Consider the following 56706-nt stretch of genomic DNA (forward strand, 5'->3'; position numbering starts at 1 on the left):
ATACGTTCGCACATGGAGGGCTCCGGAAGAAAATAACCACTGTGTAAATTTACAGTAATTATCTGTGCCGCGAAAGAGCATTGATTCTCCGGATCCGCAAAATTCGGTCGGAGTTGCCCGGCTGTGCCGGTTTTTTCGCAAATTCACGGTCGACCGTGGTGCAGACGCGTTTCTCCGGGACGTGCCGGCTGTGCCCTTGGTCGGCTGCCGGGGTTTTGTTAAATTCGCTTCCTCTGCCTGTTTTTTGAAGAATCGTTCATGTCGCTCGCTCCCCGTTTTGCCGCCTATGCCGAATGGCGCACCCAGCTTGCTGCCCGGATCGGAGCCTTGCAGGACTGGTTGGTACGGAATGAACTGGCAGGGCCGCAAACTGCGCTGCGCTTTGCGCTGCTGCAGGATCGCCTGCGCGACGACAAGCTGACGGTCGCCTTTGTCGCCGAGTTTTCGCGCGGCAAGTCGGAACTGATCAATGCGATGTTCTTTTCCGCATACGGCAGCCGCATCCTGCCCTCCTCCGCCGGGCGGACGACGATGTGTCCGACCGAACTGCGTTGGGATGAAGGCAAACCGGCACAACTCGAACTGCTGCCGATTACCACTCGGGCAAGCAATCGCGGGGTCAGCGAGTTCCGCAATCGGAGCGAGGCGTGGACCGTGGTTACGCTCGATACCGGCTCGGCCAATGCCATGCAAGCTGCCTTGCGCCACGTTAGCGAGACCATCCGGGTTGCGCCGGACGAGGCGGCCAGCCTCGGCTTTGCGGTGGGCGAGGAGGCTTCCGACCTGTACCGGGTCGGCGCCGATGGCCTGGTCGAGGTGCCGCGCTGGCGGCATGCGCTGATCAATTTTCCGCACCCGCTGCTGCAGCAAGGCCTGGTGATCCTCGATACCCCGGGGCTCAATGCGGTTGGTGCCGAACCGGAACTGACCCTTTCGCTGTTGCCGAATGCCCATGCCGTGCTATTCCTGCTGGCTGCCGATACCGGTGTCAGTCAATCCGACCTGGTGATCTGGAAGGAGTACATCGGTGGTGCCGGCTTGCCGCGGGAAGGCCGGCTGGTGGTCCTCAACAAGATCGATGGGCAGTGGGACGAACTCAAAAGCCGCGCCGAAGTTGATGGCGAAATCGCCCGTCAGGCAGCCTCCTGTGCGGCCGTCCTCGGGTTGGCGCCGACGCAGGTCTATCCTGTCTCGGCGCAGAAGGCGCTGGTTGCCCGGGTCAATGCGGACCCGGCGCTGCTGCAGCGCAGCCGCCTGCCTTTGCTGGAAGAGGCCTTGTCGCAGGCCCTGATTCCGGCGCGGCGGCAACTCGTCGGCGAGCGGGTGGCCAGTGAATTCATGGCCTTGGCGGCTGGCGTGCGGACCTTGCAGGAATCGCGTTTGGCAGGCTTGCGTAGCCAGCTGGAAGAGTTGGTCGGCTTGCGCGGGAAGAATCAAGGGGTGGTCGAGTACATGATGGGGCAGATCGGCAGCGAAAAGGCGGCCTTTGAGGCCGGGCTGCAGCGCTACTACGCAGTGCGCAACGTGTTCAACAGCCATAGCGCCAGCCTGTTTTCCCAGCTGAATAGCGACAACCTGCGCCAGCTGACGCGGGAAACACGGTCGACCATGCTCGAAGCCAATTTTTCCAGTGCGCTGTCGGAGGCGATGAATGCCTTTTTTGCCCGCAGCCGTGAATTGCTGCTTGCCGCCGGGCGCGAAATCGACGAAATCCTTGAAATGATGGACGCTGTCTATCGCCGTTTTGCCAGTGAGCACGGGCTGAAACTAGGGGCGCCGACAGCCTTTTCGCTAAACCGCTACACGGCCGAGATCGACCGCTTGCAGAGTTGGTGCGATACCCATCTCAATACGATGCTGACCTTGCTGACACGCGACAAGAAAAACATCACCCAGAAGTTTTTCGAGGAGGTGGCGATTCAAATCCGGCGGGCTTTCGAGCAAGCCAACAAGGATGTCGAAATCTGGTTGCGGGCAATCATGGCGCCGGTCGAAACCCAGGTGCGAGAACATCAACTGCAATTGAAACGGCGCCTCGACAGCTTGCGCCGGATTCATCAGGCGACCGATTCGCTGGAAGAGCGGATCAGCGAGTTCGAGGCCGCAGAAGCCGCGCTCGCCCGTCAGATGGAAACACTGGACAGTCTGGCGGGGGAAATCGAGGCGCTGTTGCGGCGGAGTTAAGGTCTACGCCGTGCTGTTCTGTGTGGGCGTTGCCCACAGCTTGTCGAGCGCGGCATTCAGGCGGCGCACATCGAGCGGTTTGCCGAGGTAGTCGAGGAAGCCGGCCGCCTGGCCGCGCGCAATGTCGGCTGGCGTATTATTGGCGGTGACTGCAATGACCGGGATGTTGGCCCAAACAGGATTGGCTCCGAGGCGGTGCATGACCTCGAAGCCATCAATATCGGGCAGATTCAAATCCAGCAAGATCAATTCGGGCATCTCAGCACTGACCGCAGCCAGTCCGCTCAGTCCATCCTCAGCAATGCGGAGGCGGACATCGGGGCGTTTATCGAGGACCTTTTGCATCAGTTTGGCATTGATTGCGTTGTCTTCGATATAGAGAACCGAGTGGCAGACCTGCTCGCTGGTTGCGGTAAGTGCGTCGCCAGAGGTTGGGGCTGCCGGGAGTTCAAACCAGAAGGTGCTACCTTGCCCCGATTGGCTCTCGACCCCGATGGAGCCGCCCATGGCCTCGACTAGCCGCTTGCACAGCGCCAAGCCGATGCCGGTACCTTCAATCCCGCAATAGGCGCTTTCCAGACGCTCGAAGGGGCGGAACAGGCGTGCTAGTTGTTCAGTACTGAGGCCGCGGCCGCTATCTGTAATGCAGATGCGTGGGGCGTTGCTGTTGCCGCCATAGTGGATTTCGATCCGCCCACCTTGGCGGTTGTACTTGACAGCATTGGATAACAGATTGAGCAGGATTTGCTGCAGCCGCTGGCGATCACCATAGAGACGGATGTTGGGAACCGGTGCGAGCTGCAACTGCAGTTGCTGTGCTGGCAACAGAGGGCGGATGGCGTTCACGGCTGCAGTGATTTCGCTGTCCAGATCAAGGACCTCCGGGATCAGTTCGAGGTGGCCGCTTTCGATCCGGGAAAGATCAAGGATTTCATTGACCTGTGCCAGCAGCAGATTGCCGGCTTTGCGAATCTCCCGGACATCGTCGGCTTGTTCCGGGTTGAGCGTTCCCTCGGCCTCAAGCATCTGGCTGAAGCCGATAATTGCATTGAGCGGTGTCCGCAGTTCGTGGCTCATCCGTGAGAGGAACTCGGTTTTGGCCGCATTGGCACGGAGGGCGGCAGCCGTTTCCCGTTCGGCGATGTCTTTGGCGTCGCAGAGGTCGCGGGTGCGGGCCAGTACTTCTCCCTCAAGGTGATCGCGGTGGCGGCGTAACTCGTGGTCGGTATCGGCGATCTTTCCAAGCATGGCATTGAACTGCCTCACCAGGTGGCCAATTTCATCATCGGCAGGATAGCTGACACGCAGGTTGTAGTGCCCGGATTCGCGGATGGCAGCTGCCGTGTCGGCAATTTCCGCAATCGGTGCGATGATCAGGCGTTGCAAACGGCGGGCCAGAAACCAGGAGGCCAGCATCGCCAGACACATTGCCAGCAGGATCCCGGCGATCCGGCTGAGCTGTTCGTGGCGCATTGGGCGGAGATCGATCAACAAACTGAGTTCGCCGATTTGCTCTCCATCCAGGTTGACCGGATGTGACAGGCGAAGGAAGTTCGTCGGTAGCCAGCCAGGCTCTTCTGCCAGGTGGAAATTGCTGCGTGCAGCCAAGGTCTGTTGATCCTGCTCCTGCCGATCCACGGCCGCAAAGAGATAGCCTTCCGGCAGATAGATTCCGGCAGCCACGATGTCCGGGCGGTTGAGCAGGCTCTGCAAGTGGGTGCGAGCGCCAGCCGGGTCGGCAAAGGCCAGATAGGGCTGCACGGTATCGCTGCCGATGTCGAGCAGAACCTGAATGTCGGCATGCAGCTTTTTCTGGGTCCTGACAAACTCTTCGACAACTCCGAACAGGGCGATGATCAGGCAGGCAAAGCCGACTGTGAGCAAGCCAAAGCGGGTCAGGCGCTGGCGGATGGTTGCGGCACCAAGCATTAACGATTACCTCACACGCCAGGCAAGTCTGAGCAGGGCGGTCGGCAACTGGATCGCGGCGCGACGGGTCGCTTCCTGGCTGACTTCGAATTGCAGGCGGTTGTTGAGCAGAACCAGTCCAATCATCGCTCCCTGTTCTTGCGGATTTTCTCCAGAGGCAATGTTGAGTTGGTGGCGGCTTTCTGGCAAGAGACGGTAGCGCTCCGGGAGGTCGTGGCCGGCAACCAGTACGTGGCATGGCGCCAACGCTTCGAAACGTGCCGCAGTACGGATTTCCAGAGGGCGGTTGCGGACGGTGCGTCCGCGCAGTTTCTCCAGTTCTTCGGCGAGGCTGTCGTTGCCTCGTTCTCGAGTAAGAACGCAGAGGCGTAGCGGCAGGCCTTCCGGGAGCGCCTCCTGAGGCCATTCGGCATAGCGGACAATGTTGAAAATGAACGCTGCCTTGACCTCGCTTTCACTGTATTGGGCCCAGCCTGTGCTGGCAGCTCCCAGGAGCAGAGCCCAGAAGTAACCCAAGCGGAGGATCAAGGCCCGTGGATGCATTTGTCGGGCTGCCTCAGAAGGCTTGCCTGAATTGCAGGTAAGCACCGCGCGGCACGGAACTGGCAAGCGTATCTTGCCCAATTTGTTCCTGGTGGCTGGCCGCAAGAAGATTTTGGCCGACCAAGGTCAGCGTGCTGCCTGGACGGAACTGCCAGGACAGGCGTAGGTCAAGACGGCGATAGGCCGGGACTCCCCCATAAGCAGCAACCCAGTACCAGAAGGCGTCAAACTCCACGTTCTGGCTCAGCTTGAGTTGAGATTGCAGATTGAATTGATGGCGAGGGCCGCTGCGGGTATATGCACCGACCTGGTCTGTGTTGTCACGGCTCCCGGGGCGAGGGGTGGCGGAGAGTTGCAAGTGGCTGTATGCGGCGTTCACTCGCCAGTCGGCAGTGGCCTGCCAGGCGGCACTCAATTCGGCCCCGCGAGCTCTGGCTTCGAGCTGGTTGCCATACAGGTATGCCAGGCGAGGGAAGCTTGTTCCGGCGACAGGCTCAAGTGATCGCAGATTGTCGTATTCGTACTGGTAGACGGTGAAATCGTAGGAGAACCGGGGGCTGAGCAACTGGCGATAGCCGATTTCGGTGGCTTGCAGTCGCTGGCTGGCAAAATTCGGGGTGCCAAGTATTGAGAGCAGGGGCCAGCCGGTTAGATTTAGGGTGAGGTCACGGTCAGCGCGTGACGGGGTGTGGACGGTTTGCGACCAGGCTCCCCAGAGAGTGTGCTGAGGGGCGGGTTGCCATGCAAGGCGTACATTGGGCTGGGGTTCCCAGCCATTATTGGGGTGGTGTTCGAACTTGCTCCCCAGGGTCAGGCGCAAGCGCTCGGCAAGCGCGATTTCGTCCTGCAGGAATAGGTGGTAGCGCCGGTTTAATTGCCGCTGGTTACGGATGCTCAGTGTCGGATCGCTGGCAAGGAGCCAGTCGCTGACTTGCCGGTAGCCGGTTCCGATGACGATTTCGTGCGAGTGATGCGGCCGGAAGCGATGTTGCAGTTCGAGATCGGCTGTATCGATTTGCTGCTGCAGCACCTTTTCTTCCCGCTCGGCGCGGTCTAGGTAGACTTGCATCTGCCAGCTGGCGCCGTTGTCGAGTTCCCTCTGCCAGTGCAGTTGCAGGTGGCTGCCGCGCATCCCGGCACTTTCCGGCCAGCGGAGATTGCCCGCCAGCCCCGGGCGCGTGAGGATTGCGGTCTGCTGCAGGTTGCCTTCGTAGGCTGCGGCATCAATGCGCAAACTGTCGCTGCCGCTTTGATGATCGAGGCGAAATCCGGCGCGAATCGTATTCCAGGCATCGTGTGCTCGTCCGCCGGCGGTTGCCGGAAGCGCATCATGGTCGATTTGCTTGGCGTAAGCGCGCAGGAAAGTGTGTTCGCCCAACTGCCCCCCTTGACGCACCATGATGCTGCGCTCGTGGCTGCCTGTCGTGACGGTGGCCAGTCCGCCCTGGGTTGTCCCAGCATGACGGGTGATGATGTTGATCACCCCGTTTACTGCGTTGGCTCCCCAGAGCGTACCGCCTGGACCGCGAATGACTTCAATCCGCTCAATGTCTTCAAGCGGAGTGTCCTGGGCCTCCCAATAGACCCCGCCAAACAGTGGCGAATATAGGCTGCGGCCGTCCTGTAGCACGAGCAGTTGGCCCGACCAGCGTGCATTCATTCCGCGGATGCTGACTGCCCATTTGTTTCCATCAATCCTCGCTACTTGCACGCCGGGTACCAGGCGCAGGACTTCTGGCAGGCTGGTGGCTCCCGAGCGCCGGATGTCATCGCTGGTCAGTACGTGAATTGCGGCAGCGGCCTGGTCGGCGGGCTGGCTTTTTTTGCTGACCGAGGTAACTTCGATCCGCATCAGTTCCTCCAGCGACAACTGCAGCAGGTCTTCGGCACTAGCGGGGCATGCGGTCAGGCAGGCGAGACTCAGGCACGTGGCTGGGAGGTTGAGATTGATCACGGGTGTCAGGGCTATGCTTTTGTCTTAATTCTTCTTGGCATAATAAAGCCCGCATGGAGCGGGCTTTATTATGGGCTGGGTAGCGAAAGCAGGCTCAGGCGCGCTTGTTGCCCGTCAGCTTTTCGTACTTGGCCCACAGTTGATCTTCGTTCTCGGCATTGCCCGGATCCTTGGGAATGCAGTCGACCGGGCAGACCTGGACGCATTGCGGTTCGTCGTAGTGGCCGACGCACTCGGTGCACTTGTTCGGATCGATGACGTAAATCTCGTCACCTTGCGAAATCGCTTCGTTCGGGCACTCCGGCTCGCACACGTCGCAGTTGATGCACTCGTCGGTAATCATCAGGGCCATGACTGGTTCCTCTCTCTATTTAACTGAAATGGACGCCCGCAGGCGTTTTACGACACAAGGTTGGACAAATTTGCTGACATCGCCGCCGAGACGGGCGATTTCACGGACCATCGTGGCCGAGATGAACATGTATTGCTCGCCGGGGGTCAGAAACACGGTTTCGACTTCGGGGAACAGGCTGCGGTTCATGCCCGCCATCTGGAATTCGTATTCGAAATCGGACACCGCGCGCAGGCCGCGGACGATCACCTTGGCACCCTGCTCGTGCACGAAGTCCATCAGCAGGGTGTTGAAGCCGACAATTTCCAGGTTGGGAACGTCGGAGAGAATCTCCTGCGCCATCTCGACCCGTTCGGCCAGGCTGAAACGGGGCTGCTTGCTCGGGCTTTCGGCAATCGCCAGGATCAGCCGGTCGAACAGGCTGGCGGCACGGCGTACCAGATCCTCGTGGCCCCGGGTGATCGGGTCGAAGGTACCCGGATAGATCGCCACGCGGCGGTCGAGTTTGCTGGAATTGGAATTGGCCGGCACAGTCGGTTCAGTCGTTCGGTTGGCTCGGCTCGCGCCGCATCAGGTGAAAATGCACTTCGCCCGCTTTGCCGTGGCGTACGGTCTGCCACGGGCCCAGCGTTTCGATTTCGTTCTCCGCCTCAAGGTAAAGCGCCCCGTCTGCGTGCAGCGCGGCGTCGAGCAGGGGCTCCAGCCGGGCGATCCAGCCCTTGTGGTAAGGGGGATCGACGAAGATCAGGTCGAATTTCGACTTGGACGAAGACAAATATTGTAGCGCATCCCCGCGAACGATCTCCACCGCCGCAGGTTTGTGCAGCAATTCGTGGTTTTCCTGCAACGCCGCCAGCACCCGTGGTGCCTTCTCGATCATCACTACCCGCGCCGCGCCGCGCGATGCGGCCTCGAAGCCGAGCGCGCCGCTACCGGCGAAGAGATCGAGGCAATGCCAGCCGTCGAGTTCCTGGCCGAGCCAGTTGAACAGGGTTTCGCGGACCCGGTCGGGGGTCGGGCGCAAGCCTTCGCTATCGGGAAAGCGCAATACCCGGCGGCGCAACTCGCCGCCGACGATCCGCACTGCGTTGCTGCCGGAGCCGGCTTTGGCACTCATTCGCCGGCCACCGTCACGGTGGTCAGATAGTCGCCGCGCACATGGCGGGAAAATGCCTTTTTAACGTCGTCGACCGTAACTGCAGCCACCTTGGCCTGGTAAGTATCGAGATAGTCGAGCGGCAGGCCGTAGAAGCCGATGACCGCAGCGTTGTCGAGCAGCTTGCGGTTACTGTCCAGGCGCAGCGGGAAGCTGCCGGTCAGGTTGGCCTTGGCGGCGGCCAGCTCTTCGCCGCTCGGGCCGTTCTTGACGAAGTCGTCGATCAGGCTGCGGGCCAGCTTGATCGCATCGCGGGCCTGGCTGCGCTTGGTCTGCAGGCCGATCTGGAAGGGGCCGGGCTGCTTCAGCGGCGCGAAATAGCTATACACGCTGTAGGCGTAGCCGCGCTTGTCGCGCACTTCCTTCATCAGGCGCGAGACAAAGCCGCCGCCGCCCAGGGTGTAGTTGCCGACCACCAGCGGGAAGAAATCGGGGTGGCCGCGCTCGATCGCCGGCAGACCAATCTGGATGTGTGCCTGCGAGGCTGGGTGGGCGATGTGCTTCTGGCTACCCTTGACCGGCACCGGCGGTGCCGGCAGCACAGCCGCACTGCCGGTCGGCAGCGCGGCGGCGAGCTCGCCGGCGATGCGTTCGGCGCTGGTGCGGTCGAGGTCGCCGACCAGGGTGATGGTTGCGTTGGCAGCGACGTAATACTGTGCATGGAAGGCGCGGGCGTCGTCGCGGCTAAGCCCGGCGACGCTTTCCGGCGATGCCTGGCGGCCGTACGGATGCTTGGGATAGAGCGCTTCCCAGAAGGCCTTGCCGGCAATGCTGTCGGGCCGTGTCTGCGCTTCCTTCAGGGCCGATACGGTGCGGGTCTGCTCGCGGGCGAAGATGTCGTCGGCGAAGCGCGGGCTGGCCAGCACCCGGCCGAGGATGGCCAGGGCCGGGGCCAGTTTGTCGGTCGCAGTCAGGGTACGCAGCGAAACGCTGGCGCGGTCGGTGTCGGCGCCGCCGCCGAGTTGCGCGCCGAGGTCGGCGAGCTGTTCGGCAATCGCGGTTTCGTCGAGGTCGCCGGCGCCGAGATCAAGCGTGCCCCGGGTCAGCGCGGCCAGCCCGGACTTGCCGAGCGGGTCGAACATCGAACCGGCGGCAAAGTCGACCTGCACGTCGAGCATTGGCAAGGCGCGGCTGGCGACGAAATAGACGCGGGTACCGCCCGCCGTCTGCCAGTGTTCGATGGCGACGCCGGCGACGGCCGGCTGGCCGGCAAGCAGGGTGAAAAAGGCAAAAACTACGGTCAACAAGCGTTTCATGGCAATTTCTCAGGCGCGAGTTCGGGTCGTTGCGGAGGCTGGGCGGGAGGGCATGCGGAGCGGCTCAATGCCGGCTGCCGGGCTTGGCCGGGCGGCGCGGCGCCTGTGCCAGCGGTTGCGGGTCGAGGACGCCGACGGTCAGCGTATCGTCGATAAAATATTTGCGGGCAGCCGCCTGGATGTCTTCGGCGCTGACCTGCTGCAGCTTTTCCAGCATCTTTTCGATGCCTTGCCAGGGCAGGTTGGCAGCCTCGGTCTGGCCGATTTCCATCGCCTGGCCGAACATCGAATCCTTCTTGTAAATCTGCTGCGCCAGCAACTGGGCGCGCGCCCGCTTCAGCTCAGCCGGGCTCACGCCATCCTTCTGGATGCGGGCGATTTCGCTGCGGATCGCGGCTTCCAGATCGGCGATGCTGCGTCCTTCCGACGGCGTGCCGGTGATGTAGAGCATGCCCGGGCCGCGGGCGCTGCCGTCGTAGCCGATATCGACCGAGAGCGCGACCTTGTCCTCGCGCACCAGCTTCTTGTTGAAGCGGGCGGCGTCGTGGCCGTCGAGTACGGCGGTCAGCATGTCCAGCGCGTAAGGGTCGCGGTCGCGCTCGATGTCGCGCAGGACCGGCGCCTTCCAGCCCATGATCAGCGCCGGCAGTTCGGCCGGGGCCTTGACGCTGACCCGGCGGATGCCTTCCTGCGCCGGCTCGCTCTGCGGCCGGCGCAGCGGCAGCGGGCGGCTTTCGAGCGCGCCGTAGTGCTGCTCGGCGAGGGCGAAGACCGCCTGGTGATCGACGTCGCCGGTGATCACCACGTAGGCGTTGTTGGGCATGTACCAGGTGTCGTACCAGGCCTTGGCATCGGCGGCGGTCATGTTTTCCAGGTCATTCATCCAGCCGATGATCGGCCGGCGGTAGGGGTGGGCCTGGAAGGCGGCGGCGTTCATCTGCTCGAACAGCTTGGCTTGCGGATTGTCGTCGGTGCGCATCCGACGCTCTTCCATCACCACCTTGATCTCCTGCGCGAATTCCTGGGCGTCGACGTTGAGATGGCGCATCCGGTCAGCTTCGAGCGCCATCATTTCGGGCAGCTTTTCTTTTGGCACCTGCTGGAAGTAAGCGGTGTAATCGCGGCTGGTGAAGGCGTTGTCGCGGCCGCCGGCAGCGGCTACCCGCTTGTTGAATTCGCCGGGGCCGACGCTCGGCGTGCCCTTGAACATCATGTGTTCGAGCACGTGGGCGACGCCGGACTGGCCGTCGACCTCGTCCATGCTGCCGATCCGGTACCAGACCATCTGCACCGCGGTCGGCGCCCGGCGGTCTTCCTTGACGATCACCCGCAGGCCGTTCTTGAGCGTGGTTTCAAAGGGGTTGGCGAACACCGTGGCCGGGGCTGCGGCGGCCAGGATCAGGGCGAGAGCTACGGGGCGGAGGGAGCGCGGCAACATGGTGGGTTCGGTCTTTGCGGAGATAAGTGTTCCAAGGGGCGGCGAAAAGAGCAGCGGGAGGGGGCAGGCGGGCTTTCCCAAGGGGCTTTCTGTTAGAATTCAGGCCTGTTTTTGCAGCCATCCGGGCGGCATCTTAGCCGCTTGCCGCGAGCCTGTCAGCCCGTCCGGCGGTTGCTCGAATGCTTTCTCCGGCCGGCCTTGTCAGCCTGCTTTGCCAGTATTACCAGCCCACTTTCGACTGCGTCCACCATGTTCAGTTTCCTCAAGAAAAAAATCGCCGGCGAACCGGCAGCCGAAGCACCGATCGTCGCCGAAAGCACGCCAGCCGCTGCACCGGTCGCAGCGCCGGCCGTCGAAGCCGCCGCCGCGCCTTCCTGGCGCGAGCGCCTGTTCAAGGGCCTGGCCAAGACCCGCGCCCAACTCGGCGGCAAGCTCAAGTCGCTGTTCTCGCGGGGCAAGGTCGATGACGAGTTGCTCGAAGAACTGGAAACCCTGCTCCTGACCTCCGATGTCGGGATCGAGGCAACCACCCACCTGCTCGAAGAGCTCAAGGCGCGCGCCAAGCGCGACAAGCTCGACACCCCGGAGGCGATCCAGAAGGCCCTCTCCGACGCGCTGCATGACACCCTGCTGCCGCTCGAACAACCGCTCGACGTGTCCGGCCACAAACCCTTCGTGATCATGATTGCCGGGGTTAACGGCGCCGGCAAGACGACCTCGATCGGCAAACTGGCCAAGTACTTCCAGAACCAGGGCAAGAGCGTCCTGCTGGCCGCCGGCGACACCTTCCGCGCCGCCGCCCGCGAGCAATTGCAGACCTGGGGCGAGCGCAACAGCGTGACGGTGATCGCGCAGGAGTCCGGCGACCCGGCGGCGGTGATCTTCGACGCCATTTCGGCGGCCAAGGCGCGCGGCATCGACATCGTCCTCGCCGACACTGCCGGCCGTCTGCCGACCCAGCTGCACCTGATGGAGGAAATCGCCAAGGTCCGCCGCGTGATCCAGAAGGTCGACCCGAGCGGCCCGCACGAAACCCTGCTCGTGCTCGACGCCAATATCGGCCAGAACGCGCTGCAACAGGTCAAGGCCTTCGACAAGGCGATCAACGTCACCGGCCTGGTGGTGACCAAGCTCGACGGCACCGCCAAGGGCGGCGTGATCGCCGGCATCGCCCGCCAGTGTCCGAAACCGATCCGCTTCATCGGCGTCGGCGAACAGATCGACGACCTGCGCCCCTTCGTCGCGCGCGATTTCGTCGATGCGCTGTTTGAGTAGGGGTTTTAGGATCGAGGATTCAGTGGGGGAGGGGGTTTCCCCTCTAGCGCCTAACATCTAATGGCTACCAGCTAAAAAATGATCGTTGCCAGCAACCTGACCAAGCGCTACCCCGGTGGGCTGCAGGCCCTGCACGACGTCAGTTTCGAGATTTCGGCGGGTGAAATGGTCTGCGTGACCGGCCATTCGGGGGCCGGCAAGACGACGCTGATCAAGCTGATTTCGACCATCGAGGCGCCGACTGCCGGCAGCTTGCTGGTCAACGGCCAGAACCTCGCGGCTTTGCGTCGCAGTGCATTGCCGTTCATCCGGCGCAATTTCGGCCTGATCTTTCAGGACCAGAAGCTGCTGTTCGACCGCAGCGCACTGGAGAACGTGTTGCTGCCGCTGGAAATCGTCGGCCTGCCTTACCGCGAGGCGGTGCGCCGGGCGCAGGCGGCGCTCGACAAGGTTGGCCTGCTTGAACGCGCCAAGGCCAACCCGGTGGCGCTGTCGGGCGGCGAACAGCAGCGGCTGGCGATTGCCCGGGCGGTGGTCAACCGGCCGGCGGTGCTGGTCGCCGACGAGCCGACCGGCAACCTCGACGCCGAATCGGCGGAGCAGATCTTCGCCATTTTCGAATCCTTCCACCAGGTCGGCGTCACCGTCGTGATCGCCACCCACGACCTCGGCTGCATCCGCCGCTTCGAGCCCCGGGTGCTGCGTCTCGACCACGGGAGGCTGCTATGAACTCCTGGCTGGCCCAGCATCAGGCCGCTTGCGGCCGCGCTGTCCGCCGCCTGCTGGCGGCACCGCTCAATACCCTGTTGTCGCTGCTGGTGATCGGCATTGCGCTGACTATTCCCGCCTTCGGCTATCTGGTCCTCGACAGCCTGCGCCAGTTGGGGCATGGCGCCGCCGGCGCCCAGCAGGTCAGCGTCTTCATGCAGCTTGATGCAAGCAAGAAGGATGTGAGCGAGATCGAGGCCCGGCTGCAGGCAGCGGCCCCCGGCCGCTGGCGTTTCGTGCCGCGCGACGAGGCCCTGGCGCGGCTCAAGGGCAACGAGGGGATGGCCGAAATCGTCGCCAGCCTGCCGCGCAACCCCTTGCCCGATGCCTTCGTGGTCGAGCCGCCGAACCCGGCGCCGGAGGCGCTGGAAGTGCTGAAGAAGGAAATCTCCGGCTGGCCCCGGGTTGAACACGTGCAACTCGATTCGGCCTGGGTGCGGCGCTTCGACGCCTTCATCCGGATCGGCCGGCTGGCGCTCGGAATGCTGGCGGCGGTATTCGCCGCCGGGCTGGTGGCGGTGACCTTCAACACCATCCGTCTACAGGTGCTCGGCCACGCCGCCGAGATCGAGGTGGCGCGGATGATCGGTGCCACTGACGCCTTCATCAGCCGCCCCTTCCATTATTTCGGTGCCTTGCAGGGTGCGGCCGGCGGCCTGCTCGCGGCCTTGCTGGTGGCGCTCGGCCTGGCCCTGCTGGCCGCCCCGGTCGGCGAACTGGCGGCGCTCTATGGTGCCCAGTTTGCGCTGCGCACCCCGGGCCTGGCCGAAGTCGCCGCGCTGGTCGGCTGCGGTGGCCTGCTCGGCTGGCTCGGCGGACAGTTGTCGGTGCACCTGTCGCTGCGCCAGTTCGACTAGCCGCAGCGGGGCGGCGGATGCACCTTTCCGTCGGTTTGACCGCGCCTTTTCGGTGCTGCTGCGGGCCGCGCTTTTGGCCCATTTTCACGGTCGACCGTAAAAGCCGGCCTTTTTGCGCCGGGCGCAGGCCTGCACCTGCCGCTGGTGTCTGCCGGGCTGCCTCGCCGCCGCGAGTTGCCTGATGCAGCGTCGCGATTTCCTTCGCGCCGGTGGTGCCGGCCTCGCCTTCGGGGCTCTGGGCGGGACGCTGGCGGCGTGCGCCAAAGCCCGACCACCGCTGCCGCCGGGCGAGTTGCTGGGCGGCAATCCGCCAGCTGCGCACCGTCTGCGCAGCGGCGATTTCCCCGCACCCGACGAAGTCCGGCAGGTTGGTATTGCCATCGTGGGCGGCGGGGTGTCGGGCATGTCCGCTGCCTGGCAGCTGAACAAGGCCGGGATTGACGATTTCGTCGTGCTCGAAATGGAATCCGAACCCGGCGGCAATTCGCGCGCCGGCCAGTCGCCGCTGTGCGCCTATCCCTGGGGTGCGCACTATCTGCCACTGCCGGGCAGCGAAGCGCGGCTGGTGCGCGAACTCCTGGCTGAACTCGGCGTGCTGCAAGGCGACCCCGGCGCCCGGCGCCCGACTTACGACGAGCGTTACCTCTGCGCGACGCCGCAGGAGCGGGTTTTTCGCGACGGCTTGTGGGAAGAGGGGCTGTTGCCGCAACTCGGGCTCGATACCGAGGAACGGGCGCAGCAAAGGCGTTTTGCCGAAACCGTCGACGCCATGAAGCGCCAGCGCGGCCGCGACGGCCTGCGCGTCTTCGCCTTGCCGCTGGCGCTGGCCAGCCGCGACCCGGCTTGGCTGGCGCTCGACCGGATCAGCTTTGCCAGCTGGCTGAAGGCGCAGGGTTTCACCGCGCCCAGCCTGCACTGGCTGGCCAATTACGCCTGCCGCGACGATTACGGGTTGGGCCACGGCGAGACCTCGGCCTGGGCCGGGCTGCATTATTTCGCCTGCCGCAACGGCGAGGCAGCCAATGCCGCCGGCGATTGCGTGCTGACCGCGCCGGAGGGTAACGCCTGGCTGCTGCGCGGGCTGGCTGCGCACGCCGCCGGGCGGATCGTCACCGATGCGCTGGTGTGGCGGATCGACGAGGAAAAAGGTGGGTTCACGGTCGACTGCCTGTGTGGCGAAAAATCCCGCCGCTATCACGCCAGAAAGCTGCTCTGGGCGGCTCCGGCCTTCGTCCTGCCGCACGTCTGGCGCAACGCCCCGGGGCCGCTCAAGGCCGCCGCCGGCAGCGGCGACTACGCGCCCTGGCTGGTCGCCAACCTGCACCTCGACCGCCTGCCGCAGCAACGCCACGGCGCCGCGCCGGCCTGGGACAACGTCCTCTACGAGGGCGTCGGCCTTGGCTATGTCGATGCCACGCACCAACTGCTGCGCCGGCACCACGGCGCCAGCATCTACACCTACTACCGGCCGCTGAACGAACTCGCCCCGGCAGCGGCCCGCCAACTGCTGCTGAACACCTCGCAAGCCGCCTGGGCCGAGAGCATCCTCGGCGAACTGGAGCGGGTTCACCCCGACCTGCGCGAAGTGGTCAGCCGCCTCGACGTGATGCGCTACGGCCACGCCATGCGCCGCCCGCTGCCGGGCAGCCTCTTCGCCAGCCCCCGGCAAACCCTGCTCGCCTTTCGCCATCCCCGCCTGGCGCTGGCCCATGCCGACCTGTCCGGCATTTCCCTGTTTGAGGAAGCGCAATACCGGGGCGTGCAGGCGGCGCGGCAGTTACTGGGGCGGGGTGGGGTGGTGATGGGTTGAGAGGGCGGGCCTTTTGCGGGGGCTGAGTGTCGATGGCTGGTAGGGTTCTTGGTGGTGCCTGCTTGTGACTCGTGGTGGAAGTTGGCAGGCTTTGAAAGCCGACGCTCAGAAATGTGGGGGTACCGGTGCCTTGCGGCTTTATTGCGCAGTATCCGCTGGCGCAGGGTTGATGCGTTTTTTAGAGCATCTATTTCTTTCTCGCCCGGCTAGACGCGGATTTATCTTTTGGTGTGTCAATAACTGCAAGCATCGCTGCTCGCCCCCCCCCTTTCTGATTTGCTTCAAGTTCCTTCTTTAGCAACGCTACCGACTGTTGTCCTGCGCCAATCCAACCGACTCTCGCAAGCTGGATGAACTCGGTATTGTTTAAGTAACGTGGGCAGTTGTGATAACCGACGGACAGCCCCCCTTTTACTCCAATGGCCTCAGGAACAGTGAGAAACTCCCTCAGGTGCGGTGCTGGCAATGTAATTCCAGGGACCAAGCTGTCGTCACGGGCATTTGGGCGGAATTGTCCGCAAAACTTGAAGTAGAAAGGTTCATCGTTGAGGCGATAACTCCAGACGGTGGGCGTGTCTGGAATTTTGTGTAAACGGGGTTTGAGTTACAGGTTGTTCATCCGGTCTTCGAGCTGGATGCAGTTTGATATAACGCTGGCAGGCTAGGAGATAGCGTCTTTCCCACGCCACCACAAAAAAACGCGGCCCCGGTTTTCCGGTGGCCGCGTTTTTGCGGGAGCTTCTGCCGTGGCGGAGGCAGGGGGGCGGGCTTAGTTAAGCACTTGCCACTTGCCGTTGCCGAACTGGTTCAGGGTGATCCCGCCGTTCTTGTTGTCGCCCTTGGTGTCGAAGGCGACCGTGCCGGTGACGCCCTTGAGAGTGACTTTCTGCAGCTGCGGCAGGTACTTGGCCGGTTCGACCGAGTTGGCCAGCTTCATGGCCTCGATCAGCATGTTGGCCGAGTCGTAGGCGTACGGGGCGTAGAGCTGGACATCGACGTTGAAGGTCTTCTTGAAGCGGGTCTTGAACTCGGTGCCGCCGGGCATCTTCTCGGCCGGGATGCCGGCTTGGGTGCAGTACACGTTCGGGCTCAGCGCTTCGGCGGCGAGCTTGAGCATTTCGCTGGTACATACGCCGTCGCCAGAGAGGAACTTGACGTTAAGGCCGAGTTGCTTGATCTGTTTCAGCATTGGCGCACCTTGCGCATCCATGCCGCCGTAGAAGATCGCATCCGGTTGCTTGCTCTTGATCCGGGTCAGCAGCGCGGTGAAGTCGACCGCCTTGTCGTTGGTGTACTCGCGGGCGACGACCTGAACGCCGAATTTTTTCAGGTTTTCGGCCAGCGTGTCGCCGAGGCCCTGGCCGTAGGCGGTGCGGTCATCGACGATGGCGATGGTCTTGGCCTTGAGCACGGTGGCGGCGTACTTGGCCATCGCTTCGCCCTGCTGGAAGTCGTTGGCGATGACGCGGTAGGCGGTCTTGTAACCCTGCTGGGTCAGCTTGGGGTTGGTCGCCGACGGGGTGATCGCCGGGATGCCGGCCTGTTCGTAGATCATCGCGGCCGGAATCGCGGCGCCGGAGGTGACGTGACCGACCACGCCCTTGGCCCCGGCATCGGCGATACGCTGGGCGACGATGGTTGCCTGGCGGGGATCGGCCTGATCGTCTTCGCTCATCAGTTCAAAACGGACTTTCTGGCCGTTGATGACCACGCCCTTGGCGTTGGCATCGTCGAGCGCCATCCGGGTGGCGTATTCCTCATCCTTGCCGATATGGGCAATCGGGCCGGTCAGCGGGCCGGCAAAGCCGATCTTGACCACGGTCTGGGCGGCGGCCGGTTGGACGGCGGCCAGGCTGCCCAGGCTGGCGAGCAGCAGAGCGATTTTTTTCATCTTGTTTCCTTGGTTATCTGGTGTGGAACCGGAGCGCCGTAAGGGCGGCCGGAAGCTGCAATTGTTCTGCAGTTGCCGGTAAATTTTATTGCCAATATCAAAGCTGTATTGGCTATTTGTGCAATATTGTTAACTTTTGGCTCAATTTTTAAACGATGGTTGCAGACTCTTCCGAGCTGGTGCTGGATTCGGTTGACCGCGAAATCCTGCGTCTGTTGCAGAAGGACGGACGGATGTCCAACGTTCAACTGGCGGAGCAGGTTAACCTCTCGCCGCCGGCCTGCCTGCGCCGGGTGCAGCGGCTGGAAGCCAGCGGCGTGATCGCCGGTTACGTGATGCTGGTCGACCCGCGCCGGGTCGGCAAGAAAACCAGCCTCTTCGTCGAAATCACGCTGCAGAGCCAGAGCGAGGAAGCGGTCAGCGCTTTTGAAAAAGCGGTCATTGGCTGCCCCGGCGTGATGGAGTGCTATTTCATGGCCGGCGACGTCGACTACCTGCTGCGAGTACTGGTCAACGACCCCGAGGACTACGAATTCCTCTACCGTCGCCACCTCTCGCGCCTGCCCGGCGTCGCCCGGATCAAGAGCAACCTGGCGCTGCGCAGCGTCTCGCGGCGGACCGAGGTGGAGTTGTAGGGGGCTGTGGCTGCCGCTGTGGTGGCCGGTTTTTTCCGGTTGACCGTGGGAATGGTCGTTTTGCGGATTTCGGTTTGCGGGAGTGTCGGTAGGGCCTGACCTTGGCGGTCGGCTTGTTTGATTGATTTGAGGCTGCTTTCCGCCGTTTGACCGGCGGGCGTACTTTTCTTGTCTTGCCAAGAAAAGTAGCCAAAAGAAGGCGCGCCCGCTGCGGCGCCCGGCTTTGCCGGGTGCTCTGCGCTGCTCGGACGAGCGGGCGGTTCGCATGAACTCGCCTGCGGCTCAAACAATGCGAACCGAAATCCCCCGCCCGTCCTGCGCTGCTCGACGCCGCAGAGGGCAGGGGGAAAACGTCTCGGATTCACGGTCGACCGTAAAAGCCAGCCAACGTTGATTTTTGCTCCAAGCTTTCCGCCGCGACGCCTTTGGGTCCCATGTGGAGCGCCGAGCAACGCAGGCGGGCCGGGGGGTGTCGGCGAGGACTGTTTGAGGCCCGCAGGGCCGAGTTCCGCAGCCGCCCGGCTCGACGAGTAGCGCAGGGAAGTCGGCGCAGCCGACCGCGTAGCCTGGGTTGCCTTTTCTTTGGCTACTTTCTTTTGGCGAAGCAAAAGAAAGTACGCCCGCGCGTCAGGCGCGGAAACCAGGCTCAATCATTTTCGAACAAGCCAAGGGCTCGGTAGGGCAAGTAAGGAGCCGGTGGTGTTTGCCGGAGGGATTGGGTTCTTGCATTGGGAGGCGCTGTTTTCCACCGTTTACCGGCGGGCATACTTTTCTTGTCTTGCCAAGAAAAGTAGCCAAAAGAAGGCGCGCCCACTGCGGCGCCCGGCTGCGCCGGGTGCTCTGCGCTGCTCGCGAACAACGGGGGGCTGCGGAACTCGGCCCTTTGGGCCTCAGACAGTCCTCGCCCTTGATCCCGTTGCCCGCTGCGCTGCTCGACGCCGCAGAGGGCTGGGGGAAAAACGTCTCGGATTCACGGTCGACGGTAAAAAAATGACGTTTTTGCCGGTCGACCGTAAAAGCCAGTCAACGTTGATTTTTGCTCCAAGCTTTCCGCCGCGACGCCTTGGGGCCCCATGTGGAGCGCCGAGCAACGCAGGCGGGCCGGGGGATTTCGGCTGGTGGTGTTTGAGCCCCGCAGGGGCGAGTTTAGCCAGCCGCCCGGCTCGCTGAGTAGCGCAGGGAAGTCGGCGCAGCCGACCGCGTAGCCTGGGTCGCCTTTTCTTTGGCTACTTTCTTTTGGCGAAGCAAAAGAAAGTACGCCCGCGCGTCAGGCGCGGAAACCAGCCGCAATCATTCCCGACTCAGCCAGTGGCTCGATAGGCTAACCGGCAGGCAAGGCAAGGCGCCGATCATGTCCTCAACACGGTCAACCCGAAAAAAAGCAAAAAACCGTTTTCCATAGCCGGTGAACGGCGCTCCCGCAAGAACCGGGGGCGGGGTCACCGCTCGTCCTCTTCCCCATACTGCTTCCGCAATCGCCCCAGCCCCTGGCGGAAGGCTTCGGCGTCGCCGTAGTCGAAGAACTTCGGGTAGCGTTCGTGCGCGGCCTTGATCCGGCGGGCGTGCTTGATCGGGCACCAGTACTGCTCGGTGCGGGCGGCGATTTCGCGGGTGTAGGCGGCGACGCCATTGCCGTAGGCACAGTAAAAGCAGTTGAATTTTTCGATCAGGTTCAGATAGGGCAGGTCTTCGCGGTCGAAGACGATGTAGTCGCTGCGCTTGACCTTGGGGATGCGGTAGATCGGAAAGCAGGTGTGCTGGTAGAGGGTGACGAAGAGGTCCATCAACAGGAAGGGAATCCAGCCGGCGTAGATGATCGGCGCGGTGAGGATCACCAGCAGCCGGGTGCGGAGCAGGAAGCGGAACAGGCCAATTTTGGAGCGGCGTTGCTGGCGCAGCAGTTCGCCGGCGAGTTCGGCGCGTTTTTGCTCGAATTCCTCGCGCTTCTTGCGGTATTCGTCTTCGATTTCCTCTTGCAGCGCCCCGATGCGGCGCAGCAGCTCGTCGATGGATTCCTTCATCCTGCCTCCTTCAGCGGTAGCGCAGATAGGGTTCGCGCGCCGCCCGCCAGGCGGCTTCGTCGGCGGCAGCCAGCGCGTCGAGCTGGGCCGGGGTGCTGGCCGGGTCGTCGACCCATTCGCGCAGTAGCGGCGAGCCGTTGATCAGGTCGATGGCCAGCCGCTCGAATTCGTATTCGTAGCCGAAGTCGCGCCAGATCGGGTAATCCGGGTAGAGCCGGCGGATCGCCTTGAAGGCCAGCGCCTGCAGCCGCCAGGGCTGGAAGGCGGCGTGGTCGTAACGTGGGCCTTCGCTGTGGATTTGCAGTGCCTGGCAGAGTTGACCGTGGAATTTGTGGAAAGTCGGCTCGAACCAGCATTCGCGCACCTGGCAACCGGTCAGCCAGGCCGGCGCCAGCGCCTGCATTTCGGCGAGGATGGCGCGGGCGTCGAGGTCCGGCGCGCCGAACAGGAATTCCAGCGGTCGCGTCGTGCCGCGCCCTTCCGACAGCGTCGTCCCTTCGAGCATCACCGTCCCGGCGTAGGCGCGCGCCATCCACAGGTTGGGTGCGTTCGGGCTGGGGTTGATCCAGACTCGCTCGCCCAGCGGCCAGCCGTAACCGGGGGCGGCCTCGGGTTGCCAGCCCTGCATTTCGATCACCCGGTAATCGACCGTCAGCTGCAGCTGGTCGATGAACCACTGGCCGAGTTCGCCCATGGTCAGGCCGTGGCGCATCGGCAGCGGGCCGGCGCCGACGAAGCTTTCCCAGCCGGGGCGCAGGGTCAGGCCTTCGACCGGGCGGCCGGCCGGGTTGGGGCGGTCAAGTACCCAGACGCTCTTGCCGTGGGCGGCGGCGGCTTCAAGCACGTAGCGCAGGGTGGTGATGAAGGTGTAGATGCGGCAACCAAGGTCCTGCAGGTCGACCAGCAACACGTCGAAGGTGTCGAGCATTGCCGGCGTCGGGCGGCGGACTTCGCCGTAAAGGCTGAAGATCGGGATGCCGTGCTGCGGGTCGATGAAATCGGCTGTCTCGATCATGTTGTCCTGCTTGTCGCCCTTGATCCCGTGCTGCGGGCCGAAGGCGGCGGTGAGTTGCAGGTCGGGCAGCGCGGCCAGCGCGTCGAGGCTGTGCGTCAGGTCGGCGGTGACCGAGGCGGGATGGGCGAGCAGGGCGATGCGGCGGCCGGTGAGCGGATGGCGCAGCTCGGGTTCGGCGAGCAGGCGGTCGATGCCGAAGCAGACGGGGGCGGTCATGGCTGGTGTGGATCCATCAATAGGGTGAAGGCGTCGCGGCGGTGGAAGTCCGGCCGTTCGCCGGGGTGGTGCAAGGCCCAGTAGGCGAGTTCGCCGGCCTGGTTTTCCAGCACGGCGCTGATGCTGATCTGCCAGGGGCCGGGTGGCAGCAGTTCGCCGGGCAGGGTGACCTGCAGGTGGTGCTCCGTAGCGTCGCTGTGCCAGTTCAAGGTTGGAGCGATGGCCACCGCTGGATCGGCAAGACGCTGGCGGTAGTCGGCAAAGTCGTAGACGGCCCAGGCGCCGGATGGGGAAAAATTGAATTCCCGGTAATTCGGGCAGTCGACCGTAGCGATGAACAATTCGCAGCAAGTGTGCAGCCACAGGCCGTCGCAGCGTTGTGCCGCGACTGTAGCCGGCAGCTTGAGGCCGGGCGCGGCGATCCGGTAGTCAATTTGCCAGGTATCGGCGGTAGCTTGCAGCGTCACTTCAATGCCGCCGCCGTCGGCGGCGGCGAAAGGGTGGAGAACACGATGAACGGGGTGGGGCATTGCGGAATCTGGTCATAAAAAGCCGGCGATGCCGGGCAAACAGCTGCCTACTTTACCGCAAACCGGGCTGGGTACTTGGTCTGCTGGGGCGGCTGCGGTAGCATCACGCTCATCGGAAAAATTCCAAAATTCACAATCCGTTATCCTGGAGGAGGACGGTTTCACATGAAAATCCAGACCAAAACCAAGTTGCTGATGCTGGTGGCGCTGATCGGCGTCGCCGTCAGTATTGCGGTCAGCTTGTTCAACCTGCGCCACAATCTGCTTGAGGATCGCAAGCAAAAAGTTCGCAACGTGGTCGAAACCGTCCATGGCATGGTTGCCCATTACCATGCCGAGCAGTTGGCCGGGCATCTCGACGAGGCGACGGCGCAGAAAACTGCGATGAGCGTGGTTAAGAAGCTGCGCTACGACCAGAACGAATATTTCTGGATCAACGACATGCAGAACCGGATGGTAATGCATCCGATCAAGCCGTCGATGGACGGAACGGATCTGTCGGCGCTCAAGGATGCGAAGGGCAAGGCCTTTTTTGGCGAGTTCATCGAAATCGTCAAGAAAAGCGGCGCTGGCTTTACCGATTATTACTGGCCCAAGCCCGGCTCGGATCAGCCGGTACCCAAGCTCTCCTTCGTGCGTGGCTTCGAGCCGTGGGGCTGGGTGATCGGCACCGGTATCTACCTGGAGGACATCGACCAGGAAATGCTCGCGCAGTCGAAGGTCCAGGCCGTGATTGCGTTGCTCATTTTTGCATTGCTGATTCCTTTTGCCGTGTCGTTGATCCGCGATTTGTCGCGTTCGATCAAGCTGGTGGTCGAAGCCACTGACAAACTGGCCGAGGGCGATTTCGACCATGCCGCCGACGTCGAACTGAGTAACGAAATGGGGGCGATTCTGGCTTCGACCCGGCACGTGCAGCATAGCCTGCAGGCGATGCGCTCCAGCGTCAATCAGCTGACCGACGCAGCCCTGGCCGGGCAACTCGCCACCCGCGCCGATGCCGAAGCCCAGCACGGTGGTTTCCGTGACGTGGTTGCCGGTTTCAACGCTACCCTTGATGCCGTAATCGGGCCGCTCAACGTGGCGGCATCGTACGTCGACCGGATTTCGCATGGTGACATCCCGCCGCGCATCTCCGATCAATACCGCGGCGATTTCAATACCCTGAAAAACAACCTGAATACCTGCATCGACACCCTGCAGTCGCTGATCGCCGAGATGAACCGGATGTCCACCGCTCACGATGCCGGGGATATCGATGTGCGGATTGACGAGGCGGCCTTTCAGGGGGCTTATCGGACGATGGCGCAAGGCGTCAATGAAATGGTTTTCGGCCATATCGCGGTCAAGAAAAAGGCAATGGCCTGCATCCGGGAGTTCGGCGAAGGCAATATGGATGCGCCGCTTGAGTCCTTCCCCGGCAAGAAGCGTTTCATCAACGAAACCATCGAACAGGTTCGCGACAACATCAAGGCACTGGTCACCGATGCCAACCGGCTGTCGGCCGCCGCCGTTGCCGGCCGTCTTGAAACTCGCGCCGACGCCAATCGGCATCGCGGCGACTTCCGGCGTATCGTCGAAGGCGTCAATGGCACCCTGGATGCGGTGGTGACGCCGATTCACGATGTCCAGCGAGTGATGGCCGGAATGGCTCAGGGCGACATGACGGCGCGTATCCGTCAGCCGTACCAGGGCGATTTTGCGACACTGAAGGACGCCATCAACGGCACCCTTGAACGTCTCTCCGGCACTATCGCGCAGATCGTGACTGCCTCCGATGCCCTGTCGAACGCCGCCGGCCAGGTTTCGTCAACTGCCCAGTCGCTGTCGCAATCGGCTGCGCAGCAGGCCTCGTCGGTCGAGGAAACTTCGGCCAGCCTGGAGCAGATGACCGCCTCGGTTGCCCACAATACCGACAACGCCAATGTCACCGACAAGATGGCGGCGCGCGCTGCTGAAGAAGCCGCCGAGGGGGGGCGCGAAGTGGGCAAGACGGTCGATGCGATGAAGTTGATCGCCGGCAAGATCGGGATCATCGACGACATTGCCTACCAGACCAACCTGCTGGCCTTGAATGCGGCGATTGAGGCAGCCCGTGCCGGCGACCACGGCAAGGGCTTTGCGGTCGTTGCCGCCGAAGTGCGCAAGCTGGCCGAGCGTTCGCAGGTGGCGGCTCAGGAAATCGGCGAACTGGCCGGCAATTCGGTAAAGCTCGCCGAGCGTGCCGGCAGCCTGTTGCACAATATGGTTCCGGCAATCCAGAAGACCTCCGATCTGGTGCAGGAAATTGCATCAGCATCGCAGGAACAGTCGACGGGCGTCGACCAGATCAACCGGGCGATGAGCATGCTCAACAACGCCACCCAGCAGAATGCGGCGGCCTCCGAGGAGCTGGCGGCAACCGCCGAGGAACTGGGGGGGCAGGCGGCGCAGTTGCAGGACCTGACTGCCTTCTTCAAGGTTTGAGCCGGAGCGCTTTGACGCCAGCCTGTGGTGGTATGAGGAGCCTGTCGGACGATTGACCGACAGGCTCCGGCCTTTTTCACCGGGGCGTTTTCGGTTAATTTACCGCCTTTGACTAATAACAATGCTTCATACAGGGAGACGGACCAAGTGATTCCGCTACGCATCAACCTCGAACAGGACGAAATTCCGACCCACTGGTACAACGTCGTAGCCGACATGCCCAACCCACCGGCACCGCCGCTCGGGCCGGATGGTCAGCCAGTGCCGCCGGAGGCGATGGGGGCGATCTTTCCCGATCCGATTCTGGAACAGGAAATGTCGGCGCAACGCTGGATCGAGATTCCCGAGCCGGTCCGTCAGATTTATGCTCAGTGGCGCCCGGCACCGCTTTGCCGAGCGCTGCGCCTGGAGCAGGCGCTCGGCACTCCGGCCAAAATCTTCTTCAAGTATGAAGGCGTTTCTCCGGCCGGTTCGCACAAACCGAACTCCGCCGTGCCGCAGGCGTATTACAACAAGCTCGCCGGAACCAAGCGCCTGACCACCGAAACTGGCGCTGGCCAGTGGGGCTCGTCGATTTCCTATGCCGGCCAGATGTTCGGTCTGCCGGTGCGGGTGTATATGGTCAAGGTCAGCTACGGCCAGAAGCCCTTCCGTCGCTCGATGATGCAGACCTGGGGGGCCGAGGTTTTTGCTTCCCCGACCAATCTGACCAATGCCGGTCGCGCTGCGCTGGCCGCCGATCCGGACTGCCAGGGCTCGCTTGGCCTGGCGATTTCCGAGGCAGTCGAGGAGGCGGCAGCCGATCCCGGCACCTGTTACACCCTGGGTTCGGTGCTCAACCACGTGCTGCTGCACCAGACGGTGATTGGTCTGGAAGCCAAGAAGCAGTTCGAGAAAATCGGCCTCTACCCGGACGTGATCTTCGGGCCCTGCGGCGGCGGTTCCAGCTTTGGCGGCATTGCCTTCCCCTTCCTCGCCGACAAGGCTGCTGGCGACAAGCGTGCTGCGAATCTGCGCTGCGTTGCGGTCGAGCCGACCTCCTGCCCGACGCTGACCAAGGGCGCTTACACCTATGACTATGGCGATGCCTCCGGTTATACGCCGATCATGAAGATGTACACCCTGGGCCACGATTTCATGCCGCCCGGCATCCACGCCGGTGGCTTGCGCTACCACGGCGATTCGCCGCTGGTGTCGCAGCTCTTCCATGAAAAGCTGCTGGAGGCCGTTGCCGTACCGCAGGTTGCGACCTTTGAGGCCGGTGTCCAGTTTGCCCGCGCCGAAGGCATCATCCCGGCGCCAGAGTCCTGCCACGCGATCCGTGCCGCGATCGACGAAGCCTTGCGTTGCAAGGCGACTGGCGAAGCCAAGACCATCCTCTTCTGCCTGACCGGCCATGGCCATTTCGATATGGCGTCCTACGACAAGTTCTTCTCCGGCCAGCTGGAGGATTACGAGTATCCGCAGGAAGCGATTGCCGAGTCGCTGAAGCATTTGCCGAAAGTCGGCTGATTTTTGCCTGAAAGACGCGGTCGACCGTGAGAGCTCTGGTTTTCCTGCTGGTATTTGCCAATCTGCTGTTCTACGCTTTCTCGGCGGGCTATTTCGGTTCGCCCGGGAGCGACGATGCCCGGCGCCTGGCGCAGCAGGTACATCCGGAGCGTTTGCGCATCGTCTCGCGTGGCGAGGCGCCGGCGGCCGCTGAAGAGAGCAAGCCGTTGGCCGCCGACCCTGCCCTGTCCGGGGGAGATAAGCCGGCAGTGCTCGGCTGTCTGCTCTGGGAAGGTCTCGGTGAGGCCGAAGCCGGCAAGCTGGGAGAGTGGTTGGCCAGCAAATTTCCCGAGTTCCGGGTCGAGCGGCTGGGGGCTGGCGAAGCTGCGGCTCGTCAGTGGTGGGTCTATATTCCTCCGTTGTCGAACAAGGCTGAAAGCGAACGCAAGGCCGGGCAGTTGCGCACTCTCGGGATCAATGACTATTTCATTGTTAATGACGGTGCGCAGCGTTTTGCCATCTCGCTGGGAATTTTTTCGGCCGAAAGCCGGGCTGAAGAGCGGCTGGCCGAATTGAAAGCCAAGGGGGTGCGTTCAGCCCGTGTCGGCGAGCGGCCGGGGCGCGAGACGAGCCTGGGTCTGCGGCTCCGCGGGCCACAGGCCCAGCAGCCAGCCCTGCTAGCCGCGCTGGGTGAAGGCGGTCGCAGCATGCCGCAAAACTGCCCGTGAGCGCTTATGTAGTCGGCCTGACCGGCGGGGTTGGCAGTGGCAAGAGCACGGTTGCCAACTGGCTGGTCGAGCAAGGCGCCGGACTGGTCGATACCGACGCGATCGCGCATGAACTGACGGCCCCCGGAGGCGGGGCCATGGCGGCACTGATTGCCAGCTTCGGCGCTGATATTGCAACGCCTGATGGAGCTCTTGACCGTGCGGCGATGCGGCGCCGGGTATTTGCTGACCCGGCTGCACGGCGCCAACTGGAGGCAGTCCTGCATCCAATGATCCGCCAAGTGGCCGAGCAGCGCTGTCATTCCGATCCGGCGCCTTACGTTTTGCTGGCAGTGCCGCTGCTGGTCGAGAGCGGGGCTTACCGGCGGCGCTGTGACCGGATACTTGTTGTCGATTGTCCGGTCGAGTTGCAGTTGGCCCGGGTCATGCTGCGCAATGGTCTGAGTTCTGCTGAGGCGCAGGCGATTATTTCTGCCCAGGCAACGCGTGAACAGCGGCTGGCGATTGCCGACGACATTGTGCTCAATGCCTCACGGACAGAGGATTTACATGCGCCGCTCTGTCGTTTGCATACGGCTTATCTCGCACAAGCTGCGGAAAAAGCTAAAGCAAACCATTGAGATTTGCTTGCAAATGCCTCAAAATAAAAATAATTTTCGGCTGTCCCGGACACTCCTCGCGTGATTACCTACGAATACCCGTTCAACGAGCGCATCCGCACCTTGCTGCGTCTCGAAGATCTCTTTGAGAAGACGGCGTATTTTGCAAAAAGCGCAGGTCAACTCGAACATCATGTGGCCCTGGTCACGCTGTTTGAAATTCTTGAAGTGGCCGGCCGGGCTGATCTGAAAATGGATCTGATCCAGGAACTTGAGCGGCAACGCCAGACCCTCCTCGCTTATCGCAACAATCCCGATATTTCCGAAGAGGCGCTCTCCGGTGCACTTTACGAAATCGAGCAGTCATCGGCAGCTCTACTGGCGATGACCGGCAAGATCGGTCAGTATCTGCGCGATAACGACTGGCTGATGGGGATCAAGAGCCGGGCTGCGATTCCCGGTGGTGTTTGCGAATTCGACCTGCCTTCCTACCACTGGTGGCAGCATCGTTCGCCCGACTCCCGGCGCGAGTCGCTTGAGGGGTGGACCCGACCGGTGTTGCCCCTGCGCGATGCGGCGGCGATCGTGCTCCGGCTTCTGCGTTCGAGCGGCCGGCCCAAGGGCTATGTCGCAACTGGCGGGCAATTTCAGCTGAATCTCGGCGGCACGGCCGCCCAAATGGTGCGGATTAAACTCGAGGCAGGCGAGGCGGCAATTCCCGAAGTCAGCGCCAACAAATATTTCCTCAATATCCGCTTTACCAAGCCGCCGGCCGGCGAGATCAAGGCCAGAAGCTGCGAACGCGATGTGGCGTTCGATCTGACTTTCTGTAATCTCTGAGCAAGATCTCCGGCACCTCGCCGGAGATGTTTTTACTTCGCTGGCAAGGTCCCGATTCCCGTTAAAATGCCGCCTTTATCGGTTGTGCATGCCCGCTCTTGCTGCGTGCATGTTCGGGGGTGGGGAGAGCAATGTTCTCGACGCAATGGAAGCTGGCCAAGGAGCTGGCCGACGCTGCGCAGGTCTTGCGCGGCGAAGGCTGGCAGCGGGCTGCCGGCGAGTATCTGCATCAGATTCTGGGGCAGGCCGGTCAATTGCTGCAGAAACAGCGCTGGTATGAGGCCGCAGGCCGCGCGGAGGCATTGCTGCGCCTGTTTGACGACTTCCTGCGCGAGGCTCCGGCGGCGGTTCGCCTGCGTAGCGCCCTGCTGGCACTCGATGGTCTGGTCGCACTGATTCGTGAGGGACGCCTGGATCAGGGCAGCGATGCGACCCTGCTGCCGGCAATTCCCAGTGACTGGTCCTTTTATTGCTGCGGTGCCCCGGATTCGGCACTGCCCGACCTGGAGCAGCGCACCACCCTTGAGTCCCTCGGTTTTCGGGTACTAGATACCGAGGCCCTGCCAGCCGCGACCCGGGGAGGGATAGTTCTTGCGCCGGCCGCCTGGCTGCTGGCGCAGATTTCCGCAGGTGCCGCTCCATTGCCGCTGACAGTGGCCCTGGCCGACCCGGCCGTGCCCGGGCAGGCTGCTGCGTTGACCGAGCTTGGTATTGTCTGGCAACTGCCGCTGCCTTTTTCGGTAGCAGCCTTGCTCCGTCTGCTTTGTGGCCAAGCCTGGCAGCCGGCGCAAGCCTACCGGATTGCCTGTTACCCGTCGGTGCCGCCTATGCCAAGTGCTGCCGGGCTGGCACTGCAGCGGTTGCCGGAGGACCTGGCCGAGTGGCCGGCGTGGGTTTCCGCGCAGGCGTCGGAGGCAGTACTGCTGAGCGGTACCGCCGCTGAACTTGTCGAGTGGGTTGCCGCCTTGCGGGGAGGCGATCCCCTCCCGCCGGTGTTTTGCCTGGAGCGTGAGGCAGTTTCTGGCCTTGTCTTGCAGGCTCGTCTGTTGCCGGCGATCTGTCTGGCCGCTCCCAGGGATGCTGAGACGTTGTCCGGGTTATTGCTGCAGGCGGCTCGCCAGCGGCGCGAGCAGTTGGTGCAGGAGGCACGGCAAAGGCTGGCACTGGCACAACTGGAAACCCTGAAACAGGCGCTCGACACGCATGCGATTGTTTCGGCAAGCGCTCCGGATGGCAGCATCACCTATGTAAACCGGAAGTTTTGCGAAGTCAGTGGCTACTCCCTGCGCGAACTGATCGGACGCAATCACCGGGTGGTCAAATCCGGGCATCACCCGGCGGCGTTTTTTGACGGGATGTGGGCAACCATTGCCTCTGGCCAGACCTGGCAAGGCGAGGTACAGAACCGGCGCAAGGACGGCTCACCTTATTGGGTGCAGACCACCATTGCTCCGGTGCTGGATGCTGCTGGCGTGCCACAGCAGTACATCTCGATCCGTACCGATGTCAGCGAACAGAAGCGCCTGCAGGCCAGCATCGAGGCGCGTGGCCGCTTGTTTGACGTACTCCGTCGGGCGATGCAGTCCTTTGTGTCCAGTCACGACATTGTTCAGGCCTCCAGCCAGATTCTCGACAATGTGCTGAGCCTCACCGGCAGCGCCTTCGGTTTCATCGGTGAAGTCCTGCAGGATGATAGCGGCACCCCTTACTTGCGGACGCATGCAATCAGCGATATTGCCTGGGACGAGGCCAGTAGTGCGTTCTATGCCGCTCATCGCGAAGGGGGGATGGAGTTCCGGCGGCATGACAGTTTGTTCGGAGCTGTCTTGACCACTGGGGAGGCAGTGATTGCCAACGATCCGGCCGGCGATCACCGGCGTTGCGGTTTGCCGCCGGGACATCCGCCGCTGCATGCTTTTCTCGGCTTGCCTATTCGTTATGGCGATCAGTTGGTCGGCATGCTCGGGCTGGCCAACCGCCCCGGGGGCTACGACCAGGAACTGATCGGGTACCTGGCGCCGTTGCTGGCGACCTATGGTCATCTGATCGAGGCCTACCGGCTGCGGCATTTGCAGCAACGGGTGATCGACGATCTGGCTCGGACCCGCGATGCGGCCGAGGAGGCCAGTCGTGCCAGGTCAGCCTTGCTGGTCGAGCATGCACAGGAACTGCGGCAGATTCTCAAGGCGATATTCGGGCATGCGCAGTTGCTGCGCTTCAACGACGGAATTGATGCCGAAGGGCGCGACCAGGTGGCCGAAATCCTGCGTGCGGGCGAGCAATTCACCGCCTTGCTCGATGAATTGACCCGTCGTGCCGACAGCGGCATGCGTTCGCAGTCGGTGGAAGAAATGCCGCGGCGTAACGGCAAGCCCAGGATTCTGGTGGCCGAAGACAATCCCGCCAATCAGGCGGTGCTGCGGATGCAACTCGATGTGCTTGGTTGTGAAGCCGAGATTGTCGCCGATGGGGTGGCGGCGCTGAAGCGCTGGAAGACCGCTCCTTTCGATCTTCTGCTGATCGATCGCAACATGCCGCAAATGGACGGAATGGCGCTGACCCGGGCAATTCGCGCGGCGGAGCAGGAGCGTGGCGGGCATGCTCCGATTGTCGGGATTACCGCCGTGAACAGCCCGGAAGACTTGGCTGCCTGCTGCGAAGCCGGGATGGATGGTGTGTTGCCCAAACCCATCGAACTCGACGACCTGCGGCAATGCGTGCAGCAATACTTGTCCCCGGCAGCGTTTGCCGAGAGCGTGCCGCCGGTGACTGCGCCGCCACGGGTCGCCGCCGATGCGCCCTTCGATCGGGCTCTGCTGGCTCAGATCGTTGGGGCTGCCAGCCCGCAGCAGATTCGGGAGTTGCTCGATATTTTCACCGCAGCAGCCCAGCAGGACCTGGAGTTGGCACGGCGGCAGCTGCAGCAGCATGATTTCCGTGCTTTGGCGCAAGTGCTGCACCGGCTCAAGTCGGCGGCCCGGATGGTGGCAGCAAACCGCTGTGGCGAACTTGCCGAGACAGCTGAGAAGGCTGCGCTGGCAGGGGCCGGCGAGACGCTAGGCAGCCTGCTCGATGAACTCGATTATGCGTTGGCGGCGGTCGAAGCCCAGGTCGCCATGGCCGTTCCGGCCTCTCCTTCCTTGCCTCTGGCAGCGGTGGCCCCTGCCAGCCTGCCGGCCGGTGCGCTGATTGTCGATGACGACCCGCTGGCTCGCCGGCAGTTCGGTGTGATATTCGACCTGCTGGGGGTGTCCCGCGTTTTTGCAGCCGAAGGCGGCCTGGCGGCCTTGGCCGAGGTTGAGCGGGAGAGCAACCGAATCGAACTGCTGGTGATGGATCTGCGCATGCCAGGGATGGATGGTATCGAGTTCCTGCGCCGATTGGCCGACGCTGGCTATCGCGGCGACATCGTGATAGCCAGCGGGGTTGAGGAACGCTTGCTGCAGATCGCTGCCGAAGTGGCGCGCAGCAAGGGCCTGCATTTGCTGGGGGCGGTGCGCAAACCCCTGACTCGCCAACATCTGCTCGATCTGCTGGCCACCCGTCGGGAGCGTGGCGCGCATGCACCGGCGCAAGCCGGGATTGCATTTTCGCTGGGAGTCGAGGAGTTGCGACAAGGGATGCGCAACGACGAATTCAGTGTCCATTTTCAGCCCAAGGTCGATGCCGCCACCCTAGTTGCCGTCGGTGTCGAAGCCCTGGCGCGCTGGCAGCACAATGGCCGTTTCGTGCCGCCGGATCTGTTCATCCGGCTCGCCGAGGAGCACGGGCTCATTTCCGAACTGTCGAAAACCCTGGCCGACAAGGCTCTCGCCGGGATCGGGCAACTGGCGGCAGCGGGCTTTCGGCTCAAGGTAGCGATCAATCTGTCGGCTAACTGGCTCAATGACATCAGCTTGCCGGAGTTCATGCTCGGCAGCATTCAGGCGCATGGGGTGGCAGCGGATACGGTGATTCTTGAAATTACCGAAACCGGGGTGATGGCCGATGTGGCAACTGCGCTGGATGTCACCAGCCGCCTGCGTTTGCGAGGTTTTCAATTGTCGATTGACGATTTTGGTACCGGCTATTCATCGCTTGAACAGTTGCAACGCTTCCCCTTTGGCGAGCTTAAACTGGATCGCTCTTTCGTTCGGGGGGCATTGAAAAACCAGGCGTCGCGGGCAATCCTGTCGTCGTCGGTCGAGATGGCCAAGAAAATGCACATGCTCACGGTTGCCGAAGGCGTTGAAACTGCGGAGGAGCTTGATCTGGTGCGCGGGCTGGGTTGCGATCTGGTGCAGGGGTGGCATGTCGCCAAGGCAATGCCGGTCGAACAGTTGCTGGTCTGGTTGCGGGCCCGGCAGGGTTAAGGAGAGGGGCCATGCCTGCGCGTTATCGCTACCGGCCGTCGACTCCCGATTTGGCTGCCAGCCGCGAGCGCTTGCTCGCAGTACTTGATGCCCTCCCGGACGCGGTGATCATCAGCGATGCCGAAGGTTGCATCCTGCGCGTCAATCAGCCGGCGCTGGCCTTGTTCGGCTATGCTGCCGGGGAATTGCTGGGCCAGTCGTTTGCTTGTCTGGTGCCTGAGTCCTGGCGGTCCGAGTGTCTGGCTGGACGCGATGCCTGGCTGGCCGCCGCAGAGCAGGGCGTGAGAAGCAACGTCCCTGCCCGGCGCCGCGATGGTAGCGAGTTCATTGCCGATCTCAGTTTGGCGGTCACTGCTGTGCGCAACCAGCGGTTGCTCGTGGCGACGCTGCGCGATGCCAGTCAGCGCCTGCGCAACGAGGCCGAGTTGGTCGCGGCACGCGAGGCAGCTGAGCAGGCCAGCCTGGCCAAGACTGCGTTTCTGGCCAGCATGAGCCATGAGTTGCGCACCCCCTTGAATGCGGTGATCGGCTTTGCCGAATTGCTTGCGCTGGGCCAGCCCGAGCCGGTACCACTGGTGCATCGGGATGCGGTGCGCTATATCCTGAGCAGTGGCCGTCACCTGCTGGCAGTGGTCAATGATGTTCTCGACCTCGCCCGGATCGAATCGGGGAAGCTGGCGCTCTCTCCGGTATGCGTTCAGGTGCGGGGGATTGCCGACGAGGTGCTGGCAATGTTGCAGGGCGAGGCCCAGCGACGCGGCATCGCCTTGCGGCATTCGGCCTATCCCGAACTATGCGCACAGGCCGATCCGGCACGCTTGCGCCAGTTGCTGCTCAATCTGGTGTCGAATGCGATCAAGTACAACCGCGATGGTGGCTATGTCAGCCTGTCCTGCCGGGTACGTGGTCCCTGGTTGCGGCTCTCGGTCACTGATACCGGAATGGGAATTCCGCAGTCTCGCCGTGCCGAATTGTTCCAGCCGTTCAAGCGTCTCGGGCGGGAACAGTCGTCAATCGAAGGCACCGGGGTCGGGCTGGTGTTGTGCCGGCAACTGATCGAGGCGATGGGGGGGCGGCTGAATTTCGAAAGCGAGGAGGGCGTCGGCAGTCGTTTCTGGATCGATCTGCCGCTGGATAAATGCGCCGAGGACTGTGTGCAGCGCACCGCTGGCTGAGCTTGGCGGAGGCTGCCGGATCGGCGATACTCCGCGTTTTTCTCTCCCCGCTTGTCCGCCATGTCTGCCACCCCCATCAAGCCCCGTCTGGTCCGTTGTCCGCAGTGCGGCGGGGAGTCCGTCTGGGCGCCGGAAAACCGGTTTCGCCCATTTTGCTCCGAGCGTTGCAAACAGATCGATCTTGGTTGCTGGGCAAGCGACGGTTACCGGATTGCCGGTGCGGCGGGCGATCCCGCCGATCTTCCGGTCGGGTCGGCAGGTACCGAGACTCCGTCGCGCTGAGTTTTTCGGCTCTTTTCACGGTCGACCGTAAAAATTGCCGAAAAAGGGCCTGTTTCGCATTTAATTGGCCTGCCTGGCGCCCGGCCACGTATAATCCGCGCCGGAAAGTCGGCCGGGCAATCGCTGGATGCGCAAGCATCGGGAGGAAAGTCCGGGCTCCATTGGGCAGGATGCCAGCTAACGGCTGGGCGCTATACGCCGCAAGGCCAAGGCGACGGAAAGTGCAACAGAGAGTAGACCGCCGATGGCCTCGCAAGAGGATCAGGTAAGGGTGAAACGGCGAGGTAAGAGCTCACCGCGGACGTGGTAACACGGACGGCACGGTAAACCCCATCCGGAGCAAGACCAAATAGGGAAGCATCAGGCGTGGCCCGCGCTGCTTCCGGGTAGGTTGCTTGAGCCCGTCGGTGACGGCGGGCCTAGAGGAATGATTGCCGCACGCCGCAAGGCGGGCACAGAACCCGGCTTACAGGCCGGCTTTCCACTCTTTTCCCGGCTCAGAACAATTCGACGGCGTCGCCGGCGGCGGCCTGGCTCTTGCTGACCGAGCCGACTGCAGCCTGGCGGGCGTGAGATTCGGCCAGCAGTTCCTGCAGTTTTTGGCTGCGGTTGCGGAAGCGACGCAGGCCGTCGCTTTCCTGCTGGTCGTTGTAGAGGTCAAGGAAGCCCTGCAGGAACTCGCCGGCATTCTCGGTCTTGCGCCCGATGCGGTCCATCATCTGGGTCACGACATCCTCGAATTGCATGGCCAGCACGCCTTCCTGGGTCAGTTGCTGGATTTTTTCGGTGATTTCGGTGACGCTGCGCGACTGTTCGCGGGCAGTCGCCGTCAGTCCCTGCATTTCCTGGCCGAGGCTGGCCAGCGTTTCGCGTGAGCGGTCGGCGATGCTCATGTCCATATTCGAGGCCTGTTCGACGCGGACGCTGGTTTCTTCGAGCGAATGCAGGATGCCATCGAGAATCTGCCGGACTTCGGCGTTGACCGTGCCAGTATGGGCCGCCAGCTTGCGGACTTCGTCGGCGACGACGGCAAAGCCGCGCCCGGCTTCGCCGGCCCGGGCAGCCTCGATCGCTGCATTGAGGGCGAGCAGGTCGGTCTGCTTGGTGATGTCGCTGATGTCGTTGAGTGCCTTGGTGATCAGATTGACTTGCGAACTCATGGCGCTGAAACTGCTAGCGACGCATTGGCTGGAGGTTCGCACCTCCTGCATCTTTCCGACGAATTCCTGGATCAGGCTGTTGGTTTCGTCAAAAAAGCGTTGCAGTCCGGCCTGGCCCTGGCGGCCTTCTTCGTTGCTGCCGGTCATGGCCAGCAGTTCGTCGATCAGGGTCTTCAGCATTTGGCGCTGGCCGGAGGATTCGGATTCGAGTCCGGTCAGGCTGCCGTAGAGGCGGCTGGTCGATTCGCGGATGACATTCTGGGCATCGCTCATTTCCCGGCCAAGGCTGGAAAACTGGGTGCCGGCAAAGTCCATCGCCTGGCTGGAGAGATTCTGGTATTCGCCCATCGCCTGCGTCAGTTCGTGCATGTAGGCTTTTTGTCTTTGCTTCCAGCGACCGCGCTCGCGGCGGCCAAAGGCAAGCGCACAGACCAGTGGCAATGCCGGGAGCAACAGCAGGTGCGGCGAGATTCCGCGATCGATGAAAATGGCAGCCAGCCAGATCGACAGCGTGGCAGCGATGGCCAACCAGGCCAGAATGTCATCCAGGCGTTTCATGCAGGCACGCGGTAAAGGGAGCGAGAGCGGCATTGTAATGGATGGACATAATTCAATCGATATATTTCTTTTGTGATAAGCGCTCCCGGTCGGCGAGCAGCTAAAATTGCCGAATGATGGGAAATACACGGCTAATGGATAAAGTGATTGCATGGAATGTCGGCGCTGGGCAGTTGTCTGCGCGCTGGCGTTCCGAGGCTGGTTTGCCGCCGCCGGCGAGCCTGGAGCAGGTTGACGACACCCTCTCGGCAGATGCTGCCTGGCGTCTGCTGGCTGCCGGCCAGGCCCTGCTCTGGCGTGGCGATTGGGTCAATGCCCGGCATCTGCTGCAGGCCCTGGCGCGCCGGGCCGAGCGCCGGATCAACCGGCCGGGCAAGGTGCCGGCGACAGCTGCCGAGGCCTTTGCCGCGCACCGGATGCGCCAGGGCGAGCGGGCTGGCCTGCTGGCCCGATTGCTGGTTGAGGTTGGTGGTGATTACCGGGTACCGCTGCGGCGCGCCCAGAATGTGGTTGAGCCTTGCTGCGCCGCCTGGGGGGAGCCGGACGGCGAGGCCTCGCTGGTCTCCTTGCGTGAGTTGCTGGCGTTGATCAGTGCCCACGAATGGCGCAAGAAAGGGGTTTTCGTCAGCGCCGTTGGTGGACGCATCCATCCTCATTACGGTGTTTTTTCGCCGGTACGCGGCGAGTATGTCGAACTGGTTGCCCGGGCACCGTTGCCGTGCCCACCGGCAGACTGTCTGGCTTTTGATGTCGGGACCGGTTCCGGCGTGTTGGCCGCCGTTCTGGCTCGACGCGGTGTTGGGCGGGTGGTAGCCACCGATCTGGCACCCCGGGCGCTCGCCTGTGCCGGCGAGAATCTCGCTCGGCTGGGGCTGGCGGCCCGGGTCGAGTGTTGCCTGGCTGACCTGTTTCCTGCTGGGGAGGCGGATCTGGTGGTCTGCAATCCACCATGGTTGCCGGCGCAGCCGACCTCGCCGGTGGAATATGCGGTGTACGACCCGGATTCGCGCATGCTGCGCGGTTTTCTTGCCGGACTGGCTGCACATTTGCGCCAGAACGGCGAAGGCTGGCTGATCCTTTCCGACCTGGCCGAACACCTCGGCTTGCGTTCGCGTCAGGAGTTGCTCGACTGGATCGCTGCGGCCGGGCTGACGGTGAGCGAACGCCTGGATACACGTCCGCAACACCCTAAAAGTCGAGCCGCAGACGATCCTTTGCATGCCGCTCGGGCCGCCGAAATCACCTCGCTGTGGCGTTTGCGGCGGGCCTGAGAGAGACGCGATGATTACGGTCGACCGTGCGAGTCGGCCGTTTTTTCGTCAGCCGTTGCTATGTCGTGTCGCCAGCCAGTGACGCAGCAGTTCGCGGCGTGAAGGCGAGATTTGCGCACAGGCTTGGCCGAGGTGGTCGACGAGCGGGGCGGGAATATGAGCCAGGAAATCCTGTGGCGTCAGGGTGCCGGCAAACATCTCGCGGGCCGCGACCAGAATGCGTCGGCTGGCGGCATCGCCCAGTGCGGCGTAGACGTAGGCGCTGAGTGGCGAGGCGGTCAGGTCGTTTTGTGATTCGCGGGCGCGTCCATGCTGCAGTACGCGGAGCAGCCCGGGGTTGAGGTCGGCGGCAGCCGGCAGTTCCGGCAGCAAATCCTCGGCCCGTAGCGGCGGACCATCGCTGCCGCGCAGGTCGCCGAGCAGCATCGAGATCGGGCAGTCACCGCCGGTCAGTTGGGCAAAAGCCTCGACAATACTGATCGAGAGCAACTTGCAGCCGAGATAGGCGCAGGCAAAATCGAGATTGCGGCCGGCGGCCTGCACCTGTGCCGCATATTCGCCTGCCTCGGGGCGGACGCCGTCGCGGTGGAAGATGTACTCTGGCTTGAGTGTACGCAGGAAGCCTTCCATGCGGGCCAGTGCCTGGCGGTAGTCGCGGATCGAATAAACGCCGGATTCAACCTGTGGTGCGTTGGACTCCTCAATCAGCAGCCAGGTATTGGCCAGAAATTGTGCCGGATCGGGTTCGGCAAAGCCGGCGACGTCGCGGTTGGCCATATCGATGGCATCGGCAACCATCCGTTCAAGTTCCCCCTCGTCGGCGCCGCAGGCAAAATCGCGATTGCTCTGGCGCAGGCGGAGCCAGAGTCGCTCCGACAGTTCGCGGCCATGGGCATCCGGGCCGCGAAACGGAATCGTCGCTTCGATGCAGGCAACGATTGCCAACAGCTCGCGCGGCGGCAGTTCGTCGTGCAGCAGGCGAACTGCCGCAACCGCGCTGAGAAACTCGTTCTGGCCGGCATAGGGTGACAAGGTCTGGCCTCCGGCAAAGCCAAAGACTTCAGCGCACAGGCGTAGTTGCCAGTCATTGCGATCAATCAGGCGCAGACTCAGTTGGCCGTTATCGACGCGGGCGACGCGGCGTAGTTCGTGGTCGAGCAGAGTCGGAAAGCCGCCGTCGAGCTGGTAATAGACCAGGTCATGAAACAGTGTTGCCAAGGTTTGGCGGGCATTCATCCCGGGAACCATGGCAAATAGATGTTGCGACGAGTGATAAACCCGGCGTCGATGGTCCATCGAGCGTTGTACCAGCATCGCCAGTTGTTCGGCGCGTGGCATCTCGACCGGTTGCCCCAGTTGCTCGAAGGCATCGGCAAACAGCTGGATCAGACGATTGATGGCGGCAAGGGACATGGCGGGTCTCCCGGTGAGAAAAAGGCCACGCACAGGTGGCTGTGGCCATTATAGGCGCAGCCGGGTCGCCGGCTTGCAGTCGGCAAAACGGGGATCACATCGCTGTGACCCCCGTTTTCTGGTAGGACCGGTGGGGCTCGAACCCACGACCAAAGGATTATGAGTCCTCTGCTCTGACCGACTGAGCTACAGTCCCGAAAGCGGCTGCTGACCGTGCGGCTTAGTTGCCGTTCTGGTCGAGGAAGCTGCGCAGTTTATCAGAGCGGCTCGGGTGGCGCAGTTTGCGCAGGGCCTTGGCCTCGATCTGGCGAATCCGCTCGCGGGTGACGTCGAACTGCTTGCCGACTTCTTCCAGGGTGTGGTCGGTATTCATTTCGATCCCGAAGCGCATGCGCAGCACTTTGGCTTCCCTGACGGTGAGGCTGTCGAGGATTTCCTTGGTGACATTGCGCAGGCTGGAGTACATCGCCGCATCGGCCGGGGCCAGCGTGGTCTGATCCTCGATGAAGTCGCCGAGATGGGAGTCGTCGTCGTCGCCGATGGGGGTTTCCATCGAGATCGGCTCCTTGGCGATCTTCATGATCTTGCGGATCTTGTCCTCGGGCATCTCCATCTTCTTGGCCAGGGTTGCCGGATCCGGTTCGGCGCCGGTTTCCTGCAGGATCTGGCGGCTGATCCGGTTCATCTTGTTGATCGTTTCGATCATGTGCACCGGGATGCGGATGGTGCGTGCCTGGTCGGCGATGGAGCGGGTGATCGCCTGGCGAATCCACCACGTCGCATAGGTCGAGAACTTGTAGCCGCGACGGTATTCGAACTTGTCCACCGCCTTCATCAGGCCGATGTTGCCTTCCTGGATCAGGTCGAGGAACTGCAGGCCACGGTTGGTGTACTTCTTGGCAATCGAGATCACCAGACGCAGGTTGGCTTCGGTCATTTCGCGCTTGGCGCGGCGGGCCTTGGCTTCGCCGGTGGACATCTGCTTGTTGATGTCTTTCAGTTCCTTGAGCGGAATGCCGATCCGGTCCTGCAGCGCCAGCAGTTTCTTTTGCTGTTCCTTGATGTCCGGTGCCATGCGGGTCAGGATCGGCGCGTAGGTCTTGGGGGCGGCGGCGATTTCGCCGTCGACCCAGTCCAAGTTGGTTTCGTTGCCAGGGAAGGACTGGATGAAGTGCGGGCGGGGCATCTTCACACGGTCAACGCACAGTTGCTGGATTTTCCGTTCGCAGAAGCGGATGCCGTCCACCATATCGCGAACGTTGTCACACAGGCGCTCAATCACCCGCGAGGTAAAGCGGATGTGCATCAATTCGTCGGACAGTTGCTGTTGCAGCTTGAGGTAGGCCTTGTCTTGCGAACCCTTGCTGGCAAGCGTCTTCTGCATCTTGGTGTGGATCGCGCGGATTTCCTTGAAGCGCTCCAGGGCGTCGGTCTTCAGCTGCAGCAGGGAAGCTGCCGCAGCACCGCCACCGCCTTCGCCGTCTTCGTCCTCTTCTTCCTCTTCCTCGGCGGCTTCCAGTTCGTCGTCGGCCGGGTCTTCGGCCGGTGCTTCTTCAACCGCATTCGGGTCGATCAGGCCATCGACCAGCTCGTCGATGCGCAGCTCGTCGGTCTCGACCTTGGCAACCATGTCGAGGATTTCGGTGATCGTCGTCGGGCAGGCGGAGATCGCCTGGATCATGTGCTTGAGGCCTTCCTCGATCCGCTTGGCGATTTCGATTTCGCCTTCGCGGGTGAGGAGCTCGACGGTGCCCATTTCGCGCATGTACATGCGCACCGGGTCGGTCGTGCGGCCAAATTCGGAATCGACGGATGACAGCGCCTGTTCGGCCTGGGCTTCGACTTCTTCGTCGTCGGCGGCGGCTGCGGCGGTGTCGGACATCAGCAGGTCTTCGGCAGCCGGGGCTTCGTCGAAGACCTGGATGCTCATTTCGCTGAAGGTCGAAATGATTGCTTCGATCGATTCCGCATCGACCACATCGTCGGGAAGGTGGTCGTTGATCTCGGCGTAGGTCAGGTAACCGCGTTCCTTGCCCAGCTTGATCAGCGCTTTCAGGCGCATCTTGCGGGTTTCAGCGTCAAGCGGCTCTGGCGTTTCTGCCATTGCGCCTTCGATCAGCGCCTTTTCGGCCGCCTTCTCCTTGGCCTTGCTGGGGCGAGCCTTGGGTGCGTCCTTCGCGGTGTCTTTTGCCTTAGCCATGAACACGATCCGTAGAATTGGAGAAAACCATAAATTTTACCACAGCTTAGCGCTGTTTTTGTGGCGATGCTGCGGTGCAAGATCGGCGGCGTTCAGCCTTTTTTGGCCTGCGCCGCCAGTAGTGCAACATAGGCCTGTTTTTCCTCCGCCGACAGCCCGGCGACACCAAAGCGCTGGGCCTTGGTCTGCAGTTCGGCGAAGGCCAGCCGGTGTTGCCCTTGGCTGAGTTTGTCGAGGCAGGCGGCAAATTCCGTTTCTGCCTCGTCTTCGTCAAGCGGCAGGGCCAGGAGTTCCGCCGCCAGGGCTTCGATCTGCGCTTCCTCGGGCTGGCCGCGCAGACGCTCGCGCAGGGCCGGGTAGCTGATTTCGCCGTGGCTCTCGTTTACCGTCCGGATTAGGCTGAGCAGTGCCGGGCGCTCACTGCCTTCGGGAATCTGCGCCGGATCGATCTGGCGGGCCAGAGTCGGGCGGTGCAGCAGCAGCCGCAGCAGGCTGCGCAGCAGCGATGGGGCGGTGCGTTTTGGGCGCGGCGGTGCCGGTGGGGCGTAGGATTTGAGTTCGCACAGGCGCTCGACCTCCTGCTGGGCGAAGCCGCTGGCCTCGGCCAGGCGCTTGACCAGTTGTAGGCGGAGCAGCGGCGTCGGCAGTTTGAGCAGCAGCGGCTTGGCTTCGTGGATCAGCTGGGCGCGGCCCTCGGCGCTGGTCAGGTCGCAGCGGTTGGCGAGTTCGCGCAGCATGAAGTCGGACAGCGGCGTTGCCTGTGCCACCAGTCGGTCGAACGACTCCTTGCCAAAACGGCGGATGTAGCTATCGGGATCTTCGTCCTGGGGCAGGAAAACGAAGCCGATCCGCTTGTTGTCGGCCAGGGCTTCGAGCGCGTTTTCCAGTGCCCGCCAGCCGGCCTTGCGGCCGGCGTTGTCGCCGTCGAAGCAGAAGACAATGCGGTCGACCTGGCGCAGCAGTTTCTGTACGTGGGTTGCGGTGGTTGCCGTGCCGAGGGTGGCGACTGCGTTGCCGACGCCGTTCTGGGCCAGCGCGATGACATCCATGTAGCCTTCAGTGACGATCGCGGTATCGGTTTCGCGCAGGGCCTGGCGGGCCTGCGGCAGGCCGAACAGTTCGCGACCTTTTTCGAAAAGCGGGGTTTCCGGCGAATTCAGGTACTTGGGGCCGTCCTTGTCGCTTTGCTGCTCGATGATCCGGCCGCCGAAGGCGATGATGTCGCCCTTGGCGTTGATGATCGGAATCATCAGGCGGTCGCGGAAACGGTCATAGCGGCGGCCGTTGTCGTTGTCGATGACCAGTCCCGCCTCTTTGAGTGCTTCACCGTCGTAGTCGGGGAAGATGCTTTTCAGGTTGTTCCAGCCATCAGGTGCGTAGCCCATGCCGTAACGGGCGGCGATCTCGCCGCTCAGGCCGCGTTTCTTGCAGTACTCGATGGCGCGCGGTGAGCGTTTCAGTTGTTCCTTGTAGTACTGCGCAGCGCGGGCCATGATTTCGATCAGGCTGCGGGTGCGGCCTTGTTGCTGCGGCGAATAGTCCTTGTCGTCGGGCACTTGCACCCCGGCGCGGCCGGCGAGTTCGCGCACTGCGTCAATGAAGCCCATGCCCTGGTATTCCATGACAAAGCCGATGGCTGTGCCGTGGGCGCCGCAACTGAAGCAGTGGTAGAACTGCTTGCTCGGGCTGACCGAGAATGAGGGCGATTTTTCGCTATGAAAGGGGCAGCAGGCGAAGTAATTCGCCCCCGATTTCTTCAGCGGCACGTAGCTGTCGATCAGGTCGACGATGTCGACCCGGGCGAGCAAATCCTGGATGAAGGATTCGGGGATCATTGTTCTGGGGTTCTGTCCGCGGGAACGGGGGGCAAGGGCTCCCGTTCCCAAGGGTCTGGGCTGTTAACCCAGTGCTGCCTTGACCTGTTTTGAGACCTCGGCCATGTCGGCCTTGCCGGCCAGCAGCGGCTTGAGGGCAGTCATCAGCTTGCCCATGTCGGCGGGGCCGGCGGCGCCGGTTTCGGCCTTGGCGGCGGCAACTGCAGCGGCGATCTCCTCGCTGCTCATTTTTTCGGGCAGATAGGCGGAAAGGACGGTGATTTCAGCCTTTTCGACATCAGCCAGATCCTGACGGCCGGCGGCTTCGTATTGGCTGACCGAGTCCTTGCGCTGCTTGACCAGCTTCTCGATCACGGCGTTAACAGCGGTGTCGTCGAGTTCGATGCGCTCATCGACTTCCTTCTGCTTGATTGCGGCCAGCAGCAGGCGGATGGTGGCAAGGCGGCCGGTTTCCTTGGCCTTCATGGCGGCCTTCATGTCGTCGGTAATGCGAGCTTTGAGAGTCATGGTCGGGCGGTGAGCGGTGGTGGCAGGATCAAGGATCAAGGATCAAGGATCAAGGATCAAGGATCAAGGATCAAGGATCAAGGATCAAGGATCAAGGATCAAGGATCAAGAGGGGGCAGTGGCTTTAAGAAAAAAAGCCGCCGGCTGGTGAGCGGGCGGCCTTTTGGTGACGAAGCGTAGGATTAGTACAGTTTCGGCGGGAGGGTCAGGCTACGGAGGCGCTTGAGAGTGCGCTTCACGGCAGCGGCAGCCTTGCGCTTGCGCTCGGCGGTGGGCTTTTCGTAAAACTCACGGGCGCGCAGCTCGGTCAGCAGACCGGTCTTTTCAACGGTGCGCTTGAAGCGACGCATGGCCACTTCGAACGGCTCGTTTTCTTTGACGCGAATGTTCGGCATTTATTTTCACCTCCTTCCTGGGTTGCGCCTGCGGCTGGGCCAGTCATCACCAATGATCTGGCGCCGGGTTTGGGCAGTGCGCACAATTTTTGTTCCACGAAATCGCGGAAAGCCGAGCAGTATATTGAAAAACCCTTGTTCTTCCAAGTGTTAAAATGTGCGCCATGCTGATCCTAGGTATTGAATCCTCCTGCGACGAAACCGGTATTGCGCTCTACGACAGCGCTGCCGGCCTCCTCTCGCACGCCCTGCATTCGCAGGTGGCGATGCACGCCGAGTACGGTGGCGTGGTTCCCGAACTGGCTTCGCGCGATCACGTGCGGCGGGTGGTGCCGCTGCTACGGTCGACCCTCGAAAAAGCGCAAAAATCGCTGGCCGACATCGATGCTGTTGCCTATACCCGTGGTCCCGGCCTTTCCGGCGCGCTGCTCGTTGGCTCGGCCTTTGCCGAGGCACTGGCGCTGGCGCTCGACAAGCCGACGATTCCGGTGCATCACCTCGAAGGGCATCTGTTGTCGCCGCTGCTCTCGGCTGATCCGCCGACCTTTCCTTTTGTCGCCCTGCTGGTTTCAGGTGGCCACACGCAATTGATGCAGGTGACCGGCGTCGGTGAATACACCTTGCTCGGCGAAACCCTCGACGACGCCGCCGGCGAAGCCTTTGACAAATCGGCCAAACTGCTCGGCTTGCCGTATCCCGGCGGTGCCCTGCTCTCGAAACTGGCTGAGCAAGGGCGGCCGGGCGTGTATGAGTTGCCGCGCCCGATGCTGCATTCCGGCGACCTCAATTTCAGCTTCTCCGGTCTGAAGACGGCGGTGCTGACCCTGGTCCGCGAACAGGGCGAGCACCTTGCTGATGAATTCAAGGCCGATGCGGCACGGGCGTTTCAGGAAGCCATCGTCGAGGTGCTGGCGAAAAAGGCGCTGAAGGCGCTCAAGCAGACCGGCCTGAAACAGTTGGTGGTGGCCGGCGGCGTCGGCGCCAACAAACAGTTGCGCGCCACCCTTGACGACGAAGCACGGCGCAAGCGCTTCCGCGTCTATTACCCGGAACTGGAGTTCTGTACCGACAACGGGGCGATGATCGCGCTCGCCGGCTGTTTGCGCCTGCAGTCCGGCACGCCGAGCAAGCCGGCCGGCGAGTTCGCCGTGCTGCCGCGCTGGCCGCTGATGCAGATCGCCGGCTGAGCGGCGCGGCGACTGTTGCCCGCTTGCGGCAACCCGTGGTCGCGGTCAGTGTCGGTCAAGGCAGCACGAAGCTGCTTTTTTCCAGTACCGCGCTGGCCGGTTCGTCGCTTGCCGTGATTCGGAAGCGGATCGGCTGAATGCCGCTGATCCCGCTATTGCCGGGCATTGCGACGGTGATCGGAAGCGGGCGGATGCTCCCGGCGGCGAGCATGAATTGGCGGTCGCCGACGATCTCGATCCCGGGCAGGCCTTCAGCGGCGACGGTGACGTTGCGTGGCGTTTCGGCGAGGTTCATCAGCTTCAGGGTGTAGGAATTCTCAATCTTGCCGTCGGCGGTTTCCCGCAGCAGGGCGCCCCGGTCGCGCAGAACGTCAGCCAGTAACAGTGGGCGCTCGGCCAGGGTCCAGGCGCCGAGCAGCGAAAAGACTAGCAGCAGGCCGCTGTAGACCGCGACGCGCGGCCGTCCGGACCAGCCGGCGGGTTGGGGCTGGCCCGCCGCTTCCCGCTCGGACATGAAGCGGATCAGGCCGCTCGGCAGCGCCAGTTTGTGCATCACCCGGTCGCAGGCGTCGATGCACAGGCCGCAGTTGATGCACTGGTATTGCAGGCCGTCGCGGATGTCGATGCCGGTCGGGCAGACCTGGACGCAAATTCCGCAGTCGACGCAATCGCCTGTCGTTTCCGCCTGCCGGCGGGGATTGCGCGGCTCGCCGCGGCTGCGGTCGTAAGCGACGTTGCGGGTCGCCGCATCGAACATCACGCCCTGGAAGCGCGAGTACGGGCACATGTGCTGACACACGGCTTCGCGCGCCAGGCCGGCCTGGACGTAGGTGAAGGCGCCGTAGAAAATCAGCCAGAAGCCCTCCCATGGGCCGATCTGCCAAGCCGCCAGGCTGGGCAGCAGGCTACGGATCGGCGTGAAATAGCCGACGAAGCTGATTGCCGTCCAGGCCGAGAAGAGCAGCCACAAACCGTGCTTGCTCGCCTTGAGCGCCAGCTTGCGGCCGCTCCAGGGGCTCTGGTCGAGCTTCAGTCGCGCCAGGTGATCGCCCTCGATCTTGGCCTCGATCCAGGTGAAGATCGCGGTATAGACCGTCTGCGGACAGACGAAGCCGCAGAACAGGCGTCCGGCCAGCGCCGTCACCAGGAACAGCGCCGTCGCCGCCAGGATCAGGGCGAAGGCCAGCAGCAGCGCATCCTGCGGCCAGAAGACCCAGCCCAGCAGGTAGAACTTTTCGTGGGCGATGTCGAACAGGATGGCCTGGCGGCTGCTGTCGCCGACCTCCCAGCTCAGCCAGCAGCCACCGAAGAAAACCAGCTGGGTCAGCCAGACCAGCGCCCAGCGCAGGCGGTTGAACCTTCCCGCAGTTGCCTTGGCGTGAATCTTTCCTTTCTTCCGGTACAGCTCGAGTTTGGCCTCCCTGACCTTGTTGCCCGGTGTGTTCATCGTCGCTTCCCTCCTGTCGCGGTGCCGTGGGGGGGATTCCCCAGAGCGACTGGGAGTAGAGCACCCGGCGGCAAATGGAAACAGATTCAGATTTTGTTGTTTTATATGGGCACAGATTCGGCCGCAGGTTTTTCCGTCAAGCGATCACTGTGCGGATTGGAAATCGCTTTGGCTGTATCTGTGATGTTTTTCGCCCCCGCTCAGAATGCTGCAATCCATTCAAGCGAGGGGGCATCAATGAGTGCTGTGGCAATTTCCAATCGGGAACCGCTGGCGGAAACGCCCGGCGGATGGCGAATCCCGGGCAACAAGGGAATCTGGGTCGGGATTACCTGCGAGTTCGTCGAATTCCTGGTGCTGTTCGTCGTCTATTTCATTTCCCGCGCGCATTTTCCCGAGGCCTTTGCGCAGGGCGGCGAGCAGCTTTCGCGGCTGGCGGGCACGACGATCACCTTGCTGATGGTGAGCAGCAGCTACTGCATCGCCTGCGCGGTCGCCACCTTGCGCGCCGGCCGCCGCCGGGCTTCGCTCGGCTGGTTGGGCGCCGGGCTGCTGCTGGCCCTGGGCTATCCGCTGGCCAAGTATTTCGAATTCCAGTGGAACCTGGCGCACGGCATCACCGGCGATTCCGGCATCTTCTTCACCGTCTACTACTACCTGACGCTCAATCACCTGGTGCATGCGGTGTGGGGCATCCTCGGCATGCTCTGGGTTCTGGCGCGGCATCTGGGCGGCGCTTACACGGTCGACGACTACAGCGGCCTGGAAGCCCTGGCCAGCTACTGGCACGCCACCGACATCATCTGGCTGGTGCTCTTCTCCTTCTTCTACGTGCTGGTGTGATCATGAATATCGCCGAGAAAAAGACGCCGGGGGAACTCGGTGCGTTGACCGATGCCTGGCTGGGGCTGGTCGTCCTCACCCTGCTCAGCCTGGGCCTCGGCCAGTGGTTCCACGGCACGCCCTGGCTGCAGTTGCTGGTCGCCGCCTTGGTCTGGCTCAAGGGCCGCGTGGTCGCCCGCCACTTCATCGAGGTCGGGTCCTGCCATCCTTTCATCCGCCGCGTGCTTAACGGCTTCGTCGCGGTGACGCCGCTGGCCCTGCTCGGGCTTGCCTATTTCGGCGCCCAGCTGGCGCGTTGGGCGACGCTATAGCTGGCCGGCGATCAACTCGCCGAGCGTCGCCAGCGCCGCTTCCAGGCGCGGCGAGTCTGGGTGGCCGAAGTTGAGCCGCAGGTGGTGGCCGAACTCCCGCTTGGCCGAGAAAATCGGCCCCGGTGCGATGCTGATGCCGCGCGCCAGCGCCTGTTGCTGCAGCAACAGGGTGTCTACCCGGGGCGGCAGTTCCAGCCACAGGAAATAGCCGCCGCGTGGGCGCGCCAGCTTGGTGCCGGGCGGGAAATGGCGTTCGATGGCCTGGACCAGCTGGGCTTCCTGCCCGGCCAGGGTCTGGCGCAGGTGGCGCAAGTGGTTTTCGAAGCCGCCTTGCTTGAGGTAGTCGGCCAGCGCGATCTGCACCGGGATCGTCGTCGCCAGGCTGAGCGAGAGTTTTTGCCGCTGGATGCGTTGCGCGTAGCGGCCGGCGGCGACCCAGCCGATCCGGTAGCCCGGCGCCAGGCACTTGGAAAACGAGGAAACGTGCATGACCAGCCCGCTCTTGTCCTCGGCCTTGCTGCAGAGCGGGGCCGCTGCGCCGAAATACAGTTCGCCATAGACGTCGTCCTCGATCAGCGGCACGTCGTGGCGCCTGAGCAATTCGAGCAGGGCCTGCTTGTTCTCGTCCGCGACGCAACTACCGGTCGGGTTGGCGAAGTTGAGCATGAACAGGCAGGCCTTGATCGGATGGTGCTGCAAGGCGTCCTCTAGGGCGCTCAGGCTGACGCCACCGCGCGGGTGGCTGGGGATCTCGATGACCTTGAGACCGAGCCGCTCGCTGGCTTGCAAACCGGCATAGAAGGTCGGCGATTCGATGGCGATCAGGTCGCCCGGCTGGGTCACCGCCTGCAGGCAGAGGTTGAGCCCTTCCATTGCGCCGGAGGTGATGACGATTTCCTGCGGCGAGACCGTGGCCCCCTGCGCCAGGTAGCGCAAGGCAATTTGCCGGCGCAGTTCCTCGTTGCCCGGCGGCAGGTCGGTGACGGTTGCCAGCGGGTCGAACTTGCGTGCGGCAGCGGCGAGAAAGCGACCGAGCTTGGCGAGCGGGTAGAGAAAGGGGCTGGGAAAGCTGGAGCCGAGCGGGACGACTGCGGGATCGCGGACGCTGTCGAGAATCTGGAAGATGAAATCGCTGACCTGGAGCTGGGTCGAACCACCGACCGGGTGGCTCATCTCGGGCTCCGGCAGCGACTGGCCGAGGCGGGCGCGGACAAAATAGCCCGACTTGGGGCGCGCTTCGATCAGGCTGCGGCTTTCCAGCAGGTGGTAGGCCTGGGTGACCGTGATCGGGCTGATCTTGTGGATGCGGCAAGCCTGCCGCACCGAAGCCAGCCGTTCGCCGGGGCGCAGGATGCCGCCCAGGATCAGTTTCTCGGTCTGTTCGGCAAGTTCCCGGTAGCGGCTCATGCGCGAATGTTAGCAGGGGCGGCGGTGCAGTGCTTTGGCCGGGATCAAGCAGGAGCCGCCGCGCGGTTGCGGTATCTGGCTGGATAATCCGCTGCCGGGCTCCGGCCACCGCCTGGGGCCGCAGATTGATACTGGCTGGTGGTGTTCCGGCGGCCTGATCGTCGCAGTGCGCTGCCATTCACGGTCGACTGGTGCGCGCGAGGAAAATTGTTCTGCTTATCTGGCCGCTGCGCAACTTGCCGGGTCGCCGGCGTAGGCAGCCGCCGGGCCGTCGCGTTCCAGGCGGTGCAGGTAGCAGGCGTAGGCCGCTGCCTCCTGCCAGCGCCAGGCTTGCGGGTCGGCGAGCAGGCCGGGAACGTTGCTGAGATCGATTTCGGCAACCTGCAGGCGGGCAGCACCGGTGGCCTGGAGGAGGCCTTCGACCAGCAGCAGATCGGAAAGCAGATAGGGCAGGTGACCGGCCGGGCTGCCGGTGGCAGTGGCAGCAGCCTCGGCAGTGAGCGGAGCCAGGCGGCCGATGGCGGCGCGCAATTCGCCGCGGGTGATTTCCGGCGCCGCGTCGGGCGGCGTTGCCAGCAGTTTTTGCAGTGCCGGCAATACGCCGCGACTGAGCGGGCGGCTGATTGCGGTCAGGGTGACGGGGGGGGGCAAGGCGCCGACCAGTGGCGCCAGCTTTGCATCGCGCAGGGCGCGTGCGCGGTCCAGTTCGGCGTCGGCCAGCGGCACCAGCGTACAGGGTAGCGGCTGGCCGGGACGCAGGGCGGCGCATAGCGCCTTTTGCCAGGCCTTTTGCCCGAGGGCATCGCCATAGCTCCCTTTGGCGCCGGCCAATTGCAGGCTGCCGCCGCCGAGGTCGAGTATGTGGCTGCTCTGCAGTCGTTCACCAAGCAGTTGCCGGGCTCCAGCATAACCATAGCGTCCTTCGAGGTCCTGCGGAGCAATCAGGATGGCAACGCCGCTGTTGGCGCGGATGGCGGCAAGCGCCGCGACCGTGGCCGCCGGGTCGCGCTGGTAGGCGAGGCGCCAGGCCGAATACCCGGCGCCGAGTTGGGCGCAGTTGGCGGGTAGCGGCAATTGAGCGCGTAATTGGCGCAGGGTGTGCGCGGTGTCGCTGCCGATCGCGTCGATCCCGTCGCCGGCCCACAGGCGGGTCAGTGCCGGCAGTTCGCGTTTCGGGTTGTCGCCACCGTCTGAGCTGCCGGCGCGAATCCCCGATGAGCCGAGGTCGTAGGCAATGCGGCAGTTGGCCCCGGCTGATTGCATGGCCAGCACGCCCATCCCCAGTAGCAGCGCATACAGCCAGCGACCCGGACGGGGACCGGCAGTGGGGTGCGATGTGGCCAGAGGAGCATGCCTTCGCAGGCGGGGGAACTGGGCAAAAATGCTGGTTGTCACGGTCAACTCGTTGAATAGGCGAAAATTCTGCGGCGGGCCGCTTAAGCGCCCATTGTAGCCCGCGCACCCGAGGCGAGCAGGCTGTCAACCAGCGCCAGGGCGAAGCCGGAGAGCAGTTCGCGCTTGCGCACGCAGACCTGCAGATCGCGTTGCGCCCAAGCTTCGTCGAGTTCGACTACGGCCGGTACGGCAGATGTGCCGGCGGAGACTGCGCTTTTCGGCACCATGCCGAGGCCGACGCCGGCGGCGACCATGCGGCAGACCGCCTCGAAGCTGCGCACCTGAATCCGTACGTCGAGGTGGCGGCCGAGTGCGGCGGCCGCGTTCATGGTGAAGGTGTGGATCGCCGAACCGGCGTGCAGCATCACGAAGGGTTGGTCGAGGACTTCGGCAAAGGTGGTGTTGCGCTGGCCGGCGAGTGGGTGGCCGGGTGGCGCGATCAGTACCAGGCGGTCGGCGCGGTAAGGCAGCAATTCGACATCGGCGCCTTCGACCCGCTCGGCGACGACGCCGACTTCGACTTCGCCGCGTGCGACTGCGAGTACGATTTCCGGGCTGGTGCGCTCTTCCAGCGTGACGCTGACCTGCGGCTGCCGGCGCAGGAAGCCGGCCAGGTCGTCGGGCAGGAAGCTGTGGGTGGCGTGGGTGTTGGCCCACAGGCTGACGTGGCCGCGCACGCCGGCGGCAAAGGGGGCGAGGTCGGCGTGCATCTGTTCCAGCTGCGCGAAGACCTGGCGAGCGTGGCGGAGCAGGGCTTCGCCGGCGCGGGTCAGGCTCACCCCGCGCGCCTGGCGCAGCAGCAGCGGCGTGCCGATGCTCTCTTCGAGCAGGCGGATGCGGTGGCTGGCCGACGACGGCGCCAGGTGCGCGCGCTCGGCGCCGCGAGTCAGATTCTGGCATTCGGCGATGGCGACAAATACGCGGAGGTCGGTCAGGTCGTAGTACATGGTGATCAGCATTCGTCTGCGACGAATGCTTGCGTGGGGAAAGGCCAATTGTAAGCCGCTATCGCAGCTTGCATCATTCGGGTACGGCCAATGCTCAGTCGCCGTGCTGCTCAAGGAAAATCACCAATGCCCTGGAAGAACTGGTCTGCCGAACGTCTCGGCATTGCGCTGGCGCTGCTCGCTGCCTTTGGTTTCTCGCTCAAGGCGATTTTCGTCAAGCTCGCCTACGCTGCGGCGCCGGTCGAGGCGATCACCCTGCTGGCGCTGCGCATGGCGCTGTCGCTGCCCTTTTTCCTGGTCGCCGGGCTGGCGGCGCTGCGCAGTGGCGAGCCGCTCAGCCGGCGCGACTGGAGCTTGCTGGTGGTACTTGGCCTGCTTGGCTACTACGCCTCGAGCATGCTCGATTTCCTCGGTCTGCAGTACATCTCGGCCGGGCTCGAGCGGCTGATTCTGTTTACCTACCCGACGTTGACCATCGTTGTTGGCGTGCTTTTCCTCGGCAAGCGTTTCGACCGGCGGCTGATTCCGGCGCTGCTGCTCTCTTACGCCGGGATCGGGCTGGCCTTTGCCCATGATCTGCAACTGGCCGGCGATACCCGCAGCGTGCTGATCGGCGCCGCCTTCGTCTTTGGCTCGGCGCTGACCTACGCGTGCTACAGCGCCGGCGCCGAGGTGGCGGTGCACCGCATCGGCTCGGCCCGCTTTTCGGCGCTCGGATTGCTGGTGTCGACGGCCGCCGCGCAGCTTCACTTCCTGCTCAGCGAACCGCTTGCCGCGCTGATTCAGCCGTGGCCGGTGTACGCCTATGGCGCCGGAATGGCCTTGTTCTCGACCGTGCTGCCGGTATTCTGGCAGTCGGCGGCGATCCGTCGCATCGGTTCGGCCCGCACCGTATTGATTGGCACCCTGGGGCCGATGCTGACCCTGTTCTTCAGCTGGACCTTGCTCGACGAACCGCTTTCCCTGCACCAATTGGGCGGTGCCGCGCTGGTGGTTGCCGGGGTGTTGCTGGTCACGCGCAAGTGAATTTTGCGGTTTTTCACGGTCGACCGTGGGAGTGCCGCATTTTTAGGCAGCGTCGGCCGATCGGCCGACTTCAGTCGTGCCGGGAGGGCGGGCAGAGGCCAGCGATCTGCCGCCGGGCAATCGGATGCCCCGCCGCCGCTGCCTTGGCAATCCACATCAGGGCCAGGTGCCCGTCGCGCGGCAGGCCCTGGCCGGTCGCATGGCAGTGCCCCAGGCATTGCATCGCGTCGGCGGCGCCCTGTTCTGCCGCCCGGGTCAGCCAGTAGACTGCTGCAGCGTACCGTTGCCGCTGCAGCAGGGACTGGCCAATCTCGGTCTGGGCGGTGGCATCGCCTGCGTCGGCAAGCTGCAGCAAGGCATAATTCTCGGCATCCAGCATCAGCCCGGCCAGAAGCAAAACGTCGTCAAGAACCAGCGCAGTGGCTTGTTTGCTACCCTCGGCTTCCTGCTTGCGCAGCCCGCCCTCGGCAATCCGTCGCCACAGGGTGCGTTTGCTCAGGCCGGTCAGCGCCAGCGCAGCGTCCAGACTGAGCAGGGCAGGAGAGGGTAGGGGCATCAGCAGGGTGGTGGTCAGAGTGAGAGAAACTCCTCCAGCCAGCGTCGGAGGATGTGACATTGTGACGCAAATTGGCAGGCATGGCACAGCCTTGCTTGTGCCAAAACCTTGCTGTAGCCGGTTCTGGGGGCGATTGCCTTGTTTCTTTCAGTAAATTTGTTATTTTTGACATGGCACGGAATCTGCCTAAGGTAATACGTCGGGCCAAACAGGTTCCCGTCTCACTCACCACTCAAGGAGTCTGAAATGAAAAGCGCACAACAAGGTTTCACCCTGATCGAACTGATGATCGTCGTCGCCATCATCGGTATTCTGGCTGCCGTGGCTCTGCCGCAGTACAAGAGCTACACCGAAAAGTCCGCCGACGCCGCCTGTCTGGCTGAAGCGACTGCCGTCGCCCGTGGCATGGCCGCTGCCAACGCCAATAACGATACCGGCTTGCTGTCCACCACCGCCCTGGCCGCTTGTAATGGTTCCGGCACCCTGCCGACCGCGCTGGCCACCGGTACCGCTACCTTCAAGGCTTCCCGTGGCGTGAAGACGGTGACCTGCAATTACGATGCTGGCTCTTGCTCGCTGGGTAGCTAAGTCAATCGCTCGTTGATTCCGAAAAGGTTGGCCACCATGGCCAACCTTTTTTTTGCCGACTTGATTTTTATGACAGGGGCTTTTGTGGCGCGGCCATTGATCCTGCTGGCGGTTTTGTTGGTGCCGGATGTGCTCTGGCTATGTTTGGCAGAGGACCGCATGCACGCATTCCAGTATGGACTGGCGCTGACGCTATGCATGTTTTTTGGGGTGTTCGCGTGGACTCAGCGGCGGCTGGGGGTGCTGCTGCTGCTCGGTCTCCCGTTCGCATTGTTGGTGCCATTCGAGTCTTACTATATCTGGCGCTATGCATCCCCTTCTTCGGCGCACGTGCTGGCGGTGATTGGCGAAACCAACTTCGTCGAGGCGAGTGAGTACCTTGGGTATGCCAAAGGCTTATTGTTGCTCGGGAGCGGAGTGGCTATCGGGATTGCCTTTTTCTGCGAATTCCGGCGAATTGCGTTTCGCCAATTCTGCCGCCCTCACCGGATGTGGCGTTTACTCGGGGCAGGAATGCTGATTCCTTTCGCCAGTATGGCATTGGCTGAGCTAAGCCTGGAGTCAGAAGTCGTGCCCGAAGCAAGCAATGCGCGCGGAGAGCAATCGGTCAGTACTTTATCTTTGCTTAAAGATGTAACTTTTGGCATGGATAAGGTCGTGACGCCCAGCTTCCCTCTTGGGGTTCCGTTTCGGCTGGGTACTTATTTCGCCGAGCAGAAACGATTGGATGCTGCGCGTGAAAGCTTCAAAAAAATCAATATCAATGCGCAGACTGCAAGAGAGAACTCGAGCGAATTGGTGGTGCTGGTCATCGGCGAGTCGGCCAACCCGAAACATTGGCACGCCAATGGATATGCTCGGCAAACAACGCCTGAAATTGAAAAAATCGGTGCAGCGGCCAGCTTGAGCGATTTGCTGACAGCGTGGCCAACCACCAGGCTTTCTGTGCCCAGCTTATTAACCGGGGTCCTTGATGAACAGGGCTTGCCCCCCATGTCAGTTCCCTCGGTATTGGACGTCTTTCGTGCCGCAGGTTGGGAGACTCACTGGCTCTCAAACCAGTCGCCTCTGGGGATGCATGATTCAACGATCGTACTGCATGCCGAGAGGGCTGAGTACCGTCATTTCCTCAATGCAGCGGACTATACGCAGTCTGCAGAGCACGATGGGCATGTTGTGCCGGCATTGGAAAAGGTGTTGCTGAGCCGCCCGGAAAAAAGAAAGTTGGTGGTGATTCATCTGCTGGGTAGCCATGCGGATTATTCAAATCGTTATCCGGCCGAATTTTCTGTTTTTTCTGGTAGCGATGGGCTGGACAATAAAATAGGCGGGTTTTCGCCAATTCATAATGAATACGATAACAGTGTTTTGTACACCGATTTCGTGCTGGCAAAAATCATCTCCCGTCTTGACTCCCTGAAACAGGCCGTTTCTCTTGTCTATGTTTCAGATCATGGAGAGAATCTCCCCGATCTCGGGTGCACCAAATATGGTCACGGTCATAGTACGGTGGATAACTATCGCACGGCCGGACTGGTGTGGACATCGCCGAAACTCGAAAAGAATTTGCCTGGCTTGGCCGAGCGGATTCAGGTCAGAAAGAACCAGCCACTACATTTGCTGGATGTCTTTCATTCCCTGATTGACGTTGCAGGTATTGATTATGCCGGGCTTGATCCGGCCAGAAGCTGGTTTGGTCAGGCATGGCATTACCATCCCCGGCCGGTATGGAGCATCCCGAATTTTGACCAAGTCACTCCGCTAGGTGCCTGCCGGGTGATTGAAAAGAGCGTCCGCTAGACTGCTTATGCCACGATGACTGATCGTTCAATCTCCCAGCAGAACTTTGCCTTGATCGGCCTGGCCTTCCTCTGTTCCGGTGCCGCCGGGCTGATTTACCAGGTGGCGTGGCAGCGCTTGTTGTTTGCCAACTTCGGGGTCGATCTGATCTCGGTCTGCATCATCGTCTCGACCTTCATGCTCGGTCTTGGTCTCGGGGCGCTGGCCGGGGGCTGGCTGGGCGACCGCTTTCCTGCCGCGACCCTGAAGTTTTTTGTCCTGTGCGAAGTGGTGATCGGCCTCTTCGGTCTGGTCAGCCCCTTTCTGATCCGGGCGTTGGGGCTGTGGTTATCCGACGCGTCGTTTGCCGTTTCCGGCCTGGCCAATTTCCTGCTGATGCTGATCCCGACTTTTTTCATGGGGGCGACGTTGCCGGTGCTGATCGCGCATCTGGTGCGCGTCTGGCGTAATGTCGGTGCGGCCACCGGACATCTTTATGCCCTGAATACGCTCGGGGCAATGCTTGGCTGCAGCCTGACCGCATTCTGGCTGTTTCACTGGATGGAACTGGATCGAGTGATCCAGTTGGCGGCGGCGATCAATTTCGGTGTTGCTGCCGCTGTCGGTCTGAGTTTGCAAGGAGCCGAGAAATGACCCGGCTGGCCTGGTTTCTTTCTTTTTGTGCCGGCTTCATCAGCCTCTCCGAGGAAATTCTCTGGGTGCGCATTGTCGGTTTTATTTTTGAAAGCACGCCGCGGGCCTTTGCGATGGTACTGGCGGGTTTTCTCGGTGGTATCGCGCTCGGGGCCTTGATCGGCAAGCGGCTATCCGAGCGTGGGCGGGCAACGCCGGCAACGGCGGCGTGGTTGCTGCTGCTGGCCGGCCTGCTCTTGCTCGCGCTGCCGTCGTTGATTGTCGGAGCCGATGGCCGGCCCTGGACCAATTTCCTGCTGTTGGTGCTGATCCTGCTTGGTGCGGCGGTCAAGGGAACGCTGTTCCCGATCGTGCACCACCTGGGTTCCTTGCCGGGCGAGCGCCTTGGGCGTTCAGTTTCGCGCACCTATTTCTGCAACATTCTGGGCGCGACCCTGGGGCCGCTGCTGACTGGCTTGTTCCTGCTTGAGCATTTTTCCTCGGGAAGCAGTCTGCACGTGCTGGCCTTGCTCTGCTTCTTGTGCGCCTTGCCGCCCTTGTTCGTCAGTGTCAAAGGCGAAGCCCGTGCAGCTGGGCGCTATGGCTTTACCGTGGCTTTGGCTGGCCTGTTGGTGCTGCCGCTGCTGTGGCCGGTTGGCGCCGGACTGATGCAGCAGCTGGCACGGGTTGGCACCGGCCAGCTCCACCTGCTGATCGAAAACCGTCATGGCGTGGTTCATTCGGTGTCGCAGCCAGGCGATGACGATAGTGTGCTCGGTGGCAACGTCTATGACGGTAAAACCAATATCGACCTGCTCCGCAACAGCAACATGATCGACCGGGCCTATCTGCTCTATGGCTTGCATCCGGCGCCGAAGCGGGTACTGGTGATCGGCTTGTCGTCGGGCGCATGGACCCGGATCATCGGCATGATGCCCGGTGTCGAAAGGATCGACGTAGTCGAGATCAATCCTGCTTACGTCGAGATGATTCGCGCTTATCCGCAGCTTTCGCCCCTGCTTGATGATCCGCGCCTGCATCTGCACATCGACGATGGACGCCGCTGGTTGCGTCGCAGTCATGCGCAGTTCGACCTGATCGTGATGAACACCACCTTCCATTGGCGGGCCAATATCACCAACCTGCTTTCAGTCGAAATGCAGCGCCTGATGCACGACGCGCTGGCCCCGGGAGGTATTCTGGCCTTCAATACCACCGATTCTTACGATGCCTTTCTCACCGCTGCCAGCGTTTTTCCACATGCCTACATGTTCCGGAATTTTGTTTATGCGGGTAAGCACGATTTCCGCGAAGAACTGCCGCAATTGCCGCAACGACTGAAGAAATTCAACGATCGCGGGGTGCCTTTGTTCGCCGATACCCGCGAGAACAATCAGGCACTGGCCAAACTGGCCGGGATCAAGTTCATCCAGTTGCAGCAGATCGCCAGAATCTACCCCCGACCGCTGCAGGTGGTTACCGACC

Annotated in this window: 48 protein-coding genes, 1 tRNA gene and 1 other RNA gene (2 of these 50 only partly in view); 25 read left to right on the forward strand and 25 right to left on the reverse strand. The window is 62.7% G+C overall.

Features of this window, described 5'->3' with window-relative positions; all coding sequences use genetic code 11:
- Positions 1-14, reverse strand: partial view of an SOS response-associated peptidase family protein gene (locus tag VX159_RS02110; RefSeq protein WP_371324339.1) — the 5' end (the start) only. 679 nt of this gene lie to the left of the window's left edge; only the first 14 of its 693 coding nucleotides appear in the window; the start codon lies at positions 12-14; its stop codon lies off the left edge, out of view.
- A 244-nt stretch (positions 15-258) separates the two neighbouring features.
- Between VX159_RS02110 and VX159_RS02115 the strand changes: the two genes are divergently transcribed.
- On the forward strand, positions 259-2184 hold the full coding sequence (locus VX159_RS02115; RefSeq protein ID WP_371324340.1) for a dynamin family protein: 1926 nt from the start codon (positions 259-261) through the stop codon (positions 2182-2184).
- Between the two features lie 3 nt (positions 2185-2187).
- Here the strand turns inward: VX159_RS02115 and VX159_RS02120 are convergent, their stop codons facing one another.
- From VX159_RS02120 to VX159_RS02155, 8 genes are all read right to left on the reverse strand, one after another.
- Positions 2188-4113 carry an ATP-binding protein gene (locus tag VX159_RS02120; protein WP_371324341.1) on the reverse strand — a complete coding sequence of 642 codons (1926 nt, stop codon included), beginning with the start codon at positions 4111-4113 and terminating at the stop codon, positions 2188-2190.
- A 6-nt stretch (positions 4114-4119) separates the two neighbouring features.
- On the reverse strand, positions 4120-4656 hold the full coding sequence (locus VX159_RS02125) for a YfiR family protein (protein WP_371324342.1): 537 nt from the start codon (positions 4654-4656) through the stop codon (positions 4120-4122).
- A gap of 13 nt (positions 4657-4669) precedes the next feature.
- A complete protein-coding gene (locus VX159_RS02130; RefSeq protein ID WP_371324343.1) occupies positions 4670-6610 on the reverse strand; it encodes a TonB-dependent receptor plug domain-containing protein in 1941 nt (646 codons plus the stop codon).
- A gap of 94 nt (positions 6611-6704) precedes the next feature.
- Positions 6705-6962, reverse strand: a complete 258-nt coding sequence (locus VX159_RS02135; RefSeq protein WP_371324344.1) for a YfhL family 4Fe-4S dicluster ferredoxin — start codon at positions 6960-6962, stop codon at positions 6705-6707.
- Between the two features lie 15 nt (positions 6963-6977).
- Positions 6978-7493 (reverse strand): pantetheine-phosphate adenylyltransferase, encoded by a 516-nt coding sequence (gene coaD, locus VX159_RS02140; protein WP_371324345.1) that lies wholly within the window; start codon positions 7491-7493, stop codon positions 6978-6980.
- Between the two features lie 7 nt (positions 7494-7500).
- Positions 7501-8079 (reverse strand): 16S rRNA (guanine(966)-N(2))-methyltransferase RsmD, encoded by a 579-nt coding sequence (gene rsmD / locus VX159_RS02145; RefSeq protein ID WP_371324346.1) that lies wholly within the window; start codon positions 8077-8079, stop codon positions 7501-7503.
- Entirely contained in the window at positions 8076-9374 is a 1299-nt protein-coding gene (locus VX159_RS02150) for a M16 family metallopeptidase (RefSeq protein WP_371324347.1), read from the reverse strand. Before VX159_RS02150 ends, rsmD begins: the two co-directional genes overlap by 4 nt.
- A 64-nt stretch (positions 9375-9438) precedes the next feature.
- Entirely contained in the window at positions 9439-10812 is a 1374-nt protein-coding gene (locus VX159_RS02155; protein WP_371324348.1) for a M16 family metallopeptidase, read from the reverse strand.
- 249 nt (positions 10813-11061) lie between these two features.
- On the opposite strand from VX159_RS02155, the gene ftsY reads away from it, so the two are divergent.
- The 4 genes from ftsY (at position 11062) to VX159_RS02175 (ending at position 15522) form a co-directional block, all read left to right on the forward strand.
- Entirely contained in the window at positions 11062-12087 is a 1026-nt protein-coding gene (gene ftsY, locus VX159_RS02160; protein ID WP_371324349.1) for a signal recognition particle-docking protein FtsY, read from the forward strand.
- Positions 12088-12165: 78 nt separating this feature from the next.
- On the forward strand, positions 12166-12816 hold the full coding sequence (locus VX159_RS02165; RefSeq protein WP_371324350.1) for a cell division ATP-binding protein FtsE: 651 nt from the start codon (positions 12166-12168) through the stop codon (positions 12814-12816).
- Positions 12813-13712, forward strand: a complete 900-nt coding sequence (ftsX, locus tag VX159_RS02170; RefSeq protein ID WP_371324351.1) for a permease-like cell division protein FtsX — start codon at positions 12813-12815, stop codon at positions 13710-13712. The genes VX159_RS02165 and ftsX overlap by 4 nt, the downstream gene beginning before the upstream one ends.
- A gap of 181 nt (positions 13713-13893) precedes the next feature.
- On the forward strand, positions 13894-15522 hold the full coding sequence (locus VX159_RS02175; RefSeq protein ID WP_371324352.1) for an FAD-dependent oxidoreductase: 1629 nt from the start codon (positions 13894-13896) through the stop codon (positions 15520-15522).
- A gap of 769 nt (positions 15523-16291) precedes the next feature.
- Here the strand turns inward: VX159_RS02175 and VX159_RS02180 are convergent.
- Entirely contained in the window at positions 16292-17413 is a 1122-nt protein-coding gene (locus VX159_RS02180; protein WP_371324353.1) for a branched-chain amino acid ABC transporter substrate-binding protein, read from the reverse strand.
- Positions 17414-17568: 155 nt separating this feature from the next.
- Between VX159_RS02180 and VX159_RS02185 the strand changes: the two genes are divergently transcribed.
- Positions 17569-18048 (forward strand): Lrp/AsnC family transcriptional regulator, encoded by a 480-nt coding sequence (locus VX159_RS02185; protein ID WP_371324354.1) that lies wholly within the window; start codon positions 17569-17571, stop codon positions 18046-18048.
- A gap of 1439 nt (positions 18049-19487) precedes the next feature.
- Here the strand turns inward: VX159_RS02185 and VX159_RS02190 are convergent.
- From VX159_RS02190 to VX159_RS02200, 3 genes are read right to left on the reverse strand one after another with little or no spacing between them, the layout of a single operon-like run.
- The gene (locus VX159_RS02190) at positions 19488-20069 is read right to left on the reverse strand and encodes a hypothetical protein (RefSeq protein WP_371324355.1); all 582 of its coding nucleotides are present in this window, start codon (positions 20067-20069) and stop codon (positions 19488-19490) included.
- A 10-nt stretch (positions 20070-20079) separates the two neighbouring features.
- Positions 20080-21300 (reverse strand): exo-beta-N-acetylmuramidase NamZ domain-containing protein, encoded by a 1221-nt coding sequence (locus VX159_RS02195; protein WP_371324356.1) that lies wholly within the window; start codon positions 21298-21300, stop codon positions 20080-20082.
- On the reverse strand, positions 21297-21830 hold the full coding sequence (locus VX159_RS02200; RefSeq protein ID WP_371324357.1) for a DOMON-like domain-containing protein: 534 nt from the start codon (positions 21828-21830) through the stop codon (positions 21297-21299). The genes VX159_RS02195 and VX159_RS02200 overlap by 4 nt, the downstream gene beginning before the upstream one ends.
- A 165-nt stretch (positions 21831-21995) precedes the next feature.
- Here VX159_RS02200 and VX159_RS02205 point away from each other — a divergent pair, with 165 nt between their 5' ends.
- From VX159_RS02205 to rnpB, 9 genes are all read left to right on the forward strand, one after another.
- Positions 21996-24296: a cache domain-containing protein gene (locus VX159_RS02205; protein ID WP_371324358.1), complete on the forward strand. Its 2301-nt coding sequence runs from the start codon at positions 21996-21998 to the stop codon at positions 24294-24296.
- Between the two features lie 147 nt (positions 24297-24443).
- The gene (locus VX159_RS02210) at positions 24444-25808 is read left to right on the forward strand and encodes a TrpB-like pyridoxal phosphate-dependent enzyme (RefSeq protein ID WP_371324359.1); all 1365 of its coding nucleotides are present in this window, start codon (positions 24444-24446) and stop codon (positions 25806-25808) included.
- Positions 25809-25834: 26 nt separating this feature from the next.
- Complete coding sequence (locus VX159_RS02215; RefSeq protein ID WP_371324360.1) at positions 25835-26515, forward strand: SPOR domain-containing protein; 681 nt, start codon at positions 25835-25837, stop codon at positions 26513-26515.
- A complete protein-coding gene (coaE, locus tag VX159_RS02220) occupies positions 26512-27135 on the forward strand; it encodes a dephospho-CoA kinase (protein WP_371324361.1) in 624 nt (207 codons plus the stop codon). The genes VX159_RS02215 and coaE overlap by 4 nt, the downstream gene beginning before the upstream one ends.
- A 60-nt stretch (positions 27136-27195) precedes the next feature.
- Positions 27196-27954, forward strand: a complete 759-nt coding sequence (gene zapD / locus VX159_RS02225; protein WP_371324362.1) for a cell division protein ZapD — start codon at positions 27196-27198, stop codon at positions 27952-27954.
- Between the two features lie 131 nt (positions 27955-28085).
- A complete protein-coding gene (locus VX159_RS02230; RefSeq protein WP_371324363.1) occupies positions 28086-32306 on the forward strand; it encodes an EAL domain-containing protein in 4221 nt (1406 codons plus the stop codon).
- A gap of 11 nt (positions 32307-32317) precedes the next feature.
- Positions 32318-33481, forward strand: coding sequence for a PAS domain-containing sensor histidine kinase (locus tag VX159_RS02235; RefSeq protein WP_371324364.1), 1164 nt, complete (start codon positions 32318-32320; stop codon positions 33479-33481).
- A 60-nt stretch (positions 33482-33541) separates the two neighbouring features.
- Positions 33542-33763, forward strand: coding sequence for a DNA gyrase inhibitor YacG (locus tag VX159_RS02240; protein WP_371324365.1), 222 nt, complete (start codon positions 33542-33544; stop codon positions 33761-33763).
- Between the two features lie 104 nt (positions 33764-33867).
- An RNA gene (gene rnpB, locus VX159_RS02245) (RNase P RNA component class A) lies at positions 33868-34248 on the forward strand.
- 12 nt (positions 34249-34260) lie between these two features.
- Here the strand turns inward: rnpB and VX159_RS02250 are convergent.
- Positions 34261-35481, reverse strand: coding sequence for a methyl-accepting chemotaxis protein (locus VX159_RS02250; protein ID WP_371324366.1), 1221 nt, complete (start codon positions 35479-35481; stop codon positions 34261-34263).
- A 134-nt stretch (positions 35482-35615) separates the two neighbouring features.
- On the opposite strand from VX159_RS02250, the gene VX159_RS02255 reads away from it, so the two are divergent.
- The gene (locus tag VX159_RS02255) at positions 35616-36752 is read left to right on the forward strand and encodes a methyltransferase (protein ID WP_371324367.1); all 1137 of its coding nucleotides are present in this window, start codon (positions 35616-35618) and stop codon (positions 36750-36752) included.
- Positions 36753-36800: 48 nt separating this feature from the next.
- Here the strand turns inward: VX159_RS02255 and VX159_RS02260 are convergent, their stop codons facing one another.
- The 6 genes from VX159_RS02260 to rpsU all read right to left on the reverse strand — a co-directional run bounded on the left by VX159_RS02260 (position 36801) and on the right by rpsU (position 43102).
- Positions 36801-38165 carry a hypothetical protein gene (locus tag VX159_RS02260; RefSeq protein ID WP_371324368.1) on the reverse strand — a complete coding sequence of 455 codons (1365 nt, stop codon included), beginning with the start codon at positions 38163-38165 and terminating at the stop codon, positions 36801-36803.
- A 119-nt stretch (positions 38166-38284) separates the two neighbouring features.
- Positions 38285-38361: transfer RNA gene (locus VX159_RS02265), tRNA-Ile, on the reverse strand.
- A gap of 24 nt (positions 38362-38385) precedes the next feature.
- Positions 38386-40365, reverse strand: a complete 1980-nt coding sequence (gene rpoD, locus VX159_RS02270; protein ID WP_371324369.1) for an RNA polymerase sigma factor RpoD — start codon at positions 40363-40365, stop codon at positions 38386-38388.
- A 92-nt stretch (positions 40366-40457) separates the two neighbouring features.
- A complete protein-coding gene (gene dnaG, locus VX159_RS02275; protein WP_371324370.1) occupies positions 40458-42200 on the reverse strand; it encodes a DNA primase in 1743 nt (580 codons plus the stop codon).
- A 63-nt stretch (positions 42201-42263) separates the two neighbouring features.
- Positions 42264-42707, reverse strand: a complete 444-nt coding sequence (locus VX159_RS02280; protein WP_371324371.1) for a GatB/YqeY domain-containing protein — start codon at positions 42705-42707, stop codon at positions 42264-42266.
- A 182-nt stretch (positions 42708-42889) separates the two neighbouring features.
- Positions 42890-43102, reverse strand: coding sequence for a 30S ribosomal protein S21 (gene rpsU / locus VX159_RS02285; protein WP_371324372.1), 213 nt, complete (start codon positions 43100-43102; stop codon positions 42890-42892).
- Between the two features lie 164 nt (positions 43103-43266).
- Here rpsU and tsaD point away from each other — a divergent pair, with 164 nt between their 5' ends.
- Positions 43267-44289 carry a tRNA (adenosine(37)-N6)-threonylcarbamoyltransferase complex transferase subunit TsaD gene (gene tsaD, locus VX159_RS02290; RefSeq protein WP_371324373.1) on the forward strand — a complete coding sequence of 341 codons (1023 nt, stop codon included), beginning with the start codon at positions 43267-43269 and terminating at the stop codon, positions 44287-44289.
- A gap of 55 nt (positions 44290-44344) precedes the next feature.
- Here tsaD and ccoG read toward each other — a convergent pair whose 3' ends face one another.
- Complete coding sequence (ccoG, locus tag VX159_RS02295) at positions 44345-45736, reverse strand: cytochrome c oxidase accessory protein CcoG (protein WP_371324374.1); 1392 nt, start codon at positions 45734-45736, stop codon at positions 44345-44347.
- Positions 45737-45973: 237 nt separating this feature from the next.
- Between ccoG and VX159_RS02300 the strand changes: the two genes are divergently transcribed.
- Together VX159_RS02300 and VX159_RS02305 are read left to right on the forward strand one after the other, a co-directional pair.
- Positions 45974-46579, forward strand: coding sequence for a cytochrome c oxidase subunit 3 family protein (locus VX159_RS02300; RefSeq protein ID WP_371324375.1), 606 nt, complete (start codon positions 45974-45976; stop codon positions 46577-46579).
- Between the two features lie 2 nt (positions 46580-46581).
- Positions 46582-46890: a hypothetical protein gene (locus VX159_RS02305; protein ID WP_371324376.1), complete on the forward strand. Its 309-nt coding sequence runs from the start codon at positions 46582-46584 to the stop codon at positions 46888-46890.
- On the opposite strand, the gene VX159_RS02310 is transcribed toward VX159_RS02305, so the two are convergent.
- A complete protein-coding gene (locus tag VX159_RS02310) occupies positions 46885-48297 on the reverse strand; it encodes a PLP-dependent aminotransferase family protein (protein WP_371324377.1) in 1413 nt (470 codons plus the stop codon). The genes VX159_RS02305 and VX159_RS02310 overlap by 6 nt on opposite strands.
- A gap of 34 nt (positions 48298-48331) precedes the next feature.
- Here VX159_RS02310 and VX159_RS02315 point away from each other — a divergent pair, with 34 nt between their 5' ends.
- On the forward strand, positions 48332-48553 hold the full coding sequence (locus VX159_RS02315; protein WP_371324378.1) for a hypothetical protein: 222 nt from the start codon (positions 48332-48334) through the stop codon (positions 48551-48553).
- Here VX159_RS02315 and VX159_RS02320 read toward each other — a convergent pair.
- Together VX159_RS02320 and VX159_RS02325 are read right to left on the reverse strand one after the other, a co-directional pair.
- Positions 48514-49692, reverse strand: coding sequence for a hypothetical protein (locus VX159_RS02320; protein ID WP_371324379.1), 1179 nt, complete (start codon positions 49690-49692; stop codon positions 48514-48516). The genes VX159_RS02315 and VX159_RS02320 overlap by 40 nt on opposite strands.
- Positions 49693-49733: 41 nt before the next feature.
- On the reverse strand, positions 49734-50651 hold the full coding sequence (locus tag VX159_RS02325) for a LysR family transcriptional regulator (RefSeq protein ID WP_371324380.1): 918 nt from the start codon (positions 50649-50651) through the stop codon (positions 49734-49736).
- Between the two features lie 114 nt (positions 50652-50765).
- On the opposite strand from VX159_RS02325, the gene VX159_RS02330 reads away from it, so the two are divergent.
- On the forward strand, positions 50766-51665 hold the full coding sequence (locus VX159_RS02330) for a DMT family transporter (protein WP_371324381.1): 900 nt from the start codon (positions 50766-50768) through the stop codon (positions 51663-51665).
- Positions 51666-51735: 70 nt separating this feature from the next.
- Here the strand turns inward: VX159_RS02330 and VX159_RS02335 are convergent, their stop codons facing one another.
- The gene (locus VX159_RS02335) at positions 51736-52281 is read right to left on the reverse strand and encodes a tetratricopeptide repeat protein (protein WP_371324382.1); all 546 of its coding nucleotides are present in this window, start codon (positions 52279-52281) and stop codon (positions 51736-51738) included.
- 186 nt (positions 52282-52467) lie between these two features.
- On the opposite strand from VX159_RS02335, the gene VX159_RS02340 reads away from it, so the two are divergent.
- The 4 genes in view from VX159_RS02340 to VX159_RS02355 are tightly spaced (at most 36 nt apart) and all read left to right on the forward strand, a layout consistent with a single transcriptional unit that may run on beyond the window.
- Positions 52468-52809 (forward strand): prepilin-type N-terminal cleavage/methylation domain-containing protein, encoded by a 342-nt coding sequence (locus VX159_RS02340; protein WP_371324383.1) that lies wholly within the window; start codon positions 52468-52470, stop codon positions 52807-52809.
- A gap of 36 nt (positions 52810-52845) precedes the next feature.
- Positions 52846-54609, forward strand: a complete 1764-nt coding sequence (locus VX159_RS02345) for a phosphoethanolamine transferase (RefSeq protein WP_371324384.1) — start codon at positions 52846-52848, stop codon at positions 54607-54609.
- Positions 54610-54624: 15 nt separating this feature from the next.
- On the forward strand, positions 54625-55242 hold the full coding sequence (locus VX159_RS02350; protein WP_371324385.1) for a fused MFS/spermidine synthase: 618 nt from the start codon (positions 54625-54627) through the stop codon (positions 55240-55242).
- Positions 55239-56706, forward strand: the 5' portion of a protein-coding gene (locus tag VX159_RS02355; RefSeq protein ID WP_371324386.1) for a spermidine synthase. 53 nt of this gene lie beyond the right edge of the window; 1468 of the gene's 1521 nt are visible here — the first part of the coding sequence; the start codon lies at positions 55239-55241; its stop codon lies beyond the right edge, outside the window. Before VX159_RS02350 ends, VX159_RS02355 begins: the two co-directional genes overlap by 4 nt.

It is taken from the genome of Dechloromonas sp. ZY10 (assembly GCF_041378895.1).
GTDB classification, from domain to species: domain Bacteria; phylum Pseudomonadota; class Gammaproteobacteria; order Burkholderiales; family Rhodocyclaceae; genus Azonexus; species Azonexus aquae.

Excerpts from the sequence above, each read along its gene's own strand:
- VX159_RS02115 (WP_371324340.1), top strand. The coding sequence starts at position 259 with ATGTCGCTCGCTCCCCGTTTTGCCGCCTATGCCGAATGGCGCACCCAG.
- VX159_RS02120 (WP_371324341.1), bottom strand. The coding sequence starts at position 4,113 with ATGCTTGGTGCCGCAACCATCCGCCAGCGCCTGACCCGCTTTGGCTTG.
- VX159_RS02125 (WP_371324342.1), bottom strand. The coding sequence starts at position 4,656 with ATGCATCCACGGGCCTTGATCCTCCGCTTGGGTTACTTCTGGGCTCTG.
- VX159_RS02135 (WP_371324344.1), bottom strand. The coding sequence starts at position 6,962 with ATGGCCCTGATGATTACCGACGAGTGCATCAACTGCGACGTGTGCGAG.
- rsmD (WP_371324346.1), bottom strand. The coding sequence starts at position 8,079 with ATGAGTGCCAAAGCCGGCTCCGGCAGCAACGCAGTGCGGATCGTCGGC.
- VX159_RS02150 (WP_371324347.1), bottom strand. The coding sequence starts at position 9,374 with ATGAAACGCTTGTTGACCGTAGTTTTTGCCTTTTTCACCCTGCTTGCC.
- VX159_RS02155 (WP_371324348.1), bottom strand. The coding sequence starts at position 10,812 with ATGTTGCCGCGCTCCCTCCGCCCCGTAGCTCTCGCCCTGATCCTGGCC.
- ftsY (WP_371324349.1), top strand. The coding sequence starts at position 11,062 with ATGTTCAGTTTCCTCAAGAAAAAAATCGCCGGCGAACCGGCAGCCGAA.
- VX159_RS02165 (WP_371324350.1), top strand. The coding sequence starts at position 12,166 with ATGATCGTTGCCAGCAACCTGACCAAGCGCTACCCCGGTGGGCTGCAG.
- ftsX (WP_371324351.1), top strand. The coding sequence starts at position 12,813 with ATGAACTCCTGGCTGGCCCAGCATCAGGCCGCTTGCGGCCGCGCTGTC.
- VX159_RS02175 (WP_371324352.1), top strand. The coding sequence starts at position 13,894 with ATGCAGCGTCGCGATTTCCTTCGCGCCGGTGGTGCCGGCCTCGCCTTC.
- VX159_RS02180 (WP_371324353.1), bottom strand. The coding sequence starts at position 17,413 with ATGAAAAAAATCGCTCTGCTGCTCGCCAGCCTGGGCAGCCTGGCCGCC.
- VX159_RS02185 (WP_371324354.1), top strand. The coding sequence starts at position 17,569 with ATGGTTGCAGACTCTTCCGAGCTGGTGCTGGATTCGGTTGACCGCGAA.
- VX159_RS02190 (WP_371324355.1), bottom strand. The coding sequence starts at position 20,069 with ATGAAGGAATCCATCGACGAGCTGCTGCGCCGCATCGGGGCGCTGCAA.
- VX159_RS02195 (WP_371324356.1), bottom strand. The coding sequence starts at position 21,300 with ATGACCGCCCCCGTCTGCTTCGGCATCGACCGCCTGCTCGCCGAACCC.
- VX159_RS02200 (WP_371324357.1), bottom strand. The coding sequence starts at position 21,830 with ATGCCCCACCCCGTTCATCGTGTTCTCCACCCTTTCGCCGCCGCCGAC.
- VX159_RS02205 (WP_371324358.1), top strand. The coding sequence starts at position 21,996 with ATGAAAATCCAGACCAAAACCAAGTTGCTGATGCTGGTGGCGCTGATC.
- VX159_RS02230 (WP_371324363.1), top strand. The coding sequence starts at position 28,086 with ATGTTCTCGACGCAATGGAAGCTGGCCAAGGAGCTGGCCGACGCTGCG.
- VX159_RS02235 (WP_371324364.1), top strand. The coding sequence starts at position 32,318 with ATGCCTGCGCGTTATCGCTACCGGCCGTCGACTCCCGATTTGGCTGCC.
- VX159_RS02240 (WP_371324365.1), top strand. The coding sequence starts at position 33,542 with ATGTCTGCCACCCCCATCAAGCCCCGTCTGGTCCGTTGTCCGCAGTGC.
- VX159_RS02250 (WP_371324366.1), bottom strand. The coding sequence starts at position 35,481 with ATGAAACGCCTGGATGACATTCTGGCCTGGTTGGCCATCGCTGCCACG.
- VX159_RS02255 (WP_371324367.1), top strand. The coding sequence starts at position 35,616 with ATGGATAAAGTGATTGCATGGAATGTCGGCGCTGGGCAGTTGTCTGCG.
- VX159_RS02260 (WP_371324368.1), bottom strand. The coding sequence starts at position 38,165 with ATGTCCCTTGCCGCCATCAATCGTCTGATCCAGCTGTTTGCCGATGCC.
- rpoD (WP_371324369.1), bottom strand. The coding sequence starts at position 40,365 with ATGGCTAAGGCAAAAGACACCGCGAAGGACGCACCCAAGGCTCGCCCC.
- dnaG (WP_371324370.1), bottom strand. The coding sequence starts at position 42,200 with ATGATCCCCGAATCCTTCATCCAGGATTTGCTCGCCCGGGTCGACATC.
- VX159_RS02280 (WP_371324371.1), bottom strand. The coding sequence starts at position 42,707 with ATGACTCTCAAAGCTCGCATTACCGACGACATGAAGGCCGCCATGAAG.
- rpsU (WP_371324372.1), bottom strand. The coding sequence starts at position 43,102 with ATGCCGAACATTCGCGTCAAAGAAAACGAGCCGTTCGAAGTGGCCATG.
- tsaD (WP_371324373.1), top strand. The coding sequence starts at position 43,267 with ATGCTGATCCTAGGTATTGAATCCTCCTGCGACGAAACCGGTATTGCG.
- ccoG (WP_371324374.1), bottom strand. The coding sequence starts at position 45,736 with ATGAACACACCGGGCAACAAGGTCAGGGAGGCCAAACTCGAGCTGTAC.
- VX159_RS02300 (WP_371324375.1), top strand. The coding sequence starts at position 45,974 with ATGAGTGCTGTGGCAATTTCCAATCGGGAACCGCTGGCGGAAACGCCC.
- VX159_RS02305 (WP_371324376.1), top strand. The coding sequence starts at position 46,582 with ATGAATATCGCCGAGAAAAAGACGCCGGGGGAACTCGGTGCGTTGACC.
- VX159_RS02310 (WP_371324377.1), bottom strand. The coding sequence starts at position 48,297 with ATGAGCCGCTACCGGGAACTTGCCGAACAGACCGAGAAACTGATCCTG.
- VX159_RS02325 (WP_371324380.1), bottom strand. The coding sequence starts at position 50,651 with ATGCTGATCACCATGTACTACGACCTGACCGACCTCCGCGTATTTGTC.
- VX159_RS02330 (WP_371324381.1), top strand. The coding sequence starts at position 50,766 with ATGCCCTGGAAGAACTGGTCTGCCGAACGTCTCGGCATTGCGCTGGCG.
- VX159_RS02335 (WP_371324382.1), bottom strand. The coding sequence starts at position 52,281 with ATGTCACATCCTCCGACGCTGGCTGGAGGAGTTTCTCTCACTCTGACC.
- VX159_RS02340 (WP_371324383.1), top strand. The coding sequence starts at position 52,468 with ATGAAAAGCGCACAACAAGGTTTCACCCTGATCGAACTGATGATCGTC.
- VX159_RS02345 (WP_371324384.1), top strand. The coding sequence starts at position 52,846 with ATGGCCAACCTTTTTTTTGCCGACTTGATTTTTATGACAGGGGCTTTT.
- VX159_RS02350 (WP_371324385.1), top strand. The coding sequence starts at position 54,625 with ATGACTGATCGTTCAATCTCCCAGCAGAACTTTGCCTTGATCGGCCTG.